The sequence below is a fragment of the Methylophaga sulfidovorans genome (assembly GCF_900114205.1).
GTDB classification, from domain to species: Bacteria; Pseudomonadota; Gammaproteobacteria; order Nitrosococcales; family Methylophagaceae; genus Methylophaga; species Methylophaga sulfidovorans.
In genome coordinates this window covers 171,445-229,115 of record NZ_FOSH01000004.1, presented here as the reverse complement: position 1 = coordinate 229,115, position 57,671 = coordinate 171,445, and the positions used below count along the sequence as shown (strand labels likewise).

Below are 57,671 nucleotides of genomic sequence, written 5' to 3'. Positions count from 1 at the left end.
GTGACTCGAACTATAAAAGCCTGAATCCGTTTTCTGGCTGTAGCTCACTGACCAGTAATGCCAAAACCATTTCAGGTGAGTGCAGAAAACGTCTGTTTCGACAGACTATCAATGAAAGCGGTCTGACCCAGGCGAAGAAGAATGTGATCTTGCTGCCACTGGAAGGCGACCCTGAAGCAGCCTATGAATATTGGGCCTGGGCATCCAGCTCGGATGGTTTATTAATCAGCCCGGCGAGCAACTGGCCATGAGGCGTCGCGATAAAGGTATCGACATTTTCAGCCTGTCGTTTCTGGACATTATTTCCTGCGGTTTTGGTGCGGTGGTGATGCTGATTCTAATCTCAAAAACCGATGTTGATGTGGCTCCCACTGCTGGTACAGAAGATGTCAGTGCCATGCTCTCGCAGCTCGTCACCTTACAAAATTCAGTCAGCCAGATTCAGCAGGAAATGAATCAAAAACTCGAAGCGCTTGCCTCCTTATCAGAACAAAAACAATCCACCGCTGCCGCATCAAAAGCCTTGCAACAGCAATTAAATGCCTTAAACAAAAAACAGGCGGCCACTGCCGAAAGCATTGCCGGACTGGGCTTAGTGGAGGAACGTTTAAAACAAGCCTCATTAAGCACACCCCAAAAACCCAATAAAACCCGTGACGAAGATGTTGGCGGTATTCCTGTTGATAGTGATTATGTGGTGTTTATCGTCGATACCTCAGGCAGTATGAAAAATATCTGGGGCAAAGTGTCTCAGGAAATTGTCAATGTGCTGAATATCCATCCACAAGTGAAAGGCTTTCAAATCCTCAATGATATGGGACAACCGCTGATTTCTGGCTACGATGGTCAATGGATGCCAGACACACCTGCCAGACGGAAAAGCGTGATTCAACTGTTTAAAAAATGGAATGCAGTCTCCAACTCCAGCCCGGTAGAAGGTTTAACCGCCGCCTTAAGAAAATATGCCAAAGCCAATATCACCACCTCGATTTATGTGTTTGGTGATGATTACACTGGCTCAAGTTACGACTCGGTGATTGATGCCATTACCCAGCAAAATAAAAAACTGCCATCAGGCAGACGGTTGGCAAAAATCCATGCCATTGGGTTTATCTCACCCGGTACAACAGACCGTTTCAGTGTACTGATGCGTGAGATGACCAAAGAAAATGATGGGACATTTATTGCACTCCCTCGTTGAGGTATTTAATCAAAGTGATGTTTTGTAGGTTGGGCAGCGCTAGTTTCGCCTTAGTGGCGAGTCAGGGAAATGCTTGCCCATTTCCCTAACAACCCTAGGGCACCCCACCTTGCTGGCCTACGGCTCCACTGCGTTGCTCACTTTGTCTGGTGTCTGGTTAAAACTCGCTACGCTCACAAATTTGTCTGGAACAAATTTGGACGCCGGAGGCGCCCAAAGGGTGAGTGGCATGGATGCCACGAATCAAACACTAACCAGCCGTTATCCAGACAAAGTTGTGCTACTCGTCAGCACAAACGGGGATTTGAAAAGCTTCCACTCTTCCCGTCTATTGCCGCTAAAAATTCACTGTATTTTATGGATTAAGTGGACACGTGTTTGAGCGTAGCGAGTTGGTGTCCACGCCATAAAATACAGTGAATTTTTAGAGATAAGGCAATATCGGGTGCCTTTTTGTTTGGTTCGTTTATTTTGGGCATGCAAAATAAATGAACGCCCCGCGGCAGCGTGTGAAGTTGAGACTTATCCAGTAGATTAAATTTAAATATGGCCCCATACAAAAGTACCTTGAACACATTTATTCCATAAAAATCATCCCATCGTTGGGTTTCGCTAGGGCTCTACCCAACCTACTTAACTCCCTCTAATGGTAAAGTGAGAAATATCAGCACAAACAGTGTCAGAAAAAACGAAGGAAAAGATATGATGGAACATCATGGCTCATGTTTATGTGGCAAAGTCAGCTTTGAAATTAAAGGTGACTTCGAACACTTTTATCTCTGTCATTGCAGCCATTGTCGAAAAGATACAGGTTCGGCACATGCATCCAACCTATTTTCTCAATCAGCCAAGCTGGTCTGGTTGTCGGGCGAGGAAAATATCCACACCTTCACCTTACCAGGCACCCGTCATACAAAAAGTTTTTGTAAAAACTGTGGCTCTGCCCTACCCCATACACAAATGAATGGCCGTTTATTAGTCGTGCCGGCTGGCTGTTTAGACAGTAGCCTAGCTATTCAACCCGACGCTCATATTTTTATGAACAGTAAAGCAGAGTGGGACAGCACATCAGATCAACTACCTAAATTCGAGCAAGGCCCAACATAACTATCCGTAGGTTGGGTTGAAGCATGAAACCCAACAAACAGACTAAGAATTAGATTATGGCTTAAGCAGCAGCATCATTGCACCCAAAGAATTAAACTTCAAATCTTCTAATTTTTTCAACAATGATGGTAGGTATTTAGTGTTATGCGAGATAAACCGTTCATAGCTTTGTATTAATTGCAGAACATGCGTTGTATCAATATTCTGGTGATAACTGGCTATTCCTATCAAAGTGGTTTGAATATTGGTAAAGCAGGTAATTAATCTAAGGTAACTATCAAATAAACCATATTGCCCTGACACAGGGAAGTCAGAATGGAACAGGTGGGAAATTAAATAATTTTCCAGAAAATAGCCGCGTTCTTGTAAAAAGTCCTGATAAAACTTTTCATCAGCATTTTGATACTTCTCAAGTATCTTATCTATTTCAAACTCATCGTAGTTTATATCTAAGCCCTGATTTAACCAGTCCAGACATTCTGCCAAACGAGGATTTGCCGCTCTTGGATAATCTGTAAGCAGCATTGTAAGAGAGTACTCAACTTTCAGGCGTGGATTTGAGCTGAATTGTCGATATGGCATTAACAATTCATCTGGGTATTCAAGCGCCTCGATGAATTCAACGATAATCTGATTCATCATAATATAGCTGTTTGTTTTTGAAGCACCATTGAGTTTATCCAAGAAGAAACCTAAGACAAATAAACGTTCGTCCAGGCTGATTTGTCTCATTTGTATAATGTGGAATGAGACGGTTCTTATCGCTTCATAGGTCTCCTGAGCATCAGCCGGTAAATGTGCACCTATTTTTAATTCAATTGATTGTAATCTTTCGTTGTGAACACTCGCCTTATCAATATCAACTAGCTGTACAGGCGACTCTGGCAAAATAGCCAAACGGGTAACTTCAGGACAAGCCAAACTCAGGGCCGACTCAGACTGGTTAAAAATATTCATCGGTCGACGAGGAAAGACTGTGCAAGTATCAGACAAATAACTTTCACCACACTTTTTGTAAATATTACACAACTTATCTTCATTCAAAAAAGGACAAGATCCATCATCATGTAGCTTGATCTTATAGTCTGCCCCAGTCACCTTGTTTCTATCACGACCGATATTCGTCAGCACTTCTTTCCGGATTTTTTGATCTGAAATAGTTTTATATTTTCGATATGTTTTTTTGTCGATACTGACTTGCCAGCCACTACAACAAGTATCCTCACAATCAGAACCGATACACTCGAATTTATCGTAATAATCCAGAACCTTCATCAGCTAACCTCAAAAATAAATGCTGTTATCCGTACTTTACATACTCCTTTGACAATATAAAAATTTAACTCAAACTGAAAATCATCAGACTGTTGGGGTTCGCTAATGCTCTACCCAACCTACGGGACTAAAAATCAGACCTCCTTCCCGTCTATTGCCGCTAAAAATTCGCTTTATTTTATGGGTTAAGTGGACACGTGTTTGAGCGTAGCGAGTTGGTGTCCACGCCATAAAATACAGTGAATTTATAGAGACAAGGCAATATCGGGTGCCCTTTTGTTTGGTTCGTTTATTTTGGGCAAACAAAATAAATGAACGCCCCAGCGGCAGCGTGTGAAGTTAAGAATTAGCTCCGTAACTTAAATTGAAGAACAAAATCCAATAAAGAAAGCTCCAACGATATCTATACTGAATCAGCTTTTACCACAAAAAATCAAGTCGTTGGGTTTCGCTAATGCTCTACCCAGCCTACAGGACATAACAAGTTATTTTGATAAACGCGAAGTGAATAAAGACGAGTTTATTCACTCACCATTTTCCTTAAGGTAATTGCTTCGCTATCTCAGCAGCTAGCGTATCGAGATTTGTCGCTAAGGCACGGATCAGCACCGGATACCCTTCTGCTGATAAGTCTTTCGTCAAGCTGAATCGCTGCGTTTTCAGTACTTCGCCAGCTGCATTCATTAGTTGCCACTGACCACTGGTGACCGCTTTGCCATCATAGCGGCCCTGAAACTGATCAAATTCCACTTGCAGCTGATAACGGCTTTGTTTGGCGAATGATGGCAGGTTCACAATCCGATAATTTGATTGAGCCGCCTGTAAGCGGTCCCGTAAAGCGCGGCTCAATTGATCTGTTAACGGCTCGGTCCATTGGTGATATTGAGCAGAATGAATGGTGATATCGTCCAGTTGCAGGACTACCCCATTGTTGCTGAGAAAATCAGCCAGAATTATGGGTTTTATAAACACCGTTTTATCTGAAACCGCCGGCTCTGATGCCTGAATAACAGGCAAGGTATAAAAATTTGTCTGTGTCACAGGCTGGCTGACACAGGCAGTCAGCAAAATGAATAACATCCCAATAAAAAATCGCTTCACAACAGACTCCTGAATTTATGGCTGAGCAGCGGGTGGTTGTGGATCCGCCTGCTCGGTACGATTAAAAATAAGTGCGTTGGGTTGTTCATTCAAGGTTCGCACCAGAGGCTGTATGTCATTAATCAAACCTTCCAGACTCTTAATACTCTGCGATAAGTTCTGATACGCCGGTGCATCTGGTGATAATCCTTTCAGCGTTTCTCTCAGTTCGGTAAGCGTCTGATTCACATTATCTGGAATGGTTTGTGTCTGAGGGTCGTTCACAAACTTATCGATATTGACCGCCAGTTTTTGCACTTCTTGTAACAACGCCTGTGACGTTTTTAAATTAGCATTTACGCCATCTAATACTGGCTGAACATCAATACTGTTCAACTTATCGAGCAAATTAGACACTTTCATTTCCATCTGCGCCAGTTGTGATGACTTCGTCGGAATCACCTGTCGGTCTCTGAACATGGTGGTTTTGAGCTCGGGCATACCAGGTGTTTTGTCTATATTGATATCCACAAACATTGCGCCGGTAAGTAAATTTCCCGGTTTTAGAGTGGCGACCAGACCACGTTTAATCAGTCGGTCAATGCGTTCTTTCCACTCTTCAACCAAGCCTTCATGGAAATCACCAAGCCGCTGGGGCTCGAGTCTGATAAGTACCGGAATAGCAAAACCATCCTTACCATTTCGCATTCTGGAGTTATATTCCCAGGGCACACTTTCTACTGTACCGATGCGTAGCCCTCTGAACTCTACTGGCGCGCCTTCTGCCAGTCCACGAACGGTGTCCTTAACCATCAACACATATTCAATATAGTGATCATAACTAGCTTGTTGGGCTGCCGTCTGATTCGGGTATAAAGTGAACTCTTCACCTGGTTCAGCCGCTGGATCATTCTCAATTTCTTGTAAAACACCAAAGCTGACACCACTACTTAATAAGGTTTCAAGTGAAGCCAGATTAATATTAAATCCTTTTGAATCAAGGCTAATATTGACACCGGAAGAAGACCAGAAGCGGGTATTTTTTGTTACCAACACATCATAGGGCGCTTCAATAAATAGCTGATAGTGCATATGTTGATTACTGGCCAAAAATTCTGATTTTTCCACCCGGCCGACAACCTGGCCCTGATAACTGACAGGGTCACCGGGATTCAACGATATTCCCAGCGGACTGTCGAGATTGATACTAATACCATCGCCACTCAGAGATACTGGTGGTTGATCCAAGACGTCAAAATCACGCTTTTCCTGCTTTGATTTACCAGGCTCAAGTTGAATATAAGCACCGGACAGTACAGTATTTAAGCCACTAATACCTTCGCGTCCGATACGCGGTTTAACGACCCAAAAACGCGTATCCTCGGCCAGAGTTGATGCTGCATCCGGATCAATCCGGGCTTTGACGACAGCATATTGCAAGTCCTCCGAAAGCTTCACTGATTCAACATGCCCAATTTCCACATTACGCGTTTTAATCAGCGTTTTTCCGGCAGTAATACCTTCGGCATCGCTCATGGTGAGGTTAATCAGTGGACCTGTGCTGAGATAATCATCCACCACCAGCCAGGCACCGATGAGTAGCGCCACAATGGGAAGAATCCAGATGGGTGACCAGCTTGATGCTTTGATGGCTCGCGCGGTATCTAATTCTTCTGTTGTTTCAGTATCAGATGTATCTTCCGTCATACTTTTTTGCCCCGCAAAGGTCGTAACTCAGGTTGAGGGTTATCCCAAATTAAGCGTGAATCAAAGGTGATAGCCGCCAACATGGTCAGCACTACCACACTGGCAAAGGCTAGGGCGGCCGGTCCAGGGGTAACAGAAATTAAGTCACCGGCATGGATCAAAGCGACTAGAATCGACACCACAAACACGTCTACCATAGACCATCGGCCGATAAATTCGGTAATCCGATACAATTTCAAACGCGCCATTTGGCTTAGTTGATGAGCATTATTGACTGTCAGGCACAACCACGACAAGACCAATAACTTACCTATTGGCACCAAAATACTGGCAATAAAGATAACCATCGCAATGGGCCATGAACCGTGCTGAATCAGCCCAATGACACCGCCCATAATCGTGCTGTTGCTTGCCTGACCAAACGTCGTTGTGGTCATGATGGGATAAACATTTGCCGGTATATACAAAATGGTGGACGCTAACAGCAAAGCCATTGTCCGTTGCAGACTTTGGGGGGCGCGGGCATGTAGATGTTCACCACAGCGCAGGCAGTGATTATCACCATTTTTGCTGAGTTCATGAATCAATCCACAGGTCGGACAACCAGTCAGACCTTGTTGCGCCGCCCCTTGTCCAGTCTTGGTTTGCGCAGGAGCTCGAGGTTCACCAGCAATAGCAAACCACATCCAGTCTGCATCAATAGAGCGTGTGGTCATCAACAATAAAAAGGCAAAGACGGCATAAGCCCAAAAGGCGGTGCCGAGCTGAATGTCTGCCATACCCGCGATTTTAAACAGGCTGACGAGTGCACCGATAATAAACACATCGGCCATCATCCAGCTATCCAGATGTTTGAGCGTGCGCGCAATGTATCTATGTTTCATTTTTGGCTCGGAAAACAACAATACCAGTTGCAGCCAGATGACCGAAAAAAGATATAGCGCTGGCAGGATAATAATGCTCAGTGCCACCACAATAGCAACTATCGGCTGTTCAAAACTTAATAACATTGATGCGGTTTGTTCAATTTCGATACTGTGGCCAATGCCTTTTATCGAAAAACTGACAAAGGGAAAACTGACAGAAATCAGCAATGCGATAACCGCACTAATGGCTAAGGCCAGACTTCGTTGTGCCGGACGATAATGGCGTCTGACCAGAATATGCTGACAACGTGGACATTGTGCCACTTCTCCGGCATGCAACCGTGGTAAAGCAGACACCCAATCACATTCGTGACACGCCCGTAACCGACGTTGCCCGCTAAGGTTTTTATCAAGCTTTTGTAGAGATACCGCTTGTTTCATGGCGTAATAACATCACGTCTATTTGCTGCGTTAATCGAAGCTGCTTACACATATTGCCCTGCACACCAGCCACTTGACCATGCCCATTGAAAATTAAATCCGCCTAGCCAGCCCGTTACATCCAGTACTTCACCGACAAAATATAAATTCGGTGTGGTTTTCGCCTCAAACGTCTTTGAAGAGATACCATCGGTATCGACACCGCCTCGTGTCACTTCTGCTGTCCGGTAACCTTCAGTGCCAGACGGTTTAATGGTCCAGTGATGAAAAAACTGCGTCAGCTTTTCTAGCTCCTGATGGGATAACTGTTTGGCCAGTTTATCGCCTAAATCAGCACTAATCAGTCCTAGCCAAGTCATCACAAAACGTTTGGGTAAATAATATCCAAGTAATGTTCTCAGCGTGGCTTTTTCTCCGCTAGTTTTCCACTGTTCGACCAACTCAGCTACCGACTGGCTGGGTAAAAAATCAATGCTTATCTCATCCGAACTGTACCAGTAGTTAGAGATTTGCAAAATGGCTGGCCCACTTAGGCCCCGGTGAGTAAATAATAAGGCTTCATTAAAGGTTTGCTGACGACAGCTAACACTGATATCCATGGATACTCCAGCCAACTCCTGTGCTACCGTCAGCCAGGCATCACTCAGGGTAAATGGCACTAATGCAGGTTCCGTATCTTTCACTTTCAAACCAAACTGTCTGGCAACTTTATAACCAAAGCCGGTGGCACCCATTTTAGGAATAGATAAACCACCCGTTGCAACCACCAGTGAGTGACTCCGATACTCACCTAGCGGCGTATCAATGACAAATTGTTGATCGTCCTGTTTTGTGATCGCTGTGATAGCGGTATCGGTTTGGATAACGACATCACCTGTTTCACACTCTGCTAGCAGAATATTCAGAATATCTTTAGCTTTATCATCACAGAATAATTCGCCAGCACCTTTGTCGTGATAGGCCAGATTGTAACGCGACACCAGTTCCAAAAAATCATATTGGGTGTAGCGACTTAATGCCGACTTACAAAAATGCGGATTTGCAGACAGGTAATTATCGGGCTCCATATAGAGGTTGGTGAAGTTACAACGACCACCGCCCGACATTAAAATTTTCTTACCGACCTTATTAGCATGATCTAATACCAATACCCGCCGTCCCCGTTGACCAGCGGTAGCCGCACACATCAGGCCTGCTGCACCGGCACCAATCACAATGCAGTCGAAAACTTGAGGACTCGTCAAAACTTATTGCTCTTTATCATCCAGTGACGGCCAGCTAAAGCCCTCAAGATCATTTTTCTTTGGGTGAAATTTCAGCTGCAGACCTTGCAGAAAATTGCGTAATACCTGGTCTTTACAGACACGGAAATGTTTATGATCCGGCTTTCTGAAAAATGCACTGAGTTCATGTTTACTCAGGCTGAAACCTTCCAGCTGTAATACATCCAATATTTCGTCACTTTGTAAGTTGAAGGCTATTTTCAACTTTCTGAGGATAATATTGTTATTCAGTGATTTCTCTGGCTTAGGTTGTTCGCCTTCTTTTTTTCCACGTAAGTGGTTAATCAAGCCATTGAGGAAAGTCGCCATTTGTTTGTCATTCAGTGATTGATAGTCAGCATCATCGTCTTTCTTCAACCATTTCCGTACATCATCACGGCTTACCGTCATATCGGCTTGTTCAAAAATCGAGATCATCGTCGCATCATTGATATCGAGAATATAACGGAGCCGTCTTAATACATCATTATTTGTCACACATATTTCCTAAGCAGAAGCTTGTTTTGGTCTCTGCTGATGCGTTTTAACATCAAACTGAATCAGCAAACAGACTATTAATATCAGCTCATACTTTAACAGGATGACGTCTACAACGTGGTATATACCTGTTCTTCTAGTAACTGAACACTATGCTAAGGCCATATATTGCTGGACTAATATCGTCGCTGTCGTAGTGGATTTATTGCGAGCGCAAATCAAAGCGCATAGTGACTTCATCGTCTTTCGCCTTAACTGCACTGACCGCATCGACATGCAGCTGCGCATCACTAAGTTTTCCCTGCTGTTTAATATAGGCGATGACCGCATCTTGTCTGGCTTGCGCGAGCTTCTTCAGATCATTTTCAGAAACCGCTTGTTTAGCGACCAGAGCAGTTTTGAGTTTGCTGTTATAAGCCAGTAAGTCAACAGATGGCTCTTTGTCATCAGCCACCGTATTTTTAGCCATCGCGTCCAGTTTCAGCACAGATAAGTCAGGGCTTAGACCTTGTTCCGTGTATAAACGCTCTAATACGATTTTCCGACGTTCTAATAATTGCTGTTCCGGATTCGTTTGTTTTAAGCCAGTTTCAACTTCCTTCTCCACAGCTTTCAGCTGCAATTCTTGACGATCGACACTTTCTGCATAAGGAGCCGGGATTTCCAGCGTCAATTGTGGTCGTTGAACCAATGCTTCTGAGAGTTTCAATAAGGCTTCTTTTTGTGGTGGAGTGAGTTCAGCACGCCCTGCTGCAAAGCGAATATTATCCACCGGCTGCTCATCGCCTCCCACAAGATTAGCAAGGAACCGGAAGGGAGAAGTCACAATATTACGAATCGCATTAAAAATGGCTTTACGTATGGCTGGCCCCATCTCAAACTGAGGATTGTTAACATCGCCAGTTACCGGAATGCTTAAATCAATCACACCATCACTGTTTTTTAATAAGGCGACGGCCAGATCCAGTGGTAAGTCGACCGCATTCGGTGACTCCACCCTTTCACCTAAGCGAATATCACGTATCACCAGGCTGTTCGTTGCATTTAAATTTCCATTCTGAATTTCATAATTGAGTTTCACATCGGCACGACCATCAGCAATTTTTCTACCGGCAAATTTGATGGTGTACGGGCTCATAGCTGGCAAATCGAGATTACTGAATGACATCGCTACATTACTTTTCTCAGTAATATTAAACGGTGCAAGGCTGCCTTTAATTTCAACCATGCCAAATTCCTGAACCTGACCTTCCAGATTCAATTCAACCGCTTGATCCGACTGGGTAGAAAAACCACTAATTTCGCCATCCAGAGATCGCATTTCAGTATCAAACACGATTGGCAGACTTTCATCGGTAAAGCGTGAACTGGCGTCTTTAATCGTCACCTGTCCAATCGACACTTTATAAGGATCATCTTTATCGTTAGTTTCAGTCGGGGTCGCCTTAGTATTAGCCGGTTGCTCTTTTAACAACTTACGTAAATTGGTGACACCTTCTTTATTAATAAAGATACGGCTATAGAATTTATCCAAATCAATATCTGAAATAGCCAGATCTTTCTTTTTCAATGAAAAATCAACGGTATTGACGGCTAACTTATCCAGACTGAACAGCTTTTCCTTCAAATTTTGATTATCTATCTGCAAAGAAGATAAAGCTAAATCGCCTTTCACTAATAAGGCATCATCGGCATCACTTTTCAGTGAAGCATTGGCCGTAATCTGTCCATCCTGCAAAGTAACAAAAGCATATTTATCAATATAAGGCTGCAATGGTTTTAAGGATAGCTGGTCGACTTTTGTCTCTGCTGTCACCGATAACTCAGGGAACAGTTGCAGATCGCCTTTGGCTGATAAAACACCACCAGAACTGACTTTAATAGTGCTGGTAAATGGCATTTTCTGATTATCTGTCAGACTCAGATTCTTAAGGCTGGCTGCCAGATTCAATGTCATATTTGACGGCAGTTTGGGTTGTTGGTCTTCAATAAACAGAGCAACATCTTTCAGTTCGGCTTCAGAAATCGCTAGTTTGAATGCGGGTGTCTCTTCTGACGGTTTTGTCTCTTCAGTGTCAGATTTTGGTAAGGCGTCAATAAGTTTCAGCCAGTTAATCTCGCCCTGTTTATTATGAAGAGCAGCCAGTTTGGCATTACTTACGGTCACATTATCTATCGTTAATTGATTTTCAGGATATTGATAACGGCCGTTCTCAACATCTAACTGACCATCGGCAATTAAGGCCTTGTTCAGGCCAGGCTCAAGTACATCCAGCTTGGATAGTTTGACCATCGTGTTATTGATATCAATCTTAGGCTGCTGGCCGGCAAGATTCACATCGTAGTCAAGGCTGATATCCACTACCCCCTGTCTTAATTCAACGGGTAACAGCGCTTTAAAATAACGATACGGTGTCTGCAGATTAAACTGGTTTAGCTTAAGCTGACCGGCCATGGTGAGTGGTGATAATGAAAATGTCCCCGCCACAGATAAGTTGGCTTTATCTTCAAACTCAATACCCAGCGTGGTTTTGGCTGTTTCATCCGCTTTAGTGGAAAACTGATTCAGCTGAAAGTTAATGGGAGATAAAACTGTTTTAAACGGCTCTGCAGGCACGTCATCAATATAATGTAACTTGCCGTTGTCAAAATTCAGCGAGTCTAAAACAATAGTGAATAATGGCTCATCTTCTTCTGAAACGGTGGGTTCTGTCGACACTGCTGCCGGTTCGGACGATTCCTCTACAGCTGTTTCCTGCCATGTATTAGCTAGACGTGTCAGTGTATTTTCTGCCTCGGAATAACGCTGAAAATGCAGATCAACCGCGTTGATATCTACTGTAGGAATACTGATATCACCTTTGACTAATTGGCTTGGATCGACATTCACATAGACTGAGTTCCAGGCCAGAAGAGGCTGTTTTTCTCTGGTTTGAATAGCCATGCCAGCGATGTTTAACTCAAAGGTGAAAGGATTAAAACGAATATCCTGCAACTGCGTTTGAAGATGTAAGCGTTGATCCAGAGTGCTTTTTAATTGTCTTTCTGCCAACCAGGGCAACAGATAAAACCCTGCCAATGTGTAAATCATCACCAGGCTTAATAAGCCGATAATGAAACGACGATGGCGGAACAGAAAAGACTTAGCTGATGGCATACAATTCATTCATTATTGATGATGGAATAACTAGATAGTACACAATTAAGTTATTCGTACCAATGTCTGAGTACACTAGTTATGCACTCTTGAGACGTTCACGGGTATCAGCCGCACCCATTGCATCCGCCAGCATAATCGCGGTTTTACCATCATCAGTCTTAGCGTTCACATCGGCACCATGCGCTAAAAGACAATCAACGATATCCAGTTGATTAAACATAGCGGCAAACATCAGTGCCGTCTTGCCATCAGGTGTTGCTGCATTGACATTGGCGCCATGCTGAATCAACAGCTCTGCAATCTCTTTATAACCTTTAAATGCCACACCTGCTAAAGGTGTTTGTTGGCGATCATTAGCCAGTTCTGGATCGGCACCATGTTCCAGCAATAATTTTGTCATTTCATAATGGCCGTTGTAGCTGGCTAACATCAATAAACTATCACCGTTGCCGGTACGGATATTGACTGGCAGGCCCATTTCCAGTGATTTTTTTAACTCTTCAGCTTTACCATCACGTACTAACTGAAACACCAATTGAGCTAACTCGTAGGTTTTCTCATCCATTTCTGGGTTCGTCTCATTTCCTGTCATTCGATCATCCCCTTATTCTGTTGTCAGCCAACATTTATCCTAGATACCTTTATACACCGGCCCACTTCCACCTTCTGGTGGTACCCAGACAATATTCTGTTTTGGATCTTTAATATCACAGGTTTTGCAATGTATGCAGTTCTGAGCATTAATCTGCAATGATGGTTCACCTGCTTGCTCAATAATTTCATAGACCCCTGCCGGGCAATAACGCTGTTCCGGTGCGTCATACTCTTTTAGGTTCACGGCAATTGGCACGACCTTATCTTTTAACTGCAAATGGCAGGGCTGATTATCATCATGAACGATATTACTCAGATCGATAGATGACAGTCGATCAAAAGTAAGTTTGCCATCCGCTTTGGGATAGTCGATTTTTTTCGCCTGGCTTTTTAATTTAAGGCTTTCATGGTCAGCCTGCTGATGCTGGAGTGTCCACGGTAACTTGATATGAAAATGACTCAGCCACAGTTCCATCCCAGCTAAGGCGCCACCGACCAGATTGCCAAAACGTGACAGCATTGGTTTAAAGTTACGTACTTTTTCCAGCTCTTCCCAAACCCATGAAGCATTTAACTTAATAGGATATTCCATAAGTAAACGCTTACTATCACCAGTAGTCGCAGTAAAATAATCAAAAACCGACTCTGCTGCTAACATGCCAGACTTCATCGCATTATGACTGCCTTTAATTTTGGGCACATTGACCATACCAGCGCTGCAACCGATAAATGCACCACCCGGAAAAATCAGATCGGGCAGTGACTGCAAACCACCTTCACTAATGGCTCTTGCACCATAACTAAGGCGCTTACCGCCTTGTAACATTGAGCGTATCTGTGGATGGGTTTTGAACCGCTGGAATTCTTCAAAAGGGGACAAATAAGGATTGCTGTAATCGAGATGCACCACCATACCAATCGACACTAACTGCTCGCCATAGTGATAGACAAAGGCACCGCCGCCAGTATCATCCGCTAAAGGCCAGCCAAAACTATGACTGACATAACCCGGCTGATGTTGCTGCTCGGGAATACGCCAGATTTCTTTAATGCCCAGGCCGAATTTGGCTGGGCGATCTGCATCACGCAAATTGAAATGTGACTCTAACTGGCGCGCCAGCGAACCTCTGGCCCCCTCAGCAACTAAAGTAAAAGGTGCCTGGATTTCAATACCGGCAACAAACTGTGCTGTTTCTTGGCCCTGGGCATCTCTACCCATATCACCAGTAATGACGCCCATGAGATTACCATCCTCATCATATAAGGCTTCCTGCGCAGAAAACCCTGCGTAGATTTCTACACCCAGTTCTTCAGCCTGACCAGCCAGCCAAAAGCACAATTCACCCAGACTAGCGATGTAATTGCCGCTATTTTTCATTAATGGCGGCATTAAGTAGTGTGGCATTGTCCAGGCTTTATCGGTTGTCATAAACTGGAATTTATCTTCGGTCACTGCTATTTTTAATGGTGCCCCTTTTTCTTTCCAGTCGGGTATCAGTTCATTCAAAGCGATCGGATCGATCACTGCACCGGAAATAATTTGTGCACCGACTTCTGCTGCTTTTTCCAACACACAGACACTAAGTTCTTTCCCCGCATCATTGGCTAATTGTTTAAAGCGTATCGCGGCGCCAAGGCCGGCTGGCCCGGCACCAATAATTAACAAGTCATAATTCATTACATCGCGTTGCATGATTTATTCCTTAATAATTCGGTTTAGATTGACCTCATCACTGCGCGAGACATCGGCGGTAATCGATTTACATAAAGCTAAAAACTCACGCATACCAGTGGTCTGATATTTCTGCTTATGCCAGAGAAAATAAAAATAACGCCCCAAATCTAGGGCAGGTGTATTGATCTGCACCAGACTACCGCGACGAAAGGCATCTTTCAGCGCCAGGCGGGAAATGCAGCTGATACCCAGGCCTGATTCCACTGCGCGTTTTATAGCCTCCGTGTGCTCAAGCTCGAGGCGAATATTGAGTTGTGAATGATAGTTGTGAAAAGCACGGTCAAAAGTCTCACGGGTACCCGAGCCTTTTTCTCGCAAAATCCACGACTCTGCTAACAACTGCTGCACCGTCACTTTTTTCTTCTTTGCCAAAGGATGATCAGGAGCGCAAAACACCACTAACTCATCAGCAATCCAGGCTTCCACTTCAATATCTGGATGATGACAACCACCTTCGATCAGGCCAATATCAAGCTCATGATTAGCAATCTGTTCAACAATGGTTTTGGTATTGTCGACCTGAAGCTCAATACGACTATCAGCATGTTTATGTAAAAACTCGGCCACCAGCAAAGTCGCTAAGTAGTTACCAATGGTCAACGTGGCGCCAATTTTCATCAAGCCATAACCGGCATGACCTTCCATTAGATTATGAATTTCCTGCGCACGATCTAATAGCTCAACTGCATGTGGTAATAATTGCTGCCCCGCATGATTGATACGCAAAGATTTACCGACCCGGTCAAACAGTTGCACATTGTATTGCTTCTCAAATTCCGCCAATGCCGTACTGGCTGCAGACTGTGAAAGAAACACCGCTTGAGCCGCTTTCGACACACTGCCTGTACGACTGACGGCAACAAAAATTTCGAGTTGTCTTAGACTGAATTTCATGTTTTTACATATCTATTTATTAGATAGATAATATCTAAATAATCAATTTAACAAATATTGTACGCGACTATAAAATGCTCAGCAAACCTTGAAGAGGAAATGTGATGAAAATTTTAGTCGCGATAAAACGTGTAGTGGATTACAACATCAAAGTCGGCATCAAAACCGATGGCTCCAATGTCGATATCGACGGCATAAAAATGAGTGCCAACCCGTTCGATGAAAATGCAATTGAGCAAGCCATTCGTTTGAAAGAACAGGGTAAAGCCGATGAGATTGTCGCTGTATCCATTGGCTCTTCAGCCAATCAGGATGTGCTCAGACATGCGCTGGCAATGGGTGTCGATCGAGCGCTGCTGGTCGAACACGATGCTGAGGTTCAGTCTCTGGAGGTCGCTAAATTATTACAGTCCGTCGCCGAGAAAGAACAACCAGATCTGATTATTCTGGGCAAACAAGCGGTTGATGATGATGCCGGTCAGGCAGGGCAAATGTTGGCTGCGATATTGAATTACCCTCAAGGCACCTTTGCTTCAGAGCTGACTATTGAAAATGGTGAAGCTATCGTCACCCGTGAAATAGATGGTGGGACGGAAACACTGGCTTTGCAGCTACCAGCAGTAGTAACCGCTGACTTACGCTTAAATGATCCTCGCTTCGTCAAACTACCGAATCTGATGCAGGCGAGGAAAAAACCGATTGAAACGCTATCGGCTTCAGAGCTGATCTCTGAGTTAACACCCAGACTGTCTTTAATAAAAGTAGCCGAACCACCTCAACGTAAAGCTGGCATCAAAGTCGACACTGTTGATGCTTTATTGCAGCAATTACGCACAAAAGAAGGAATTGCACTATGACTACATTAGTATTAGCAGAACATAATGGCCAGCAAATACATAACGAAGTCCGTCATGCTGTTTCAGCTGCTCAACACTGGGGGCAGCCTGTTCATCTATTAGTTGTTGGTTATCAGTCTGAGCAAATTGCCAATCAGGCAGCTGCCATCGATGGCGTCAGCCTGGTATTACATACCGACGCACAGCAATTTGCACATCCACTTGCTGAAGATGTGAGCAAGCTGATTGATACATTAGTCGCTGATTATCAGGTGATCCTTGCTGCACATTCGTCTTTTAGCCGGAATGTATTGCCACGTGTCGCGGCACTGGCGGATGTCGCCATGATATCGGATGTGTTGGAGATTCAAACTGACAATCGTTATGTGCGTGCCATTTATGCCGGTAATGTTCACACCACCATACAAAGCCGTGATGCAAAACAAATCCTGACCGTACGTGGCAGTAAATTTAGTGCGGCTGATCTGAATGGTCAGGCTGAAATAACAGACATCACAGCACCTGAAGCTTTTACTAAAACACGCTGGCTCAGTGAGTCACGCATTGAAACAGATCGCCCCGCACTTAACTCAGCCAAAGTGGTTGTGTCTGGCGGTCGCTCATTAGGTAGTGCAGAGAAATTTGATGCCTTACTCAATCCATTAGCTGAGAAATTGGGTGCCGCCTTGGGTGCGACCAGAGCAGCTGTTGATGCAGGTTATGCGCCCAATGAAATTCAGGTAGGTCAAACAGGTGTAACGGTGGCGCCTGAGCTGTATTTTGCTGTTGGCGTATCTGGTGCGGTGCAACACACTGCCGGTATGAAAGACAGTCGTATTGTGGTGGCTATCAACCAGGATCCTGACGCACCTATTTTCCAAGTGGCTGATTATGGTCTGGTGGCCGATCTGTTTGATGCCGTGCCGACTTTAACCAACGCCCTTTCATAAAAAGAGAGAATCATGAGTACATTTGCAAGCGAACGCGTATTAAGCGTGCACCACTGGGATGACAATCTGTTTAGCTTCAAAACCACCCGTGATCCGGGCCTGCGCTTTGAAAATGGTCAGTTTGTAATGATTGGTCTTGAAGTCGACAATAAACCATTGCTCCGTGCTTATAGTATTGCCAGCCCGAATTATGATGAAAACCTGGAGTTTTTCAGCATCAAAGTGCCCAACGGTCCGTTAACCTCACGGCTGCAACACTTACAGGTAGGGGATGAAGTTCTGGTCAGCAGAAAACCAACGGGGACCTTGGTTGTGCATGATCTCAAGCCGGGTAAAAACCTGTATCTGTTTTCAACAGGCACCGGGCTCGCACCTTTTCTTAGTGTGATTCAGGATATTGAAGCCTACGATCGCTTTGAGAAAATCATTCTTATCCATGGCGTGCGTTATGTCAGTGAACTGGCCTATGCCGACTTTATTGAAAAAGAATTACCTGAGAATGAATTTTTCGGTGATCTGGTTAAAGAAAAATTGATTTATTATCCCACCGTCACTCGCGAAGCTTTCCGAAATGAAGGCCGACTGACAGATCTGATTAACAGCGGCAAATTATTTGAGGATATTGGCCTACCACCACTGGATCCTGAACATGACCGTGCCATGATCTGCGGCAGTCCACAAATGTTAAATGACACCGCCGCCTTATTAGATGAAAGAGGATTTGTAGTTTCTCCGCGCATCGGTGTGCCTGGCGACTATGTTATAGAACGTGCCTTTGTTGAGAAATAAGTCCGCTTATTGAATAAAGACCTCATCACCAACGTGGATAACGCCGCCCTCAGCAATTGCCCCATAGACACCCAGATTCTGGTCGGCCTGCTTCACAATAGTACGAAGCATGCTCTTATCAGAGGGAATATGGCGTTGCTGCCGGGTGATGGCTCCACAGCGAGGTGTGGTGTCACAACATTGCACAACGGTCTGGCCTATTTGAATGGTTTTATCCAGCCAGGCTTGTTCAACCAAACCATCCATGCCGGGTAATGTTTCGATCACGATATTGGGACGGAATCGTTCTACAGCCCAATCGGCGTCAGGTTTAAGCTGCTTCATATAATTCAGCGTTGCTGTGGTAAGCATATGGAAAGGCGTAACTAAGAAAAAAGTGCCAGGTAGCGATACATATTCCTGGGACTGCTCAGGCATATTATCCAAATCAGGTAAGGCTTCGCCCGGCTCCCTGTCAAACGTAGCTTTTAATTCTTCCAACCAGGTGTGATCGTCTTGTTTATAACGTTTGTAGAAATCACGTTCTTCAATAGGCTTAAGTGGCTGTAATGTGGAATCAAACCCGGTCAATAAAGTTAACAATTGATTAAGATGTGGCTCATCGCTACCAATCACTTCGCCATCAGGAAAGGTAATATCGACCTGATCGTCTGGTCCGGTCACATCACCACGTCGGCACTTTGCAGTGCAACGTAATAATTCAGGCCGAAACTTACAGCTTTGAATTTCCTGTCGTTGTGTATCCTGTAATGCCCAGATACGGTCACCCGTTAAGCCATTCTCGCCTAAATAACCTTGTTCAAGTTGTTCTCCGGCCATCCCCTTAACAGGATACCGCCAGATTTGTTTGATTGTGCCAACCTTAAGCATAAAACCATCCTGTGTTCATCATGCAGAAACTGATGCTCAGCTTAGGGTTTCGCTAAATTCATGTATATGGGGTAATTTACGTAGATAATTTTCTACAGGCATAAAAAAAGCCCCAACAAGTGGGGCTTTTCTGCTCTCGATTTGAGAAACTATTATCTGTTGCAGATATACATAGTTACTTCGAAACCGAAACGCATGTCTGAATATTCTGGTTTAGTCCACATGATAATCACCTCGCTTTGTGTTTGTTAGTACGGTTCATATATTACGAGTGAGTGGCAAATCACAATAGCGTATTTTTCTTTTGATCACTCAGGATTTTCCTGAGTGAGGTAAATTTATCCTCTCTCAGCTGGGTAATAATAAAGAGGCCAGACTTAAAAAAATCAGAAACCCCAAAGTATCAGTCATTCCCGTAGTAATAATGCTGCTGCCAAGCACCGGATCCTGTTTTAGCTTTTTTAAAATCAACGGAATACTGACACCAATCAAGGCAGCTAACACCATGGTGACCGACATCGCTAACATCATCACAAAGGCCAGCCCCAGATTCTGATACAAAAATAAAGTTAACAAGCCCGTCAAACTGCCCCATATCAGTCCATTCACTGCGGCTACAGAAAACTCTTTTATATATAGACGTCGGAGATTATTAGCATCCAATTGTTTTAATGCCAGACCACGAATCACCAAAGCCACAACCTGATTACCGGTATTACCACCAATATTAGCCGTGATCGGCAATAAGGCCGCCAGCGCTACCATGCTGCTGATAGTGGTCTGGAACTGATCAATCACCCGGGAAGCGATCAATACAATCAGCAGATTAAGTGCAATCCATGGCCAACGGTTTTTTGCTGATTTCATCATCGGATCAAACAGATTTTCTTCTTTCGACAAACCTGCTTGAGCGAGAAACTGACGCTGAGACTGCTCTTCCAATAAATCCATCAATGAACTAACACGCAATACACCAACCAGTTTCTGATGGGCATTAATCACCGGTGCTACCAATAATTCATAACGCTCAAAATCACGCGCTGCTTCATCGGCGGAGTCGGTGGTATGAAAAATATGAACTTGTTTCAACATACTGTCCGCTACCCGCAACTCACCACTTTTAATTAACAGATCAGAAACAAGCAACAATCCCTGAAATAAACCCGCTGAGTTAATCACCAGAATAAAACCTGACTCATCCGGTAGCTTTCCTTTCTCTCGTAACTCACGTAACACCTGATCTAAGGTTTGATGATCAAACACAACAGTAAAGTCATATTCCATCCAGGCACCAACACTTTCTTCCGGAAAAAGTAAGGTGGACTGTACGTTTTCACGCTGCTGCTCTGGTAATGAGGATAAAACGCTATGACCGACATCATCCGGTAACTCCTGCATTAAATCGGCAATTTCATCGGTATCGAGATGAGATGCTGCACGAATCAAATCAGTCGGGTTTAATTCTGTTAATAAAGATTGCCGCAAACTATCAGATAGTTCGAGTAATACCGCGCCCATATGTTCAGTGTCCAGCAAGTGCCAGATAAATGAACGTTGTATCGGCGGTAGCTGCTCCAATAAATTGGCAATATCGTATGGATGCAGGCGGTTTAACAGCTGTTGAATTTCGCCTTGATATTGCTTGACTGTTAATTGCTCAACCAGGGCCTGTTTACTTTTATTTTCCTGTCGTATCGTCAGGTTTTCAACTAATTCCTGACGATTTAATAAGTCATAAATTAAGTGATATATATGCTCTGTTTGCTTGAGTTGTTGCACGCAAAACGCCTCATCATCTTTATTGCCGATCCTTTAGTATGCGTCAGAGATATTTCAATCTGATGATGGTGGTATTAACCGCGCTTGCAGCGGGAAAACCTTCCATTATTTCAATAAATTATTCTTAAAAAGAGTCAGATGCAGTAAAATTGCCGATTGCTTTATTTAACGTTGCCTTACATTGTGAACACAAACCGCCCTAACCTATTCACTGCGCTGCTCAGACGAATTAAACACTGTTTTCGCTCTTCCACAGACACGTCAGCTGTAACCATTCGAACAACGGTTCAGTTGCCGATCATTCTTGCTGATGGCAGTGAAGCAATGGCAGAAATGTATAGTTTTTCAGGTTTAGCCGATGGCAAAGAACATTTTGCATTGAAACTCGGCACGCCAGATCCAAAACACCCACTTGTACGTCTGCACTCTGAATGTGTGACGGGTGATGCATTGGGTTCTGCACGTTGCGATTGTGGGCCGCAATTACAGGAAGCATTGAGTTTATTTAATAAAGAAGGTGGTTATTTACTGTATCTGCGTCAGGAAGGCCGCGGTATTGGCCTTTATGAAAAGCTGGATGCCTATCGCTTGCAAGAACAGGGACATGACACCTTTACCGCCAATCTTGAACTCGGCCACAACGTTGATGAAAGGGATTATCAAGCGGCGGCTGATATTCTAAACGCGCTCGGTTTAAATCAGATTATGCTGATGACCAATAACCCAGACAAACGCCAGCAACTGGAAAATGCCGGTATTGAGGTTCACGGCACTCGACCAACTGGGGTATTTGCCAATCGCCATAATCATCTTTATCTGCAATCTAAGATTCATCGCGCCAATCATCAGATCAATATTGACGAGTTGTTAAGCAAACCCTAAACAATATCAAGCGATTGAAAATATTGATGAATTTCTTTTAAGTTCGTCTGGACATATTCTAAAAAGGCTTGGGTAACTGGTGTCGCATGTTTGCCTTGGGGCGAGACAAGACACCAACTGCGCCGTAGTGGAAAACCTTTGATTATCGGGCTCACCAACTGACCCAGACGCAATTCAGATAACACACTTAATCTGGGTAAAACAGCCACACCTAATCCCGCTAAAACAGCATGTTTCAAAGCATCGTTAGAGCCAAACTGCATCTTTACGTTCAACGATAAACGCTGTTGCTGACAATGTTGCTCAAGAGCGAGGCGATTACCGGAGCCCGTTTCACGACTCAATAGCTGGGCATCAAGAAACTGCTGAGGATGAATATTCTTTTTTGTCGCAAGCGGATGATGGACGGGCACAACCGGTATCAGTTCATTGTCCAGAAAGGGTAAAGACGATAATGAGCGATCATTAGGCACCAGTCCCATAATCACCAGGTCTTCTTTATTATCGTTAAGGCGCTCGATTGCCTGAGTACGGTTAACAATATTCAGGTTCACATTTACCGATGGATATAGCTGTAAAAATCCGCGTAATAAATGCGGCACCGCATATTGGGCTGAACTGACCGCACATAGGTTTAGTTCACCGGAAAGTTTTCCCTCAAGTCGGTGTAGATCACTTTGCAAGCTCGCCACTTGCTCAAAAATGGCTTCAATATGTTCTGCAACCCTCTCCCCCGCACGTGTGCAGTAGAGCTTACGACCAACATATTCAAATAGTGGCTGACCCAAAGCCGACTCAAGCTTTTTAATTTGTGAACTGACGGCTGGCTGAGTCAGACCTAGGCTTTCTGCCCCCTTCCCATAACCTTGTTGTTGATACACTGCAAGAAATACCTGCATTTGACGAAAGGACAGTCGACTGATTAATTGCTGTAAAGTCAATGACATAAAAATGAAAAAACCTTATACATAAGCTATTACTTATCACTAATCAAAATTATATCAATTTTTCATTATGTATGAATTACTCTAGCCTATTTCCTAGATTCAATCTGGAGTAGCTCATGTTGAAAAAAGTGTTAATCGCCAATCGTGGTGAAATTGCCGTGCGCATAGTCCGCGCATGTGCAGAGATGGGCATTCGTTCAGTCGCTATTTATACCGAACCCGATCGTTATGCATTACACGTAAAACGTGCCGACGAATCCTATTCACTTGGTGATGACCCACTTGCTGGTTATCTTGATCCATTACGCATTGTGAACTTAGCGGTAGAAACTGGCTGCGATGCCATCCACCCTGGCTATGGTTTTTTATCTGAAAATGCCGAATTTGCCCGTTTGTGTGAAAAAAATAACATCACCTTTGTTGGGCCTAAATCCAGTGTCATCGAAAAGATGGGTGACAAAACCGCAGCCCGTGACAGCATGCGTGATGCTGGTGTCCCCATTACACCCGGTTCTGACGGCAACTTAGCAGATTTAGACGAAGCGTTAGCCCTTGCTGAAGAAGTTGGTTACCCGGTGATGATCAAGGCCACATCAGGTGGGGGGGGGCGTGGTATTCGTCGTTGTGATAGTGCCAATGAACTGCGTCAACAATATCCACGAGTCATTTCTGAAGCGACAAAAGCCTTTGGTTCAGCGGAAGTTTTCCTTGAGAAATGCATCGTGAATCCACGCCATATTGAGGTTCAAATCCTTGCTGATAGCGAAGGCAATGTAGTGCATTTATATGAGCGAGATTGCTCTATTCAGCGCCGTAATCAGAAATTAATTGAAATTGCACCGAGTCCACAACTGACTCCTGAGCAACGTGATTATGTCGGTGGTCTCGCCGTGAAAGCGGCTCAAGCAGTTAACTATGAAAATGCCGGCACAGTCGAGTTCTTACTGACTGGTAATGAGGTGTATTTCATGGAAATGAATACGCGAGTCCAGGTCGAACATACCATTACCGAACAAATTACCGGTATTGATATTGTGCGTGAACAGTTACGCATCGCGTCTGGTTTACCACTGAGTTACCGCCAGCAGGATATCGCCTATCGCGGTTTTGCCCTGCAGTTCCGTATTAATGCCGAAGATCCGAAAAATGATTTCCTGCCCAGTTTCGGACGCATCACTCACTATTATGCACCAGGCGGTCCAGGTGTCCGTGTTGATACCGCTATTTATACCGGTTATGAAATTCCGCCATATTTCGACTCCATGTGTCTGAAACTGGTGGTCTGGGCACTGGATTGGGAAGATGCGATTAGCCGCGGTCAGCGCGCTCTGGATGATATGCGTCTGCATGGTATTAAAACCACAGAAAATTATTACAAACAGATTCTCAATCATCCTGATTTCCGCTCTGGTCATTTCGACACAAGCTTTGTGCCTAACCACCCGGAATTACTTAATTATTCGAATAAACGACGTCCCAGCGCAGTGGCGCTGGCTTTGGCCACTGCAATCGCAGCCCATGCAGGCTGGTAAGCCTTAAACACTGCTGGAGATTTTATGAAAAAAATTGAAGTTACTGATGTCATTCTGCGTGATGCTCACCAATCACTTATCGCCACCCGTATGCGCACTGACGATATGCTGCCTATCTGTGACAAACTCGACCAGGTCGGTTATTGGTCACTTGAAGTCTGGGGCGGCGCAACATTTGATGCCTGTGTGCGTTATCTAAAAGAAGATCCATGGGAAAGACTCAGACAATTAAAACAAGCCTTACCCAATACCCGTTTACAAATGTTATTACGCGGTCAAAACCTGCTGGGTTACCGTCACTACGCTGATGATGTAGTCAGTGCTTTTGTCGAACGCGCGGCTGAAAACGGTATTGATGTCTTCCGTATTTTTGATGCCCTGAATGACCTGCGCAATCTTGAAACTGCGATGAAAGCAGTGAAAAAAGCTGGTAAACATGCTCAAGGCACCATCAGCTACACCACCAGCCCGGTTCATACCCCAGAGCTGTTTGTGAAACAGGCCAAAGATCTGCAAAACATGGGCGCAGACTCGATTGCGATTAAAGATATGGCCGGTTTATTAGCCCCTTATCCGACCTATGATTTAGTGAAAGCGATTAAATCTGAAGTCGATTTACCTTTAGTCATTCACTCTCACTCCACTTCAGGTCTGGCAGCACAATGTCAGCTCAAAGCGATTGAAGCGGGTGTGGATCGTATTGATACCGCTATTTCTTCATTTGCCAATGGTACCAGCCATCCAGCCACGGAATCTCAAGTCGCCGCACTGCGTAATACTGAATGGGATACCGGCCTTGATCTCAACTTGTTATCCGAAATTGCCGACTATTTCCGCGAAGTTCGCAAAAAATATCATCAGTTTGAGAGCGAATTTACTGGCGAAGATGTGTCAGTTCAGATTAATCAGGTCCCAGGCGGCATGATGTCAAATCTGGCCAACCAATTAAAAGAACAAAACGCACTCGACAGAATTCGTGACGTATTTGCTGAAATTCCACGCGTCCGTGAAGACCTGGGTTATCCACCACTGGTGACGCCAACATCACAGATTGTGGGTACTCAAGCGGTATATAACGTTTTAGCAGGCGAACGTTACAAAACCATCACTAATGAAGTAAAACGTTATTTACAAGGTGGTTACGGTCAGCCACCCGCACCTGTTAATGCTCAATTGCAGAAAAAAGCGATTGGTAACGAAGAAGTCATTGAGTCTCGTCCTGCTGATGCGCTGTCACCTGAACTTAATAAGCTGAGAGCGGATATTGGTGACTTAGCTAAATCTGAAGAAGATGTGCTGACGTTTGCTATGTTCCCTGATCTTGGCCGTGAATTCCTGCAACAACGTGCTGAAGGTACCTTGAAACCAGAACCATTATTACCGGTGACTGAAGCCAGTAATAATAAAGAAGGCATTGCCACAGAGTTTAAAGTCGATGTTCATGGTGAAAGCTACGATATCGCCATCACGGGTGTCGGTGATGTCGGTGGTGGCAAACGCAAATTCTACATTTCTATAGATGGCATGCCGGAAGAAGTAACCTTCGAAGCTTTAAACGAATACGTCAACGACAGCGGTAGTAATGCCGGTGGTCGCAAGAAAGCGACCGATCCGGGTCATGTCACAGCACCATTGCCAGGTAATGTGGTTGAAGTTCTGGTAGCAGAAGGCGACAAAGTGGAAGCTGGTCAGGCCTTATTAGTCATGGAAGCCATGAAAATGGAAACCGAGTTGCTGGCTAATATCTCTGGCACAGTTAAAGCACTGCATGTGAAAAAAGCTGACCGTGTTACGCCGGGTGAGACTCTAATTGAGATTGTCGAATAAGCTACCAATAGTAGCCATTGTAATAACCCCACGCTGGTCGTAAGCCTGGCCCGTAATAGGGGCCAAAGGCGAAGGGGTCGTAATAATAAGGATGACCACGCCAGTAAGGATCACGCGAGTAATCATCCTTACTCCAGCGATACAATTGAGTAGCAGTCACTACCGGTAAGCTCATCGATTTCTTATCGATAGTGACTGTCTCTTTGTTTGCCACAATGCCGGCGACGGTAATTAATGTGCCCGCTTTATAAATATAGGGATCAATAAAACTATCTGAATGAATGAGAAAACGTCCCTGACTGACACCATCACTATCTGGTCGTCCAAAACCATTCAATGGAAACTGAACAACATGGATAGTGGAACCGTTATTATCATTTTCCACTTTTACCACTTGTCCGCCCCAGCGGATAGCATCACCTTTATGCTGCTCCGCCTTTATCGCGACCTGACTCAGCTGCCAATCAGGCTTCGGAGCCTCTTTTATCGCCACAGGTAAATTACTGCAGGCACTAAGAAGCAACATCAATATGGGAAGCAAAAACCGCATTTCCTTTCACCCTTTTATTCAATTTCTGTTGTGACTGAAATTATTATGACTTAGTTCTGACCCGACTCTCTTGTCGTGAAAAATGCCACGCTTTCGACACCATTAATCATGAATAATAATCGCTGATATATCTTTTCAAACTGTTCAACAGAGACCATTGCCTCAGACAGATTCTCAGCTAGAGCATATTCTCGCATTTGCGTAGCCAGTCTGTGCCATTCCTGATGTATTTTTGTAAGCTCAGTCACCCAAGATTCTTCGAATAAGTTCTGATTTTTAACCCGTTCGATCCATGTTCCACAGTGACAATAATGAACATCCATTATCGGCCATGGTAGTGATATCGAAGTGTCTTTGTTTTCATCGAAATGGTTTAAAAAGACTTTTCGCCAACGTTCCAGTGTCAGAGATAAAAAGCGTAAGGCTTTTTGTCGAGGCGAGAACAGTAAGTCAACAGCAGCCAGCCACTGAGGTTCAGCATGGTATTGCTCCAGCCAAGGAATAAGCTCTTCACTCGGCATCGGCTTGGCAATACCATAGCCTTGTGCATTCTCACAGCCAATCAGCAATAACATCAAACCATGTTCAACACTTTCGACACCTTCTGCGATAACTTGTCGGTTAAACGCTTCCGCCAGTCCAGTCACACCATCCACAATCGTGTAATCCTGAGGGTCGTCAAGCATGTCACGAATGAAACTCTGGTCAATCTTAATGGTATCTGCATTCAAGTGGCGTAAATGGGTCAATGAGGAATAGCCGGTGCCAAAATCATCTAAAGCCACAGAGACGCCGATAGAGTCTTTACACTTTCTGATAACCTTAGTGATAGCACCAATATCACCCAGTGCTGATGTTTCCACAATTTCCAGTTGCAGATATTCCGCACTAATGTCCGGATACTGATTCAGTATAGCTTCCACGTTTTCTACAAAGTAGGCTGACTGCAAGTGGTAAGAGGCGATATTGACACTTAATGAGATGCGATAGCCTGCATGATGTAACAACTGAAGTTGATGAAGTGCTTGTTGTAAAACCCACTGACCCATTTCAATTTCTAATTCACTGTCGGCAATCAGCGGTAAAAACTTCAGCGGCGTTAACAATCCACGCGTCGGATGTTGCCAACGGATCAAAGCTTCCATGCCGAACACCTCGCCGGTCGTCATATTGACTTTCGGCTGGTAAAACAATCGGAACTCATTGCTTTGCAAGCCTTGGCGAATATCATGTAATAACTGTTGTTTTTCAATATTCAACTGATTATCAGCCGGGTTGAACAGTTGATAATGATTACGTCCAGATAATTTCGCCTGATACATACTTTGATCAGCATGACGCAGTAAAGTATCAAGATCATCATTTTCCTGGGTATAAAAACTGACCCCACTTGATGCACTGATATTCAGACGTAAATCATCCACATGATAAGGTTGAGCAATGGATTGGTGGATGCGTTTCAGCATCTCTTCACACTCTTCGACTGACTCAACATCACGAAAAATAATGGCAAACTCATCACCACCAAAACGTGAAATCGTGTCTTCTTCACGAACATTGCTTTTTAATCTGTTAGCAACCTCGATAAGCAGTTGGTCACCAATATCATGACCATAGGTATCGTTAACGGGTTTAAAGTCATCCAGATCAACAAAACAAATGGCCAGCATGGTATCAGAGCGTTTGCAGTGAGCTACCGCTTGTGAAAAACGATCAGCAAATAACACTCGATTGGGCAGCTTTGTCAGCACATCATAATGTGCCATCAGCTCCAGAATATCCTGCTGTTCTTTTGCCTGGGTAATATCTGAAAATAAACCAACAAAATGTCGAGTCGCGCCGTCATCATCCGTTAAGGAAGAGACAGTTAATAATTCAGCATATAACTCACCATTTTTTCTACAATTCCATACCTCACCTTGCCAGTAGCCATGCTCAGTTATTGATTTCCACATATTCTGGAAAAATTCAGGAGGATGTTTATCAGAACTCAATAGATGAGGAGTATGACCAATAGCTTCTTCGCGACTGTAACCCGTGATGTTGCAAAAAGCCGGATTAACATCAGTAATCACACCTCTGGTATCGGTGATCATGATCGCTTCATGTGCTTGATTAAATACACGCGAAGAAAACCGTAATTGTTCTTCTGCTTCTTTACGCACAGTGATGTCGTATATGACCAGTAACGTTTCATCACCAAAGGTATTTTCAACAATAGACGAGCTGACCAGTACAACACGACGTTTGCCAGACTTTGTCTCAACCTCAATCTCAAACGCACTACTCATACTGCTGATATGAGACAGTTCAGTCACGAAATCCTGTTTCACTTTTTCTCGTTGTTGCTGAACCTGAGCGATCAATTGCCGCCAGTTCGGCAGAGACTCAACATCCTCCAGAGAATAGCCGAAGGTCTCTTTAAATGCCTGATTGATAAACGTCACTCGTCGTTGTTTATCCATCAACACGTAAGGCACTGGCGAAGATTGAATCAGGTTGCGGTATTTATAGTTAGCAATAGATGCAACCAGCACAAAGCGGATAATGGCTGCCAATAATAAAAAAACAAGGGTCGCGATGCCGTAAATAGCTACCACTTGCTGCCAGTAATTTTCTGGCAATGCTGACCAACCGCCTTTAGGTTCAGCAGCGAGTATCCACTCCCCCTCGGGTAACTTGAGTGTCTGTATCAACGTCGGTTGCTGAAACAATGCTGGATCACCATAAAACACAGCACCTTGCCGACCAAGACTATCTTTGCCACGTATTGCCAGCTTGAAGGGCAAAGGATCATTCAAACCGACTTTATTAAAAAACTTGTCGACATCAATAACGGCTGAAATAAGACCCCAAAAATATTCTTCACCAGTAGCCTCATCGTTTAAAAAAACAGGAATACGTGTGATCAACCCCATACCTCCCTGTTTTAATTGAACCGGACCGGCTAATACTAATTCACGGGTACGCCTTGCCCTATCTGCAGCCTCAAACTGTGCAGGTTCCTTACGATAATCCAGTCCCAGAGCCTGCACATTGCCCGCTATTGGATAAATGTATCTGATGACCATGTCTGGCGCAGCAGCAATATTGCGAATTTCTGTATCACTTTCAACTAGATAACTGACCGCCATGGCAAATTGTTGTTGTGATAACTGTGGGTTCACAGCAAAGAGACTTGGCAGGCCACGAACGAGTTGGATATGGCCTTGTAATTCAGAGTTGATACGGCTTTGATACTTGTTGAGAAGGGCTTGTGTATCAACAAATTGTTCCGCTTTGTAGTTATCGTCTATATGCCGACTGATAATCGTCGCGATTGAGATGAAGATCACAGCTAGTACAGCGAGGATGCTATAAAATGCCATTCTTGTGTATGTGTTGGTGTACATAACTAACTATCGCTTTAACAGCATAAATAAAAGCTCTTTACACATATAGAGTCGGCGTAGGCCAAAGACAGCAACATAGATAAGCGACCTATCACGGTTATACTCAAACTAAACATCTGTCACCACGGTAGTGCTTGCAACAGAATGACTAATGCAACATATTAACGTGTATGGGATTGATTGGTATAGCAATATCTCTCACGCAATACGGACGCTATATTGGCTATTTAACTCAATCATCAGGAATAAAAGTGGAAATATTTGACTAACCTGAACCAGTATCGACCAAATATGAAGAAACAGAGCAGTGGAATACCTCGATATCTGGCAACGTTTGCAGATCTGATGACATTATTACTGTGTTTTTTTGTGCTGCTGCTAAGTATGGCAGAAATTGATGCGCTTAAATATAAGGTTGTGGTTCGTTCAATGGAAAATGCATTTGGGGTGAAAAAAGACACGCCAGATGAGGTTATCAAAGCCACCAGTATCATCAAACAAACCTTCTCACCGTCCCCCTCTGATACACCGTCTCCTCTCTCCAAAATTTTTCAGGAGAGCCGCAATGATGAGAATGTCATCAAAATACATGACGCCAATTTGTATCAACAGGCTAAATTAAATAGTCTAATGGCAACATTACAGAAAAAGTTTGTTAAGGCCATTACTGCTGGCCAGCTTAGTCTTGAAAAGATTGATGATCGTGTCATCATTCGTATTAATGAAAATGCCTCTTTCTCTTCCGGGCAAGCAACATTAAAACCAGGTATTCTGCCAGTACTTGCACATATCTCTGATGTGCTGACGGAACTGAACACCACTTTTGTAGTCGCAGGACATACAGACAATGTACCGCTGAGCAATCTGAATTATCGCTCCAACTGGGAGTTGTCCGCAGCTAGGGCAACGTCTGTAGTGCATGCACTGTTGCGTAACAAAGCACTAAAACCGGCACAATTCAGAGTCGAGGCCTATGCTGACACCAGGCCTATTCGCTCTAATCTGACCTCACAAGGGCGTGCTATAAACCGTCGGGTTGAAATTGGCATTATTAACCCATAGCCCTAAGTTGAATGATCACTATATAATCGAGTACAACAGAACACAGATCGGCCCCCTGAAACCAACGGATAAGGACGCATCATGAAAACATCAGACCTACTCGTCAAAGCACTGGAAAACGAAGGGGTCGAATATATCTTCGGCATCCCCGGCGAAGAAAATCTGGATTTTCTTGATTCTTTAAAACATTCCTCTATCAGGCTCATTATTACTCGCCATGAACAAGGCGCAGGCTTTATGGCTGCCAACTATGGTCGCCTCACCGGCAAGCCCGGGGTCTGTCTATCAACACTCGGCCCTGGTGCGACGAATCTAGTTACCCCTGCTGCCTATGCGCAACTTGGTGGTATGCCAATGCTGATCATTACTGGGCAAAAACCCATTAAAGAAAGTAAACAAGCGTTGTTTCAGATTGTTGATGTGGTCAGCATGCTGCGTCCCATCACCAAGTTCACCAAACAAGTTGTGCATGGCAGTACTATCGCCGCCATTGTGCGAGAGGCCTTCCGGATTGCAGTGGAAGAGAGACCTGGTGCGGTGCATATTGAGCTTCCGGAAGATATTGCTGCTGAAGAAGCTCATCAACGCATCTATACAGTGGAGACTATCCGTCGCCCTGATGCCGATAACCGCACGATTCAACACGCCCTGAAAATGATTGAAGAGGCATCAATGCCTCTATTACTGATTGGTGCCGGTGCTAACCGTAAACGGGCTAGTGCTGCTTTAACAAAATTCGTCGAACATACCGGTATCCCCTTTTTCAACACGCAGTTGGGTAAAGGGGTAATTGATGAGCGACATGACAGTTATCTGGGTACAGCAGCCTTGTCTGAATCAGATTTCCTGCATTGTGCTATTGAGCGAGCGGATCTCATCATTAACGTCGGACACGATGAAGTAGAAAAACCGCCATTTTTTATGAAAGATGGTGGTGCACAGGTTATTCATATTAATTTTCACGCCGCAGAAATTGATCCTGTCTATTTCCCTCAACTCGATGTAGTTGGCGATATCGCGACATCTATTAACCGTCTTCGCACCGGATTAACTATTCAGCCGCACTGGGATTTTTCTTACTATTACAAAGTAAAACAAGAGGTGAATGAGCGGCTGTCAAAATATAGCGATGATGAACGCTTCCCTATTCTGCCGCAAAGTGCCGTGCGCATTATTCGTGAAGCCATGGGTGAAGAAGACATTCTCGCTCTGGATAATGGTGTCTATAAAATCTGGTTTGCACGTAATTATCCAAGTTATTACTACAACTCCTTGCTGCTGGACAACGCACTCGCCACCATGGGGGCTGGACTATCCACAGCCATGATGGCAAAAATGTTAAATCCGGACCAAAAAGTGATGGCTGTCTGTGGCGATGGCGGCTTTATGATGAACTCACAAGAAATGGAAACCGCCGTCAGACTCGACCTTGATTTGGTGGTGTTGATATTCAACGACAACGCCTATGGCATGATCAGATGGAAACAAGAAGGCATGGGCTTTGAAGATTATGGCCTCAACTTTAATAATCCCGATTTTGTGAAATACGCAGATAGTTATGGCGCTTTTGGTCATAGACCAGCCAGTCATGCGGAGTTCATCAAAATACTCGATTACGCCCTCAATGCCAAAGGCGTTCACCTGATTGATTTGGCTGTTGATTACTCACTGAATTACTCGATCCTCAGTGAAGGCCTGAAACAAAAAATCTGTATTTTATAAGGAGCTTATATAATGACCACGCCCCATTTTCCGTTGAAGATCGCTGGTTTATCAAAAACGGATGCTTCCCGGGCGGAAGTCTTCTCGCCCTTCAATGAACAATTACTCGGCACTGTCGATCAGGCAAATAAAGAGGATATCGATAAAGCCTTAACTACAGCGCATTCGCTATTTAAGGATCGCTCACGGTGGCTTACTGTTGTTCAGCGTATCGGCATTCTGGAAAAAGCTGTTGAGATGATGAAAGCAGATGCAGAAAGTCTCGCTATCGGTGCTGCTAAAGAAGGCGGCAAACCTCTTATTGATTCACAAGTCGAAATGGCTCGCTGCATTGATAGTATTCGTGCCTGTATCGATGGTTTGCGTAATGATGCCCCTCATACTATTCCTATGGGCATTAATCCGGCATCGCAACATCGTTTAACCACCATGCGCAAGGAACCGATTGGCGTGGTTGTTGCCATCAGTGCCTTTAACCACCCGCTTAATCTTATAGCCCATCAGGTCGGGCCAGCGATTGCAACGGGTTGTCCGGTCATTGTAAAACCTGCTGAAAAAACACCTTTATCCTGTTTCCGTCTGGTTGAGATATTCCATAAAGCTGGCTTACCGGAAGGCTGGTGTCAGGCTTTACTAACAGAAAGTCACGAAGATACCGAGTCTCTGGTCACCGATGACCGTGTGGCATTTTTAAGCTTTATCGGCAGCGCTAAAGTGGGCTGGTATTTACGCTCAAAACTTGCCCCAGGTACCCGCTGTGCTCTGGAACATGGTGGTGTTGCCCCGGTTATTGTTACCGAGGATGCTGATATCGATGCTGCAATCCCAAGCCTTAGCAAAGGCGGTTTTTATCATGCAGGCCAGGTGTGCGTATCAGTACAACGAATTTACGCACATAGCTCTATCGCCAGACAACTGGCAGAAAAATTGGCGACAACTGCTAAACAACTCAAGGTAGGTGATCCGGTATCAGCCGATACCGAAGTGGGACCCATCATCAAAAAGTCTGAACTAACTCGGATTGATAATTGGGTTAATGAAGCGATTGATGCAGGTGCGGAATGTCTGTGCGGCGGTAAAGCACTGGATGATAACTGTTATGCTCCGACCGTGTTATTTAACCCACCTGCTGATGCCAAAGTTAGTACCTCAGAAGTATTTGGCCCTGTGGTGAATGTATATCCATTTGATGATGTCGATGACGCTCTGGCAGCAGCCAACAGTTTGCCATTTGCATTCCAGGCCTCGGTATATAGCCGAGAGTTAAATGCGGCAATGTATGTGGCTGACAAACTCGATGCATCTGCAGTAATGATTAATGAACACACGGCATTTCGTGTCGATTGGATGCCTTTTGCCGGTTTAAAACATTCCGGTTTAGGTACAGGCGGTATTCCTTACACAATGGAAGATATGCAGGTTGAGAAAATGATTGTGATGACATCAAAAGGTATTTCCGCCTGAATATGATGAATTTACAGTACAAGGCACTCTTGTTAACAGTGCCTTTTTTCTTAACATCGCAGCTAATGTTTGTATCAAAAGCCCATGCTGACACTGATGTTAGAGCGGTAACAAAACCCAGTATGAATCGTTTTACACCACTCAATTCTGACAAATCCTCATCATTGTCCCTATCACCCTCGGGCTGCGTCAGAACAACCGAAACCTTGACCTTATCTGGCGCTACTCAAACCCCAGCCAAAAAATGGCTACTCAAGTCTGGTGACCATTGGCTACCGGTAGAAACAACTGCCATTAACAATAATAAACAGCTCTTAATCAAGCTGCCGGAAACACAGCTATCCGCTGGTCAGTCTTACCCTTTATTTTTGCTGGAAGGCAACAATCAAACTGACTCAGGGCTGAGCATCACTATCTGTCCTGATTTTAGTCAATTACCTTTATTACCTGCCCCTAAAACTGATTAATAAAATCCACAATAGTTTTTCTGAGTTCATCATCACCTCTCAATGGTTTAGCTAAATGAGAAACCATGGCAACGTGATCTAAAGACTCAAATTCAACAAGTTGAACCGGACCATTGTTCCGTCCAATCTCTGCAGCCAGATGAATACTATTTCTTGGTAAAACGGTGTGGTCCTTATTGCCAACCATCAATAACATTGGTGGGTTTCGCCCATCCACAAAATTAATAGGCTGACTTTGCCAGCGTTCTGACTCAGGGCCAAAAATATGCTTTAAGCGCTGACTTTTTAGTGGCAAGAAATCATAAGGTCCGGCCAAACCTACCATGCCTTGAATATCTGTTGGCTTATATCCGTATTTAACCAAGTAGGAAGCATTTAGACTCAGTAACGCAGCAATATGTGCACCTGCTGAATGCCCGGCAATAAACACCTGCTTTTTGTCACCGCCGTAGTCATTGATGTGTTTAAACACCCAATCTATCGAGCGAGCAGCATCATCAACAAATTCAGGAAAAACTACTTCAGGATATAAACGATAATCAGGAATAATGACAATATAACCAGCAGCCGTCAGGGCTTCTGCAACAAACTTATAATCGTCCTTACTGCCTGAGTCCCAACTACCACCATAAAAGAAAACAATTGTCTTTAGTGGCTGTGTGCCCAGCGTTGTCCCCGGCAGGTAAATATCCAGCTTTTGTCTGTTCTTCTCACCATAGACCTGATCCGCTATTTTTTGATAACCGTCTTCTGGTACCAATGCATTTAATACCGTCACCGGCGAACAAGCATTGCATAACGACACCATTAGTGCTGTCACTGTACGCTGAAAAACCTGCCAATAACGCCCTCGACTCAATGTGCATACCTCATTTCTGACAGCCCTATACATCTAAAATAAATCATTGATTTATATTGTTATTAGGTTCACGTGAAATTCACGTTAAGCGGCAGAGACTCGACTTAACAATCAACGTCAAAGGTGATGATGATGAAACGTTTTATGATTAAAACCATCCTGCTTGTCTCTCTGACGCCCTTCTCTGTTGCTGATGCAAATAAAGTAATCATCGATTATGACTTTGATGCCGCGAGTCCTTTCTATCAAGACACGGCTATCGTTGTACAGAATAAACAAGGCATCCCATATGTTGGCCTTATCAATACGTTAGGGAAATTTGTTCTGCCCCTACAGAAGCACACTGAAATAAAAGCATTTAATGAAGGACTTGCGCCGATCCGTATTAATCAACGCTGGGGATTTATCGATACCAAAGGCCAGATTGTCATTCCAGCCACATATAAAAAGCTGACACCATTTAATGAGGGCCTTGCTGCAGCATTAGAAGACGACAAATGGGGATTTATTAATACAGATGGTGACTGGGTCATCTCTCCCCGATTTGATAAAGCAGACATCTTTCAGGAAGACAGAGCCGCCGTAAAACAATATGGCTCGTGGGGCTTTATTGATAAACAAGGTAGATGGATTATTCAGGCGCAATTTCGTGACACAAAACGCTTTAGTGACGGCTTGGCAGCAATAAAAACGAATGATGGCTGGGGCTATATAGATACTGCTGGTCATACTATTATCCAGCCCCAATACGAAGCGGTTCACTCATTTAGCCAGCAGATTGCCTTAGTCAGTGATAATCAAAGCTGGTGGTTTATCTCGGAAAATGGTGAGGTATTAAATGATAAAAAATATGAACACGCCCAACCGTTTAGTGAAGGTAAAGCTGTTGTGATGCTTAACAGTAAATACGGTTATATCGATATACAAGGAAAAGAACTGATTAGTCCGGTTTATGACGATGCTTGGTCATACAAAGACGGTCTGGCAAGGGTAGAGAAAGCCGGAAAAGTCGGCTACTTAGATGAAACAGGCAAAGTGATTATCAAACCTCAATATAAATGGGGCCAGTCTTTTCATGAAGGTATGGCGGCAGTGACACTGGATTACTGGGATTATGGTTATATTAACCAATATGGTGAGCTGGTCATTCAACCCCAGTATGATGATGCCAAACCATTTAATAATGGTCTGGCACCAGTCAAACGTGAGGGGAAATGGGGTTATGTCTCTTTTGATTGATTCGCTGCTGCCTCCATCAGTTTCACATCAAACGGTTTGCTGGCTTCGCCAAAGTAAATCGTGCTGTGTGGGAATGGAATTTCAATATTTTTCTCATCAAAGCTGAGTTTGATGCGTCTTAAAAATTCCCGGCCAACCGTCCACTGTTGAATAGGCAGCGTTTTAATTCTGCCTTTAATAATCACCGCGGAATTATCGAGTTTATCCACACCAAAAATTTCAGGTGGTTCGATAATCAATTTTTTCATATCTTCGTCAGCCATCAGTCCGTCAGCCACTTCCTGAATGGCTTGTATTACCTCATCAGTATTTTCTTTATAGGCCACACCGATATCAAACACATAAGCTGACCATTCAGTCGTCATATTGCTTAGTGTGGTTATGGTGCCGTTTGGAAAAAAGTGCACAATACCTGCTAGATCACGTAATACGGTAGTACGGAAATTGATAGCCTCAACTAAACCGCCGGTGCCGTTAATCACGGCTACATCCCCCACTCGGATCTGATTTTCCAGAATAATAAAAAAGCCTGAAATCACATCCCGCACCAGATTTTGCGCGCCAAACCCAATCGCCAAGCCAACAATACCAGCACTGGCGATAAGAGGCCCAACTTCCACACCAATTTCTCTTAATATAATCAGAAAGAAAGTAATCCATATCGCCAACAGGCCTGCTTGTTTTAATAGCCTGACAATGGTTTCGATACGTTTTCTGGATTCCAGTGAAGACTCACCACGCGCAGCCGCCTTACCAACCAGCCTTACTTCAAAGCGCTGTAATGCCGATTTCAACAACCGCGTCGCCACCCAGGCAGTAATAAATATAATCACCATCCGCAAACTGGCAGTGATAATGGCGGACCAGCTGATCTGTTCAATAAGAGTCTTTATCGATTCCATCATTAACTCCGTTAAAGGGGATGAATTCAGACGTAATATCCGAGATAATATTTCACTTCTGCATACTATTTAACAACGTTGTTAATGCAGCCACTCATATAATAACGACTCAGTACCCCACTAAGGGTTCCATGCTGTGTTGTGGGCAATAAAACAAGATTGCTCAATCTCTTATTTTTGACTATCTTTAATCGCAGCCATTACTGGAACGACTATGACCTACTGTATTGCCATATCATTAGATAAAGGACTGGTGCTTACCTCTGACTCAAGAACCAATGCGGGTATAGATCAGGTCAGCACATACAGCAAAATGTTTCGTTTCAATACAAAGGCTGATCGCTGTATCGCTATCCTCAGCGCAGGTAATCTGGCAACTACACAATGTGTGATAGAACAGCTCAACCGGGATCTGCGTGAAAGTAATGAAACCAGTCTCAATACTACCCATTATTTATCCGATACCGCTGATTATGTCGGTGATGTTTTAAGTCAACGTATCAAGCGTTATACCGAAGACCAGCAGTCCGGCTTTTCACCGGATGCCACTTTATTGATGGCGGGACAGATAAAAGGGCAACCGCCTCAGGCTTTTTTGATTTACCCACAAGGAAATCACATCACCACCAGCGTGGATACACCCTATTTGCAGATTGGTGAAAGTAAATACGGCAAACCGGTTCTGGATCGCTTTCTAACAATGCAAACTTCATTAACTGATGCAGCCACTTGCGCGTTAATTTCCATGGACTCCACCATGAAAAGTAATGTCAGCGTGGGTCCGCCTATTGAAGTATTGGTCTACGAAACCGATAAGCTTATGTTTAAGCATCATTATCGCTTCGATGCTGAAGATCCCTTCCTGATTAACTTGCGACGGGAATGGGGAAATAAACTGAACCAAGCATTTAAAGAAATGCCACGGATTCCCGAGTCTTTTTCAACGGACTCAACAACTGGTGAATAAAGTGTAATTTTTTTCTCACTAATGCAGAAACCACAAAAGGATAGGCATCTGTATTGCCGACACTTCTGTTTAAGGCATTCATTTTCACCACCAGTGCAGACCAGTCTGTCATTAACACATCAAAGTCGCTGGCATAATCAAAATGGTCAATCAGACCATAAACTACCGCCGTTTCCATGGTTTCACTCATCATCAGATAGTGTGACCATGTTTCTGCCCAGTCCTCCATAGGGTGGGCGCTTGCATACGCTGACAGATAATACTCCGACCAGTCTGCTGCAGGGCCTTCACTGTAATAAGTATTTAAACTGCTTTGATAATCTTGTTCAGTAAAGCCAAAGACATCGCAGAAAGCCGTGTAATGCTCACTGTCTTTAATCAATGTATCCCAATAGTAATGCCCAATCTCATGACGAAAATGACCCAGTAAGGTTCGATAAGATTCATTCATTGCTTCGCGGGTGGCTTCTCTGAAACTACCATCCGCCTCAGCCGCATTGAGCGTAATCACACCCTGACTATGACCACTCAAAACATGTTCAAGAGCTAAGTCCGGATTAGTTCGCTGATCTTCAAGAAAATCAAATACTAAGCCGTTCTCATAGCCTTGATAATACGCTTTAATTGGCAGATTTAATCTAAGCAAGCCATAGATCATGCGTCGTTTAGCTGCTTCTAAAGTACGCCATCGCCGCCAATTATCCGGCTGGGTTAGCATCGGTATCGTTCTGGTTAAGGCACAGGAAATACATTGTGTATTGAGTGAATCCGCTGGAATTAACCAGTTACAGGCCAGCTCATGATCACGATGATGGCAACTCCGATAACGTTGTAATGGAAAGAGATCGGTCATCAGCCAGGCATTATCATCTTCCCGCAGGCTGGAGAGTTGTTGTAACTCAGGGATAAAACCTAGTTGGCTGCCACAGACACCGCAATGTGTGTTTTCAAAAAAGATTTCTTGCCCACACTGGCAAAAGAAACGTCTCATGAGGCTGAATAATCCGGATAAAACCAATTGCTGGTAATACTGGTATTCAAGCGATTTAGCGAAATCTGTAGCTCATCCATCATTAGTCGTATGGTTTCCGGTGGATTTTTCTCTGCGCTGTAGGCTTTTAGTCGTGCCAAGATCTCGCCCTGCAGTTCTAACACCCGTTTATCACCAGGCAAATACTCCAGATAATTGCCTATGGATTTGACGGAAAAACTTAATGAGCGAGGGAAGGCATTATCCTGAATTAAGAACGCGAGTACCTTTTCACCCTTCAATGACGAATTATGCGCCTGAATATACATCTGCTGGGCATTTAACACCCTAAGCAAGGTTGCCCATAAAATACCTTCATGCTGTCTTAATGCATCACTACGATTATCGGACATTAATAAAGTAGCCAGTTCAAGTATTCGGCTGGTCATATCAGCCCGTTCCAGGTGTTTACCAGCTTGTAGAAAATCATAGGCGTAATTACGGCTCATATGATTGGCAATCATACCCCAGATACACTGACAAGACTCCATGACAGTGAGTAATAACTTCTGCCTTCTGCGCCGATTGCCAATGGATGACAATTCACTTTTCACTAATAGGTGCAGCTCGTTGACTTGCTCCCAGACTTCCTCAGGTAACACATCAAGTGATGTTCGAGCATTTTCTCTAACCGCAGATAAATTATTGATAAGTGAGCCACCATAACTGGGATCAGACAATAGAAAATGCATGATGTCATATTCATTTTCACGGGGGTGTTTGGTGTAATAAATCTGCTCTGCATCAAAAATGGTGACTAAGGTAAACCAGTTCACCTCCATATGTTCCGGTAAGTCCATCAACAATGCCGTATGCACATTAATTAAACGTGCCGTATTTTCTACACGTTCCAAATAACGCGCTAACCAGTACACCCTTTCAGCAACACGGGATAACATTAGTCTTCCTCCATGATCTGACGACTTTCATCGACAATCCAGGTATCTTTACTTCCCCCACCCTGTGATGAGTTAACCACCAAAGATCCTTCCACCATAGCGACACGCGTCAATCCACCCGGGGTAACATAAATATCATCTCCAGAAAGAATGAAAGGCCTCAAATCAACATGACGTGGTGCAATGGTTTCATCACAACAAGTAGGAGAGACCGATAAACTCAGAGTAGGCTGAGCAATATAATTCTTTGGATCGTTGGTCAGTAAGTCGCGAAACTCCTCCACTTTCTCCGCGGAAGAATGAGGTCCCACCAGCATGCCGTAACCACCCGACTCATTAGCTGGCTTAACCACTAACTCAGGAAGATGTTGTAGCACGTGATCCAGATCCTCATCATTACGGCATAACCAGGTAGGCACATTACTTAAGATAGGCTCTTCATTGAGGTAGTAGCGGATCATATCGGGCACATAGGCATAAATCACTTTATCGTCCGCAACACCGCAACCTGGCGCATTGGCAATCGCCACCTTACCAGCTCGCCATGAACGCATGATGCCCGGCACACCCAGCATCGAATCAGGACGAAATACTTCAGGATCAATAAAATCATCGTCGATACGGCGATAAATCACATCAACTCGTTCAAGACCATGAATTGTTTTCATATAGACATAGTCGTCATCACCAACCAGCAGATCGGCTCCTTCCAGTAAAATCAAACCCGCCTGCTGAGCCAGAAACGCATGCTCAAAATAGGCCGAGTTGTAGATACCTGGCGTTAACAAAGCCATGGTTGGGTTAGATAAATCCGGGCGTAATGAGGCGAGCATTTCTGCTAAGTGCTCCGGATAAGCATCAACAGGACTGATGTTTAATAATTTAAATAACTCAGGAAAAACGCGTTTAGTGGTTTTTCTGTTTTCGAGCATATAAGCCACGCCCGATGGCACACGTAAATTATCTTCAAGCACATACAATGTACCTTCATGATCACGTACCAGATCAGAACCACAGATATTCGCCCAGACGCCATGAGCAGGTGTCATACCATGACATTCTTTACGATAACCTTTTGACTGATAGACAACATCGGCGGGCATGATGCCGTCATTGATAATGTGGCCTTCGTTATAAATGTCCTGAATGAACTGATTTAAGGCACGAATACGCTGTTTTAGCCCCTTTTCGGTGCGTTCCCATTCACCTTTGGGGATGGCCCGGGGAATAATATCAAACGGCCATGCCCGATCGATATTGCCCGCATCGCTGTATATGGTGAAGGTAATGCCGCGTTCCAGCATTTCCACTTCTGACTCTTTGACGCGCTGCGTAAAGGCTTCTTTTTCCATGCAACGCAAGTATTCAAGTAACTTAAAACTGAATGCTCTGGGCTAATGTTTTGCAAACATGAGTTCATCAAAAAATGACCCCGGATCATAGTCTTTCCAAATGTCCTTCATCAGTCCCCCCATCAGGTTTTAGCGAAAAGAACGTTGTTACTAGCAATATGAGCAAGAGTTATACCTGACTTAAAAGCTAGGTTAATTTTTACCTTCATTTAATCAAAGCTGCTTCAGCCATACTATTAATGAGTTCAGCCGCATTTTCTTCATGTGTACCGCGAAAGGCTGAAACCAGAACTTTCGCTTCATTAAATGCTTGGTCAATTTCATGTCTGAACAGCTGTTTATAGCGTTCAACCCCGATCAGGTAAACTCCGCCAGACAGAGATATTCCCTGCAAAATCTGATATTTACTGTCACTCGCATGTGAAGCTATCAGTTGAGCAACAATCTGACTATAAAGAGGAATCCCCATGACAAAACTTAATAGCTTATTCACTTCTTGCGGATTTCTGTTTTTCCAGTACTGCGCATAAATGGAGATTCGTCTTAACCGCAGCCAGTCAATATCAGATACCGTGGCAACAGGACCCGATGGCTGTGCCCCATGAAATATCAATTCAATATCACTACAAAACTGATAAAAATCGGGCAATGAGGCTTTACCTAATTGTTCTGCAATAATGGCAATATCCACTTCCAGCGCTTGCATCGCGCTTGGTACGATGTGGTCATACACCACTTTACTATGCCGCTGGCCACTTTTGTCGGACCAGAACTGGATCGCTTTTGCCAAAGGGTGAAATTCAGCAAGCACAGACACTGATGAAAATAAGTGTGTATCGGGACTCATCATCTATACACCTCCAGCAAAAGAAGCTCAGGTCATGTTTTCAAGCAAAAAAAAGCCCCGTTCAACGTGTTGTTGAACAGGGCTTTGACTACACAGAAAAGCCTTAGCTAAGTGCAGATAACGCTTTTTCATAGTCTGGTTCATCAGCAATTTCACTTACTTGCTCTGTGTAAATGACTTTACCGTTTTCATCAATGACCACCACTGCGCGTGAGCATAATCCCGCTAACGGTCCGTCTTTCATTAATAAGCCGTAATCTTCAGCAAATGAAGAACGGAAAGCTGAACCTGTCACCACATTATCAATGCCTTCAGCCCCACAAAAACGGGCCATTGCAAATGGTAAGTCTTTTGAAACACAAACAACGGTAGTGTTATCCAGTGCCGCTGCTTTTGTATTAAATTGTCTGACTGACATCGCACAAGTAGGCGTGTCCACAGAAGGGAAAATATTTAACACTACACGCCCCGAAAGATCCGCTAGTGTTAATTCAGACAAATCATCTTTTGTCAGGCTAAATTCAGGTGCCTTATTTCCCACAGCCGGCAGCTCACCGACCGTCTCAAAAGGTGTACCTTTTAATGTCACCGTAGTCATAAAATCTCCTTTAATTTTAGTTATATGAACAATATAAACTGGCTTCAAACAATGATTGTCAAACGGGATGTTGTTGTTTTTCGTAAGACCGTTGTCTGCTTTGTTTAAGCTCACCCAGTATTTGATAGACTTGGCGGGCATCAGATAAATTCCGCTTGGCAATAGCAACCCGCTTATCTTCAATCATCGCGATCATGGCGATCACACCCACAATACTGATCAGCGTACCAGCAATTCCCCCTGACACCCAAGCAACATAGATCGCTAATAGAATCAGAATGAAAATCTGGATAACCATCCACTGAGACGCCAGCTTTTCTTTTTGGCAGGTCACATACTTCTCATGCCATAAACTCACTAACAGATTCAGCTCTTCATCACTCAACACGGTCAGATTGTTGTAATACTCCAGTCCGATTAATTCGTCATTGTAGTTTCGGGAGCTCAATTGCGCATCTTCAGCCATTTCCTTTAACGCACTATATGTATCTTCATCACGCTCAATCATATTCACTCCTTTTGATGCCGCTGTCTCACTATGGCTCAGCTCGCCAGACACTTCCAGAGACACTATTCCCTGTTAATTTGTGCGAAGTATTTCTCAGTTTCATAAAACTTTAATACTCCGGCCCTATAGTCCTCAGCAAATCGCCTTTTTAGACAGAGGCAACTTTGCTTTTTATTTAATCTTAGGTGCTGTCACCATGAATACTAATAACGCTGAACCCATTATTATCTGGCGACTCACTGATGGAAAACCCGGCCATCAAAGCCAGTCTTTGGGCTTGGTCAATGCCTTGAAGCGCAAAATGCCCTGTGAAAGTTTTGATATTCCGGTAAGTGGTCGACTACAACCCGTGTTTGACTTACTGAGTACGACCTGGCCGGCAGGTCATGGACTGCCACTACCTGATCTTATTGTCGGAGCAGGTCATCGCACGCATCTTCACATGCTGGCAGCAAAAAAAGTATATGGCGGGCAAACGATTGTCTTGATGCAACCCAGCTTGCCTGTGTCATTTTTTGATCTTAGCTTAATACCAGAACATGACTATTATCAAGGTAGTGGTAATGTACTGGAAACCCGTGGTGTGCTTAACCCTATTCATGCTGCTGGTGAGCATCAAAAAAACGAAGGTTTGATAATGATTGGTGGCCCATCCAAACATTGTGACTGGAACGAAAGCCACCTCATCTCACAGCTGACTCAGCTTTGTAAACAAAACCCTCGTATTCACTATACGCTGACCACCTCTCCCCGTACACCAGCAAATTTTGCCACTCATCTGCTCGGCTTCAAACTGGATAATCTGACGATTGTGCCATTTGAAGAAACAGACCGTAATTGGGTAGCACGTCAATTAGCTGTCTGTTACAGCGCCTGGATCAGCGAGGACTCGGTCTCTATGGTTTATGAGGCACTAACAGCGAAAGCAGCGGTTGGTATTCTTAATATGCCGATTAAACGTGATAACCGTGTATCACGAGGATTGAGTAAGCTCGTTGGTGACGGTTACGCCGTTCGTTTTGATAGCCTCGGTCATTATAAAAGTCGCTTACAACCCGTGCCAGGCTTTATGGAATCAGAACGCTGTGCAGACTGGATCATGAAACACTGGTTGGATGTGGTTGTACAGCCTCAAACCCAACCGATTCCACAACTCAGTTAATCCTTAATGACAGAACATTTAACGGTTGTTCAGGTTTTACCTGCCCTTGAGTCGGGTGGTGTTGAGCGAGGTACATTGGAAGTCGGACACTATCTGGCAAGCCAGGGCCATCGCTCGCTTGTCATTTCTGCAGGTGGGCGTTTAGTCGATACTCTGACCAGGCAAGGTAGTGAACATATCAACTGGAATATTGGCAGAAAATCACTGGCCACATTCCGCCTTATTCCCCGACTTCGCCGTTTTCTTGTGAAAAATCATGTGGATATTTTGCATGTGCGTTCACGTATGCCAGCATGGGTATGTTACTTAGCCTGGAAATCCTTACCCAAACAATCACGGCCAAAATTCATCACCACGGTTCATGGTACCTATTCGGTAAATGGCTACAGCAGAATCATGACCAAGGGCGAACATGTGTTCGTTGTGTCAGAAAAAATTCGTGATTATGTCACCACCCATTACGGGGTCAAAGATAATCTCACCATCAATTACAGAGGCATAGACAGACGTGATTTTCCTTATGGCTTTGAACCTGATAGTGAATGGTTAAAACATTGGTATCAAAGCTTTCCACAAACTCAGGGAAAACTACTCATCACGCTGCCTGGACGTATTACACGCTGGAAAGGTCAGGCGGACTTTATAGAGATTATCGCTGAACTCAAAAAATATTATTCCGATGTACACGGGCTTATCGTCGGCGAAACTAAAAAAGGAAAGTCGGGCTTTTTAGCTGAGCTACAGCAGCGTGCTGCTGAACTTGGTGTCATCAACGATATCAGCTTCGTTGGTCACCGCAGCGACCTGAAGGAAATTATGTCTATTTCAAGTTTAGTGATGTCATTATCGCTCCAGCCTGAAGCGTTTGGCCGCGTGACCATTGAAGCGTTAAGTCTGGGCGTGCCTGTTATTGCTTATGCGCATGGCGGTGTGGAAGAACAACTTTCGACCGTATTACCAGAAGGCAAAGTGAACACTGGTGATAAAGCCGCTGTTGTTAGCTTAGCGACAAAATGGTTACTTGCCCCTCCTACCGTGCCGGAATCGCATCCCTTCATTTTGCAATCCATGTTAGACACGACCTTATCTGTCTATAAACGTGTTTTACAGCAAAGCACTGCATCGTGAATATCTGTCAGATCCTGTTAAGTACCGGTGAGGGTGGGCTGGAAAAACATGTTCGCGAAATGTCCATTAGCCTGAATAAAGCGGGTCACACAGTCAGTGTGATTGCTGACCCGCAATTTTTAAATACCTTACCTGAGCAAATACAACGCTTTCCGGTAAATGCATGTCTAAGTCGAAATAACCCCTTGCTTTGGTTAAGTGTGCTGTATTTCATACATCGCTCCAAAGCAGATATTGTCCATGCTCAGGCCAATAAAGCGACTGCAGTGCTAAATAAATGTCGCCATTTTCACTCAGCAAAAACGGTAGGGACATTACATAACATCAAAAGCAGAGTGAAAGATTATGCCAAGCTGGATCAGGCTATTGCCGTTAGTAATACGCTACGCTCTCAACTGAACATCGCCAACGCGGTTGCGGTTTACAATGGCATTGCAACGCCAACGGTAAAAGCGATTAACCTTTATGAAGACTTTGGCTTAAACCCTGACTTACCGACATTCTGTGCCGTTGGCCGTCTGGTTGAAACAAAAGGCTTTGATTTATTACTTAAGGCTATAGATGGTCTGCATTTAAACTTACTAATCATTGGTGAAGGTAAGGAAAGACCACACTTACAGAAACAAATCCAGGCACTATCCCGTAATACACACTGCCGTCTAACAGGCTATCGACCTGATGTCAGTTCACTGATGCAAGCCTGTGATGGCGTATTAATCAGCTCCAGACGAGAAGGTTTCTCTTACGTCTGTAGTGAAGCTTTACTGTTAAAAATACCCATATTATCGACTGATGTGCCTGTCGCGAATGAAGTGTTGGATAACACTTTAATTGTTCCCATTGCCGACACTAACGCCTTTCGTCAGCGCTTAGAAAGCCTGCTTGCCAACCCAGCGCGTTGGCAAAACCTGATGCAGGACGCCATTGCCCTTGCTCATACATCAATGACAATGGAAGCCATGACAGAAAAAACTGTCTCTGTTTATCAAACCTTAATCGAGAATTAGCTGCGATGCCTGCTTCCAAGCTATTGCTTATCAAGCATGGTGCTTTTGGTGATCTTATCCAGGCCGATGGTATATTCAGAGATATTCGCCAACATTTCAGTCACGCTGAGATTGTTTTATTAACAATGTCTCGTTACGAGTCCCTGATGCAGCGTTCTCCCTATATTGATCGCATCATCATTGATGACAGACAGCCTCTTATTCATTTAAAACAACAATTGAAGCTTCGTCAGCAACTGATTCAGGAACAATTTGATCTTGTGGTTGATCTACAAAACTCTGACCGAAGCGCTTTATATCAGCGCCTTTTTTTACCTAAGTTGAAATGGATTAGTCGACGCTCAAAGGTATCTCCGGAATCAGGATTAAAAGGCTTAGTGCAACTACTCTCTGAAGCAGATATACCAGCTCATCATGCTCTATCACCAAATGTCGTCTGGATGGTCGAAAACACACCTGAAATACTCAGAAAACATCCCATTAATAAACCATATATTGCACTTATTCCCGGCAGCTCAGCTCAGCATAAAGAAAAGCGCTGGCCGCACTATCCAGCCTTATCAAAAGCGCTTATCAGGCTAGGTTATGACGTAGTAAATATATTAGGACCCGATGAATTAGATATGGCCGCAAACCTCGCAGGCTATAGTCCTATGAGCAAAGACGACTTATTCAATTGGTTTGAACTGGCGAGTATTTTAAATAAGGCTAGCTTTGTTATTGGTAATGATACAGGCCCCAGTCATATCGCTTCATGTCTTGACCGCCCAGGTCTGGCTTTGTTCGGCCCAACTACCTCTGTCAGCCGCTCTGAAATTGTGCGAGGTCAATTTCAGGCTCTGCAAGTCAACGACTTGCGGCAGTTAAGTGTTGATCAGGTTCTGAAGCATCTGCCGCGGATATAGCTAACACCCAGGCAATACCTAACCATACCAGTGCTGCGACCCAATTACTCAAAACACTGATACCACCAGTGAGTGGCCAAAAACTCACCGTTAATACTGAAAAACTCAGAGCGGCTTGTATCCAGTTGCGTTGAACCAATAATGGACCTAATACCTTTTTGTATAACAAATACAGCATAAATAAAAATAATAATAAGCCGACCACACCTGTCTCAGCGCCAAGCTGCAAGTACAAATTATGTGGGTGAGTACACATCAGGCCGCTACTTATCAATAACTGTTGCTGCTCACATACTGTTTGATACGTGTGTAAACCACTACCCAGCCACCAGTTGTCCTGCCAAACCTGCCATGCAGCATTAAACACACTGCCATAATCTGATTGAGCAAATGTTGAAAGCTTTGAGCCAATACTCACAATACTTCTCTCAAACATCTCAGGTGATAAAAATAAAGTAGTTACCAATGTGATAGCCAGTAAAGCCAGCATCAGCATTAATTTTTGTTTGTATTGTTTGTATGCCAGTAACATCGCGATAAAAACAACGGCGCAGCCTGCACTAAACAAGATGAGCGCCATTCTTTCACCAGTCAGAAACGTAAAAACAAAACCAGTTCCCATCACCACGATCATAAACGTTAATTGACGTATTACAGATTGTTTAAAAACAGGGATAAGCAATGCAGCAAATAAGGCAATAAACCATAGTCTGAGAAGCATCGTACCAGGAATAGGACTTCGGAATGGGCCTGTTAAGCGAGTCTCAGAAAAGCGCTCTATGCCAAACCAGTCAACATCAAAAATATATTGCCAGAAAGTGTCGGCAATAATAAAAAACATGGTGAGCAATAAGCCGATAAGAAAGTATTGTCTGTTTTCAGCGTTATTAAAAACCCAGTATGACAAAGCCATTGCAAATAAAGGCCACCTTATAAAAGTAAGCACATACTTCAGACTTTCAGATGGCTCACTGCTTAGGGGTAAATTAACAAAAACAAGATAGGCATTAAACAGTAAGAAAGCTAAAAACCAGGGTTGTTTTATCCAATCCCAGTGACGGTTTTTATAACTGAAAACGAGAAAAGTAATGGCCACCAGCACAACGGTAATATCGGCAATGGCCCGAGAAAACAGTAATAATGCAGGCAATAAATACAGGAAGAGATGTACAGGAAGAGGGAAATTTAAGGGCCGGCTGAGCATGCCTATACTCGCGAAAAACTGTCATCATATTCGACATATATGACAGTTTAATGGCGATGTTAGAAACGCCAAGGCATCCTTGACTATCCCAGGCGTTTAGCTAGCTTATTTTTGTGACTCAGTCGTTTGCGGTTGAGCAACAACAATGGCGGCATCTGGTGCTTGCACAGATAGACTTTCCATCAGCTTACCCATGGTTTCAGACAGCCAGTAACAGGCATAAATATGATCGTAATAAGCGTTGGTGTAATCATTTCTAGCTGTCAATAATTCGTTTTCTGTATCCAGCAAATCCAATAGTGTTCTTCTACCGACATTAAACTGTTCAAAATACGCATCCCGCGTTTTTTCTGCTGCTATCTTACGTTGTTCAAGGATGGGTAAACGACGCGACAGTGTTTCTACATTAATCCACGCCATGCGCACATCACGATCAACGTTACGTTTAGTAATCTCCGCATTCTGTTTCGCCTGCTCACTTAAATACTTTGTCTCTTCGATGCGCGCTTTGTCAGCTCCACCGTTAAGTAGATTGTAATCCATACGAATCATGGCTTGAGCTTCTTTCTCATGACCACGTGTTCCATCAAGATTATTATCTGCTCGGGTACTCAGCTCCGCATTCACGTGTGGATGAAACGGTGCTTTTGCACCTTCTTCCTGAGCCAGTGAAGCCTCATGTTGAGCCATTGCAGACCATAATGACGGATGCTGGCGATAAGCAATTTGTAATGCATCCTCAACATCGGAAGGCGCAGTATCACAGCATGACTTACCAGGATCTATTAAAGATTCAGGAGCATGACCGACTAAACGCTCATAACGTGTTTTTGCATCCTGCAGATTACCTTCGGTAGAACGCAAATTGGCTTCAGCCAGAGCAACACGTCCTGTGGTCTGATCTAGATCAGAGCGATTACCTACTCCTGCTTCTGTTCTGAGTTTGATTTTGTCGAAGATTTTTTCGTGCTGTTCCAGGTTTTCTTGTGTTTCTTCCAGCAGCTGTTGACGTTTAAGAACATCGAGATAACTCTGCACTGTGTTAAGGCCGATCGTTTCTGCCTTATCTGTGACATCATAACCGGCCGCCTCAGCTTGAGCCTGACTTTGCTCTACAGCACTTTTAGTGGCAAAACCATCATAGAGCATTTGAGTTGCTCTTATTTCAGCTTCAACACGATGTAGTGATGCGTGATCAGGTCTTGTTGCCGGATTCTTTGTACGCTCATAACCAGTACCCAACGTTAAATCTACCCGCGGATAATAACCTGCTTTAGCTTGATCAACGGTCTTATCAACACTGTAACGGCGATTCGCTTCTGCCAACACTTCAGGGTTTTGTTTCAGAGTTGCATCGACGGCTTCCTGCAACGTTTCCGCAGCAATATTTGTGCTCGCTATCGCTGCAAGACATGCAGCAAAAATAGTAGAAAATCGTGATAAAACCATTTTTCTAATTACTCCAGAAATTAACGAACATCAATTTCAACCCGACGGTTGCCCACTTCTTCAGTCTCATCAGGAGTAGGAACTTTCAAAAGTGTTTCGCCTTTACCTGCGGTAGAAATATGTGTTGCATCTACCCCGGCGTTTATCAAATCCTGTGTAACTTTTTCAGCACGACGCTCGGATAATTTATCATTATATTGTGGGGAAGCCAGTGTATCAGTATAGCCAACGACTTCAATATGACGATCTCTTCTTTCTAAAATCGCTTTATAGACCTTAATGGATTCACGTAATGAATCGGGGGTGAAAGTCGTTTTATCCAAGTCAAAATAGAGTGTTGCGTGATATGGCGGGGGAGTGCGAATAACTTTTGGAGTGGTAGTAACAACCATCTCTTCATGACAAAAGGGAGAACCAGCATCTGAAACAGTAAGCGGTGCTTCTAATGACTCACGTAAATCTGAGCGGGGTGTATCTGGACCAATAGCATTATGAATGGTGCTACATGCAGACAGTACTAAACTGAATAAACTGGTCATAACCAGCCGAGAACCAATAGACATCCTTAACTCCAGCCATCCCTAACGTGATAACAATATTAGCTAATGATAACAACAAAGTATGATTATCACTAATGTAATGATGTTGTTACTCATATATTCAATCAATATCGGCAACCCTGACAAATATATAGGCTATTCAGTCATCGTCGAGTACTGACTCAATGGCTTCTACTAGTCTGGCATCATCAGGCTCAACAGCACTTGAAAAGTGCTCTAACACATGGCCATCAGTATCAATAATATATTTGTTAAAATTCCAGTCTGGTGCCTGACTTTGTTTGTTTATCTCCCTGAAGATCGGGTTAGCACGCGAACCTGTGACATAGCTGGGCGCAACCATGGTGAAGCTCACACCAAAGTTTTCTTTACAAATTCTGGCAGCTTCTGCTTCTGTTTTTGCTTCTTGATCAAAATCGTTACTGGCAAAACCAATAACAACCAAGCCTTTACCCTTGTATTGCTCATGTAACTTTTCCAAGCTACCAAACTGGCGTGTAAAGCCACAATGACTGGCTGTATTTACCACCAATAAGGCTTTGTCTTTAGCCAACTCACACAAATTTACCGTGTTATTTGAATGCAGTTTCGGTAAGTCATAATCAAAATACTGTGGACAGTCTTTGGCCTGCACAATAGATGAAAATGCCATTAATATTCCCAGCCATAAATAATGTTTCATAGTCTCTCTCCTGTTTATTTAGCCTATTTTCTATATTCATTATCAAAAAAATGTGATGACCATAAAATGACTAGTCTTTTGATAATTTTGGAAAATTAGGACGTTGTTATCAATTAATGAAGCTGCTAAATTAATGTTAGGTATTTCACAATTTTACACAAAGGACGTGTTTTGGAAGCCAGATCATTATCAGAGTGTGGAGTCATCTCAGACTGGGGTATCGTTGAAGTTGAGGAAACCAAAGACAGGCATATTATTGGTTTCTCCAGCCACTATAACTTCTATGTTATTACCCAAAAAATAATCGACTATCACTATGATGTGGAAACACGACAAGGTTCCGCTATTACCGACTCAGGTATCCTCTACGCCTTAACCGGTAAACCCGTTTACTACAGTCCTAATAAACAAATACAACTTCAGGAGTTTATGGAAAAAAATAACTGCAAGTTAAAGCCTGTAAGAGTCGAGCGATTTAATCTCTTTTATTTGAATGCTGTCACCCAAAAGTTATTATCGATCAACACTAAGTCTATGAGGTTATTATCTCGCTTTCTGCAGTAGTGAAATATCTGTTTGAGTATCGACATCAATTAATACCGAAGGCGTATCAACATTAACTGCTTGTATCTGTATTTCATGGACTTTTAATATCGTTTTAGCGCCTACATCCCCAGTTAATTGCATTAAATCATCCCGATATTGACTGGAAAACGCGACTGGATGTCCTCGTTTGCCATCATAAAACGGCGCTGATAAAGCTGCTCCTTGTTGTAACTGACTGACTAACTTTTCCAATATATCCGGCTTCAGCATAGGCATATCAGCCAAGCCAATTAACCATCCCTTTGAGGCTTGAGTAGCGTGGATCCCAGCGGCTAGTGAATGTCCCATTCCTAACTCTGCCTTATCTGCTTTGACGATGTTAAGCCTGTCTGTAACGGCTCGACACGTTTCTCTTAACTGTTGGTTATTTACTGGCGTGATGAGATGAATTTGTTCAAATACTTCTAACCATGGCGATAAGGTATGTAATATCAGCGGCTGTCTAATCCCATTGTATGCAACTTCCGAGAGCAGCTTGTCCGAACCAAAGCGTGATGACTTACCGGCAGCAAGAATAATTGCAGCGATCCCTGCCGTTTCCACTGTATTACACCGTCACTTTATTAACGGACGATGAAAGTTGCGGTGTTTGTGTTCTCTCTCGACGAATTGCAATCAATTCAGCAGAAATTGCTACAGCGATCTCGGCAGGCGTTTTACTGCCTATCTGTAAACCAACTGGTCCATGTAAACGATCGATTTCTTGCTGGGTGAGATCAAATAATTTCAGTCTTTCCCGACGTTTATCATTATTGGTTTTGGCACCTAAGGCCCCGACATAAAAAGCCGCTGATTTTAGGGCTTCCAACAATGCCATATCGTCTAATTTAGGATCATGCGTTAATGCGACCACCGCTGTATTTAGATCAGGCTGTAAGGACACTACCGCATCATCAGGCATCATGGTAAGCAAAGTGCTCTGTTCATGTTGCCAGGTTTCCTGCATTTCTGGTCTGGGATCACAGACAAACACCTGGTAATCCAATGCCGTAGCAATATTTGCCAGATAGAATGACGTTTCTGCTGCACCAATAATTAACAGGCGTAACCTTGGCCCATACACAAAAGAAAGTAAGTCTTCCTGCTCGCTGACAACAGACTCATTACTGACAGCATTGGTACATGTGACCTGTAACGAAGTTAACGAAACCTGTCTCTTTATTAACTTCTGAGACTCAATAGCGGTGACGACTTCTTCCAGCCACGCCTTATCAAGCACAGGCTCTACCAACAATCTTAGCTGACCACCACAGGGAAGTTTATAACGCAGCTGTTCTTCCTGATTAGCACCATAGATCTTCAGCTCAGCAGATGAAGCAGAGAGCTGATCCAGTTTCACTAAAGACACCAGATCATCTTCTATACAACCACCAGATACAGACCCAACTAAAAGACCATCGCCCCGAAGAGCACACATTGAACCCGGTTGGCGGGGGCTGGAACCATAGGTTCCAACCACCGTAATTAACCAGACCTTATGCCCTTCTTGCTGCCAGCTCAGTAGCTGCCTGAGCACATTGAGATCATGCCCGGTCATCAGACTATGACTCGAGCTGATAACGTATCGGTAACTCACGGATACGTTTACCAGTGGCATTAAAAATCGCATTACATATTGCTGGTGCGACCGGAGGCATACCCGGTTCACCAACACCACCTAATGGCTGATTAAAGTCTTTTGCCGGCACCAGATGAACATGGATCTCTTTTGGCGCCGCATCCATACGAGTCACCTGGTATCCATCAAAATTATCCTGAACGGTGACACCATCTTTAAAGGTGATTTCACTTGTCAGGGCTAAACTTGCCCCCATGATACATGCCCCCTCAATTTGAGAGCGGATACGTTCGGGGTTCACTTGTGGGCCACAATCTACAGCGACATCGATTCTCGGTATGCTGACCTCACCATCATCATTAACAACGACTTCCACTACCGTCGCAACATACGTCACGAAACTATAATGAACAGCTAAACCCTGTCCTGAGCCTTTGGGTAAGGTTTTACCCCAGTCCGCTTTATCGGTGACCATATTAATTACCCCCTTCATACGTGTCGTATTGAGAGGATAAAGCTCTGGCGATTCACCGTAGTTCCAGTCATCTTTTAATGATGCCGGATCGATTTCACGATCAGGACCAATCAGTGCTAGCAAAAAGTCTTTGTGATCTTTTTTCGTTTTATGCGCCATCTCAGCAATGAATGACTGAATCGCAAATGCATGAGGAATATTGGATACTGAACGGTACCAGCCAATTCGGGTATGAGCTGCAGCTTCAGGGTTTTCAATTTGAATATTCTTCACATCAAATGGAATATTCACAACACCCATACCTAATTCCATCGGCATTTCATTTTTAGCATCTTTAGCAAAAGTAGACGCTATTGTCGGTGCAACGGTCCGATGTAACCAAGCCGTTGTATTTCCACTTTCATCAAAACCGGCTTCTAAATGTTCGGCAGAAACTGTGTGGAAATAAGAATGTTGAATATCATCTTCACGCGTCCAGACCGTTTTAACAGCTTGTCCACCGAGTGCTTTAGAAATTAAGGCTGCTTCAACAAGGTAATCAGGTTTAGATTTACGGCCAAAACCGCCACCAAGCAATGTCACATTTACCTTAACTTGCTCAGGTTTTACTTCTAACCATTTTGCCACTGTATCCACACCAGCTTGAGGGTTTTGTGTCGCCGTCCAGATCTCACACACATTGTCCACAATTCGTGCTGTAGCAGCAGGCGGTTCCATCGGGGCCTGAGCCAGGTGAGGAATATAATAATCTGCAGTAATGGTTGAACTCGCATTAGCCAGCTCATTATAGGTTTCACCTTTACTGCGGATGACTTTACCACCTTTCTGTTTAGACGAGGCCTGCAATGTCTCACGGAACTTGGCTGAATCATATTGACGATTAGGACCGGCATTCCATTCAATAGATAATTTTTTTCTACCTTGAATGGCTGCCCAGGTGTTTGAAGCGACAACCACAACCCCGCCGAGAGGATTAAATACTGCTGGAGGTGGGCTGCTAGGTAAGGTTAAAACTTTAATCACTCCCGGCACTTTTAAGGTTTCAGTATCGTCGTACGACTTCAGTGTATCGCCGTAGGCAGGTGGATGAGCTACAACAGCATAGACCATGTCATCAAGACGAACATCCATACCATAAGTTGTTTGTCCGGTAGCAATATCAAAACCATCGACTAACTTATTATCTTTTTTGCCTATGTAATTAAATTCGTCTGCAGACTTATAAATCAGGTTCTGATTTTCAGGCACTGCCATTTCAGCCGCTTTTTGTGCCAGCTCACCAAAGCCAAGAGTCTTACCACTTTTAGCGTGAATGACCTGATGATTTTTTGCTTTGACTTCTGCAACCGGCACAGCCCACATTGCAGCGGCAGCGGCTTCCAGCATCATTCTGGCTGCAGCCCCTACATTACGCATTGGCATAAAGAAGTGACGCATACTGCGAGAACCATCCGTGTTTTGGTTGCCGTAACGTTTTTCATTACCTTCTGCTTGAACGATTTTGACTTGCTGCCAGTCAGCTTCCATTTCATCAGCCACAACCATTGGCAGGCTTGTTCTGACACCCTGCCCCATTTCGGAACGATGAGCCACAATGGTTACAGTGCCATCTTCAGCGATTGAAACAAAAACTAAAGGATCATCCACCCAGCCATTGGGCATACCATCACGGCCATATTTTTGCTTTTCATCAGCAGCTAGCAATTGAGCCGGCATACCTACCGCCAGAACCAGACCACTTAATGCGAAGCCTTTTAGAATACTGCGACGGCTAATATTTTCTATTTGTGGAAGATTATTATCAGTCATTATTTATCCCCCTGCTGTGCTGCTTGTTTAATGGCTGCCCGAATACGAGTGTAAGTACCACAACGACAAATATTGCCACTCATCGCGGTATCAATATCTTCATCTGTTGGATTGGGATTATCACGAAGTAGTGCTGTAGCAGCGACGATCTGTCCTGACTGACAATAGCCACACTGCGGTACATTTATTGATTGCCAAGCTTCTTGAACAGCCTGACCTACTTTGTCCTCAGAGATAGCCTCTATAGTAGTGATTTTCTTGTTTTCAGCTGCACTGATGGGTGTAACGCAAGAACGAATTGGCTGACCGTCCAGCATCACCGTACAAGCACCACAAAGCGCCTTACCACAGCCAAACTTTGTCCCCGTCATACCTAAAACATCTCTAAGTGTCCACAGAATGGGAGTATCTGCGGGGACATCAACCTGACGGCTTTCACCATTAATTGTGAGTTTCATTTGAATAATCCTAATTCTGATCCGAGTATGGTTAGTTATTTTATCAATACAGCCAGATATAGTTAGCTGGCTAATTATTATTTATTATACATGACTGTTACTGATAGTATTAGTTCATATCAATACAGTACTGTGACCAGCGTGACAGTATCGTCAAGAAAAGGGTTCTCTATTTTTTTATAGTTGTGGTAATTTTATGCCCTGATAAAAATCCAGGAGCATTTATGAAACCTTTCGCCGTTTTACTATCTATTTGTTTTGTCTTATTTCTGAGTGGTTGTAACACGATGGAAGGTATTGGCAAAGATGTCGGAGCAGCAGGTGACGCTCTGGAAAAAAGTGCCAGTGATAACAAAGGATATTAATAAAAAAGCCTCAATAAATTGAGGCTTTTTTTACTAAACTACCTAGCTTAGAAATTACGTTTCATCAAAATACTGCTTAAAAGCGGACTTGACGATCGTTCTAGCTTCTTGACTGTAGCCAAATATCACACCAGCAGCCAATGTCGTCGCCAAAGACTTTCCTGGATGTTTTTTAATTAAATCCGCAAGCACCGGATCAGAAAGTTTTTCCAG

General features: G+C 43.9%; 53 protein-coding genes and 1 pseudogene (2 of these 54 only partly in view). 21 read left to right on the top strand and 33 right to left on the bottom strand.

What is annotated here, in order from left to right:
• The 3 genes from BM232_RS04940 to BM232_RS04930 form a co-directional block, all read left to right on the top strand.
• A protein-coding gene (locus BM232_RS04940; RefSeq protein ID WP_091712065.1) for a VWA domain-containing protein crosses the window boundary here: on the top strand, positions 1 to 251 show its final stretch. Its footprint begins 811 nt before the window's first position; 251 of the gene's 1,062 nt are visible here — the last part of the coding sequence; its start codon lies off the left edge, out of view; it ends in the stop codon at positions 249 to 251.
• Complete coding sequence (locus BM232_RS04935; RefSeq protein WP_091712064.1) at positions 248 to 1,201, top strand: hypothetical protein; 954 nt, start codon at positions 248 to 250, stop codon at positions 1,199 to 1,201. The genes BM232_RS04940 and BM232_RS04935 overlap by 4 nt, the downstream gene beginning before the upstream one ends.
• Before the next feature lie 702 nt (positions 1,202 to 1,903).
• On the top strand, positions 1,904 to 2,308 hold the full coding sequence (locus tag BM232_RS04930) for a GFA family protein (protein ID WP_091712063.1): 405 nt from the start codon (positions 1,904 to 1,906) through the stop codon (positions 2,306 to 2,308).
• Positions 2,309 to 2,362: 54 nt separating this feature from the next.
• Here BM232_RS04930 and fliB read toward each other — a convergent pair whose 3' ends face one another.
• The 10 genes from fliB to BM232_RS04880 all read right to left on the bottom strand — a co-directional run bounded on the left by fliB (position 2,363) and on the right by BM232_RS04880 (position 15,820).
• Positions 2,363 to 3,583, bottom strand: a complete 1,221-nt coding sequence (fliB, locus tag BM232_RS04925) for a flagellin lysine-N-methylase (protein WP_091712062.1) — start codon at positions 3,581 to 3,583, stop codon at positions 2,363 to 2,365.
• 540 nt (positions 3,584 to 4,123) lie between these two features.
• Positions 4,124 to 4,684, bottom strand: a complete 561-nt coding sequence (locus BM232_RS04920; protein ID WP_143092259.1) for a PqiC family protein — start codon at positions 4,682 to 4,684, stop codon at positions 4,124 to 4,126.
• A 15-nt stretch (positions 4,685 to 4,699) separates the two neighbouring features.
• Positions 4,700 to 6,370, bottom strand: a complete 1,671-nt coding sequence (pqiB, locus tag BM232_RS04915) for an intermembrane transport protein PqiB (protein WP_091712060.1) — start codon at positions 6,368 to 6,370, stop codon at positions 4,700 to 4,702.
• Positions 6,367 to 7,677 carry a paraquat-inducible protein A gene (locus BM232_RS04910; protein WP_091712059.1) on the bottom strand — a complete coding sequence of 437 codons (1,311 nt, stop codon included), beginning with the start codon at positions 7,675 to 7,677 and terminating at the stop codon, positions 6,367 to 6,369. Before BM232_RS04910 ends, pqiB begins: the two co-directional genes overlap by 4 nt.
• 44 nt (positions 7,678 to 7,721) lie before the next feature.
• Positions 7,722 to 8,921: a BaiN/RdsA family NAD(P)/FAD-dependent oxidoreductase gene (locus BM232_RS04905; protein WP_091712058.1), complete on the bottom strand. Its 1,200-nt coding sequence runs from the start codon at positions 8,919 to 8,921 to the stop codon at positions 7,722 to 7,724.
• A 3-nt stretch (positions 8,922 to 8,924) separates the two neighbouring features.
• The gene (locus BM232_RS04900; protein WP_091712057.1) at positions 8,925 to 9,437 is read right to left on the bottom strand and encodes a YehS family protein; all 513 of its coding nucleotides are present in this window, start codon (positions 9,435 to 9,437) and stop codon (positions 8,925 to 8,927) included.
• A 202-nt stretch (positions 9,438 to 9,639) separates the two neighbouring features.
• Complete coding sequence (locus tag BM232_RS04895) at positions 9,640 to 12,594, bottom strand: DUF748 domain-containing protein (protein WP_177207251.1); 2,955 nt, start codon at positions 12,592 to 12,594, stop codon at positions 9,640 to 9,642.
• Between the two features lie 79 nt (positions 12,595 to 12,673).
• Positions 12,674 to 13,189, bottom strand: coding sequence for an ankyrin repeat domain-containing protein (locus tag BM232_RS04890; RefSeq protein ID WP_091712055.1), 516 nt, complete (start codon positions 13,187 to 13,189; stop codon positions 12,674 to 12,676).
• A gap of 39 nt (positions 13,190 to 13,228) precedes the next feature.
• Positions 13,229 to 14,884: an electron transfer flavoprotein-ubiquinone oxidoreductase gene (locus tag BM232_RS04885; protein ID WP_091712054.1), complete on the bottom strand. Its 1,656-nt coding sequence runs from the start codon at positions 14,882 to 14,884 to the stop codon at positions 13,229 to 13,231.
• A gap of 3 nt (positions 14,885 to 14,887) precedes the next feature.
• Positions 14,888 to 15,820, bottom strand: a complete 933-nt coding sequence (locus BM232_RS04880) for a LysR family transcriptional regulator (protein WP_091712053.1) — start codon at positions 15,818 to 15,820, stop codon at positions 14,888 to 14,890.
• Between the two features lie 104 nt (positions 15,821 to 15,924).
• Between BM232_RS04880 and BM232_RS04875 the strand changes: the two genes are divergently transcribed.
• The 3 genes from BM232_RS04875 to BM232_RS04865 are packed head-to-tail and all read left to right on the top strand — an operon-like array spanning position 15,925 to position 18,395.
• Positions 15,925 to 16,677: an electron transfer flavoprotein subunit beta/FixA family protein gene (locus tag BM232_RS04875; RefSeq protein WP_091712052.1), complete on the top strand. Its 753-nt coding sequence runs from the start codon at positions 15,925 to 15,927 to the stop codon at positions 16,675 to 16,677.
• A complete protein-coding gene (locus tag BM232_RS04870; RefSeq protein ID WP_091712051.1) occupies positions 16,674 to 17,606 on the top strand; it encodes an electron transfer flavoprotein subunit alpha/FixB family protein in 933 nt (310 codons plus the stop codon). The genes BM232_RS04875 and BM232_RS04870 overlap by 4 nt, the downstream gene beginning before the upstream one ends.
• Positions 17,607 to 17,618: 12 nt before the next feature.
• A complete protein-coding gene (locus BM232_RS04865; protein WP_091712050.1) occupies positions 17,619 to 18,395 on the top strand; it encodes a ferredoxin--NADP reductase in 777 nt (258 codons plus the stop codon).
• A 6-nt stretch (positions 18,396 to 18,401) separates the two neighbouring features.
• Here the strand turns inward: BM232_RS04865 and BM232_RS04860 are convergent, their stop codons facing one another.
• The 3 genes from BM232_RS04860 to mgtE all read right to left on the bottom strand — a co-directional run bounded on the left by BM232_RS04860 (position 18,402) and on the right by mgtE (position 21,044).
• On the bottom strand, positions 18,402 to 19,265 hold the full coding sequence (locus BM232_RS04860; protein WP_091712049.1) for an MOSC domain-containing protein: 864 nt from the start codon (positions 19,263 to 19,265) through the stop codon (positions 18,402 to 18,404).
• A gap of 152 nt (positions 19,266 to 19,417) precedes the next feature.
• Positions 19,418 to 19,489 (bottom strand): pyrroloquinoline quinone precursor peptide PqqA, encoded by a 72-nt coding sequence (gene pqqA / locus BM232_RS04855; RefSeq protein ID WP_081443609.1) that lies wholly within the window; start codon positions 19,487 to 19,489, stop codon positions 19,418 to 19,420.
• Positions 19,490 to 19,613: 124 nt separating this feature from the next.
• On the bottom strand, positions 19,614 to 21,044 hold the full coding sequence (gene mgtE, locus BM232_RS04850) for a magnesium transporter (RefSeq protein WP_091712048.1): 1,431 nt from the start codon (positions 21,042 to 21,044) through the stop codon (positions 19,614 to 19,616).
• 183 nt (positions 21,045 to 21,227) lie between these two features.
• Between mgtE and BM232_RS04845 the strand changes: the two genes are divergently transcribed.
• Entirely contained in the window at positions 21,228 to 21,926 is a 699-nt protein-coding gene (locus BM232_RS04845) for a GTP cyclohydrolase II (RefSeq protein ID WP_245752815.1), read from the top strand.
• Here BM232_RS04845 and BM232_RS04840 read toward each other — a convergent pair.
• Positions 21,923 to 22,873, bottom strand: coding sequence for a LysR family transcriptional regulator (locus tag BM232_RS04840; RefSeq protein ID WP_091712047.1), 951 nt, complete (start codon positions 22,871 to 22,873; stop codon positions 21,923 to 21,925). The genes BM232_RS04845 and BM232_RS04840 overlap by 4 nt on opposite strands.
• A gap of 116 nt (positions 22,874 to 22,989) precedes the next feature.
• Here BM232_RS04840 and BM232_RS04835 point away from each other — a divergent pair, with 116 nt between their 5' ends.
• Together BM232_RS04835 and oadA are read left to right on the top strand one after the other, a co-directional pair.
• Entirely contained in the window at positions 22,990 to 24,405 is a 1,416-nt protein-coding gene (locus BM232_RS04835) for an acetyl-CoA carboxylase biotin carboxylase subunit (protein WP_091712046.1), read from the top strand.
• Positions 24,406 to 24,429: 24 nt separating this feature from the next.
• A complete protein-coding gene (gene oadA / locus BM232_RS04830) occupies positions 24,430 to 26,232 on the top strand; it encodes a sodium-extruding oxaloacetate decarboxylase subunit alpha (RefSeq protein ID WP_091712045.1) in 1,803 nt (600 codons plus the stop codon).
• 1 nt (position 26,233) lies between these two features.
• On the opposite strand, the gene BM232_RS04825 is transcribed toward oadA, so the two are convergent.
• Both BM232_RS04825 and BM232_RS04820 read right to left on the bottom strand, forming a co-directional pair.
• The gene (locus tag BM232_RS04825) at positions 26,234 to 26,782 is read right to left on the bottom strand and encodes a Slp family lipoprotein (protein ID WP_091712044.1); all 549 of its coding nucleotides are present in this window, start codon (positions 26,780 to 26,782) and stop codon (positions 26,234 to 26,236) included.
• A gap of 50 nt (positions 26,783 to 26,832) precedes the next feature.
• Complete coding sequence (locus tag BM232_RS04820; RefSeq protein WP_091712043.1) at positions 26,833 to 30,174, bottom strand: EAL domain-containing protein; 3,342 nt, start codon at positions 30,172 to 30,174, stop codon at positions 26,833 to 26,835.
• A 291-nt stretch (positions 30,175 to 30,465) separates the two neighbouring features.
• Here BM232_RS04820 and BM232_RS04815 point away from each other — a divergent pair, with 291 nt between their 5' ends.
• The 4 genes from BM232_RS04815 to BM232_RS04800 all read left to right on the top strand — a co-directional run bounded on the left by BM232_RS04815 (position 30,466) and on the right by BM232_RS04800 (position 34,889).
• Positions 30,466 to 31,236: a flagellar motor protein MotB gene (locus BM232_RS04815; RefSeq protein ID WP_091712042.1), complete on the top strand. Its 771-nt coding sequence runs from the start codon at positions 30,466 to 30,468 to the stop codon at positions 31,234 to 31,236.
• Positions 31,237 to 31,317: 81 nt separating this feature from the next.
• Positions 31,318 to 32,958, top strand: coding sequence for an acetolactate synthase large subunit (locus BM232_RS04810; protein ID WP_091712041.1), 1,641 nt, complete (start codon positions 31,318 to 31,320; stop codon positions 32,956 to 32,958).
• A 12-nt stretch (positions 32,959 to 32,970) separates the two neighbouring features.
• Positions 32,971 to 34,422 (top strand): aldehyde dehydrogenase family protein, encoded by a 1,452-nt coding sequence (locus BM232_RS04805; RefSeq protein WP_091712040.1) that lies wholly within the window; start codon positions 32,971 to 32,973, stop codon positions 34,420 to 34,422.
• 65 nt (positions 34,423 to 34,487) lie between these two features.
• Positions 34,488 to 34,889 (top strand): hypothetical protein, encoded by a 402-nt coding sequence (locus BM232_RS04800; protein ID WP_143092258.1) that lies wholly within the window; start codon positions 34,488 to 34,490, stop codon positions 34,887 to 34,889.
• Here BM232_RS04800 and BM232_RS04795 read toward each other — a convergent pair.
• Positions 34,876 to 35,781: an alpha/beta hydrolase gene (locus tag BM232_RS04795; protein ID WP_091712038.1), complete on the bottom strand. Its 906-nt coding sequence runs from the start codon at positions 35,779 to 35,781 to the stop codon at positions 34,876 to 34,878. The genes BM232_RS04800 and BM232_RS04795 overlap by 14 nt on opposite strands.
• A 99-nt stretch (positions 35,782 to 35,880) precedes the next feature.
• Between BM232_RS04795 and BM232_RS04790 the strand changes: the two genes are divergently transcribed.
• Positions 35,881 to 36,987, top strand: coding sequence for a WG repeat-containing protein (locus BM232_RS04790; RefSeq protein ID WP_177207250.1), 1,107 nt, complete (start codon positions 35,881 to 35,883; stop codon positions 36,985 to 36,987).
• Here BM232_RS04790 and BM232_RS04785 read toward each other — a convergent pair.
• Positions 36,969 to 37,889: a mechanosensitive ion channel family protein gene (locus BM232_RS04785; protein ID WP_091712036.1), complete on the bottom strand. Its 921-nt coding sequence runs from the start codon at positions 37,887 to 37,889 to the stop codon at positions 36,969 to 36,971. The two genes, BM232_RS04790 and BM232_RS04785, sit on opposite strands and share 19 nt — an antisense overlap.
• 214 nt (positions 37,890 to 38,103) lie before the next feature.
• Between BM232_RS04785 and BM232_RS04780 the strand changes: the two genes are divergently transcribed.
• On the top strand, positions 38,104 to 38,856 hold the full coding sequence (locus tag BM232_RS04780) for a proteasome-type protease (protein ID WP_091712035.1): 753 nt from the start codon (positions 38,104 to 38,106) through the stop codon (positions 38,854 to 38,856).
• On the opposite strand, the gene BM232_RS04775 is transcribed toward BM232_RS04780, so the two are convergent.
• The 6 genes and pseudogenes from BM232_RS04775 to BM232_RS04750 form a co-directional block, all read right to left on the bottom strand.
• Positions 38,798 to 39,847, bottom strand: a complete 1,050-nt coding sequence (locus tag BM232_RS04775; protein ID WP_091712034.1) for a zinc-binding metallopeptidase family protein — start codon at positions 39,845 to 39,847, stop codon at positions 38,798 to 38,800. The genes BM232_RS04780 and BM232_RS04775 overlap by 59 nt on opposite strands.
• Entirely contained in the window at positions 39,844 to 40,785 is a 942-nt protein-coding gene (locus tag BM232_RS04770; protein WP_091712033.1) for an alpha-E domain-containing protein, read from the bottom strand. The genes BM232_RS04775 and BM232_RS04770 overlap by 4 nt, the downstream gene beginning before the upstream one ends.
• Positions 40,785 to 42,248 (bottom strand): annotated as a pseudogene (locus BM232_RS04765) (circularly permuted type 2 ATP-grasp protein). Before BM232_RS04765 ends, BM232_RS04770 begins: the two are co-directional and overlap by 1 nt.
• Before the next feature lie 94 nt (positions 42,249 to 42,342).
• A complete protein-coding gene (locus BM232_RS04760; RefSeq protein WP_091712032.1) occupies positions 42,343 to 42,987 on the bottom strand; it encodes a hypothetical protein in 645 nt (214 codons plus the stop codon).
• Between the two features lie 100 nt (positions 42,988 to 43,087).
• Positions 43,088 to 43,582 carry a thiol peroxidase gene (tpx, locus tag BM232_RS04755; protein WP_091712031.1) on the bottom strand — a complete coding sequence of 165 codons (495 nt, stop codon included), beginning with the start codon at positions 43,580 to 43,582 and terminating at the stop codon, positions 43,088 to 43,090.
• Between the two features lie 58 nt (positions 43,583 to 43,640).
• Positions 43,641 to 44,090, bottom strand: coding sequence for a hypothetical protein (locus BM232_RS04750; RefSeq protein WP_177207249.1), 450 nt, complete (start codon positions 44,088 to 44,090; stop codon positions 43,641 to 43,643).
• 196 nt (positions 44,091 to 44,286) lie between these two features.
• Here BM232_RS04750 and BM232_RS04745 point away from each other — a divergent pair, with 196 nt between their 5' ends.
• The 4 genes from BM232_RS04745 to BM232_RS04730 are packed head-to-tail and all read left to right on the top strand — an operon-like array spanning position 44,287 to position 48,292.
• Positions 44,287 to 45,252 carry a mitochondrial fission ELM1 family protein gene (locus BM232_RS04745; protein WP_091712029.1) on the top strand — a complete coding sequence of 322 codons (966 nt, stop codon included), beginning with the start codon at positions 44,287 to 44,289 and terminating at the stop codon, positions 45,250 to 45,252.
• Between the two features lie 6 nt (positions 45,253 to 45,258).
• The gene (locus BM232_RS04740) at positions 45,259 to 46,380 is read left to right on the top strand and encodes a glycosyltransferase family 4 protein (RefSeq protein ID WP_091712028.1); all 1,122 of its coding nucleotides are present in this window, start codon (positions 45,259 to 45,261) and stop codon (positions 46,378 to 46,380) included.
• Positions 46,377 to 47,387 (top strand): glycosyltransferase, encoded by a 1,011-nt coding sequence (locus tag BM232_RS04735; protein WP_091712027.1) that lies wholly within the window; start codon positions 46,377 to 46,379, stop codon positions 47,385 to 47,387. Before BM232_RS04740 ends, BM232_RS04735 begins: the two co-directional genes overlap by 4 nt.
• Before the next feature lie 5 nt (positions 47,388 to 47,392).
• On the top strand, positions 47,393 to 48,292 hold the full coding sequence (locus BM232_RS04730; RefSeq protein ID WP_091712026.1) for a glycosyltransferase family 9 protein: 900 nt from the start codon (positions 47,393 to 47,395) through the stop codon (positions 48,290 to 48,292).
• On the opposite strand, the gene BM232_RS04725 is transcribed toward BM232_RS04730, so the two are convergent.
• The 4 genes from BM232_RS04725 to BM232_RS04710 form a co-directional block, all read right to left on the bottom strand.
• Positions 48,234 to 49,496, bottom strand: a complete 1,263-nt coding sequence (locus tag BM232_RS04725) for an O-antigen ligase family protein (RefSeq protein ID WP_091712025.1) — start codon at positions 49,494 to 49,496, stop codon at positions 48,234 to 48,236. The two genes, BM232_RS04730 and BM232_RS04725, sit on opposite strands and share 59 nt — an antisense overlap.
• A 105-nt stretch (positions 49,497 to 49,601) precedes the next feature.
• Positions 49,602 to 50,945, bottom strand: a complete 1,344-nt coding sequence (locus tag BM232_RS04720) for a TolC family outer membrane protein (protein ID WP_091712024.1) — start codon at positions 50,943 to 50,945, stop codon at positions 49,602 to 49,604.
• Between the two features lie 20 nt (positions 50,946 to 50,965).
• Positions 50,966 to 51,508 carry an OmpA family protein gene (locus BM232_RS04715; protein ID WP_091712023.1) on the bottom strand — a complete coding sequence of 181 codons (543 nt, stop codon included), beginning with the start codon at positions 51,506 to 51,508 and terminating at the stop codon, positions 50,966 to 50,968.
• Between the two features lie 136 nt (positions 51,509 to 51,644).
• Positions 51,645 to 52,187 carry a glutathione peroxidase gene (locus BM232_RS04710; protein WP_091712022.1) on the bottom strand — a complete coding sequence of 181 codons (543 nt, stop codon included), beginning with the start codon at positions 52,185 to 52,187 and terminating at the stop codon, positions 51,645 to 51,647.
• A 171-nt stretch (positions 52,188 to 52,358) separates the two neighbouring features.
• On the opposite strand from BM232_RS04710, the gene BM232_RS04705 reads away from it, so the two are divergent.
• The gene (locus BM232_RS04705) at positions 52,359 to 52,751 is read left to right on the top strand and encodes a hypothetical protein (protein ID WP_091712021.1); all 393 of its coding nucleotides are present in this window, start codon (positions 52,359 to 52,361) and stop codon (positions 52,749 to 52,751) included.
• On the opposite strand, the gene BM232_RS04700 is transcribed toward BM232_RS04705, so the two are convergent.
• From BM232_RS04700 to BM232_RS04685, 4 genes are read right to left on the bottom strand one after another with little or no spacing between them, the layout of a single operon-like run.
• Positions 52,731 to 53,336, bottom strand: a complete 606-nt coding sequence (locus BM232_RS04700) for a nucleotidyltransferase family protein (RefSeq protein ID WP_091712020.1) — start codon at positions 53,334 to 53,336, stop codon at positions 52,731 to 52,733. The genes BM232_RS04705 and BM232_RS04700 overlap by 21 nt on opposite strands.
• A gap of 4 nt (positions 53,337 to 53,340) precedes the next feature.
• Complete coding sequence (locus tag BM232_RS04695) at positions 53,341 to 54,369, bottom strand: XdhC family protein (protein ID WP_245752814.1); 1,029 nt, start codon at positions 54,367 to 54,369, stop codon at positions 53,341 to 53,343.
• Positions 54,335 to 56,635 carry a xanthine dehydrogenase family protein molybdopterin-binding subunit gene (locus BM232_RS04690; protein ID WP_091712018.1) on the bottom strand — a complete coding sequence of 767 codons (2,301 nt, stop codon included), beginning with the start codon at positions 56,633 to 56,635 and terminating at the stop codon, positions 54,335 to 54,337. Before BM232_RS04690 ends, BM232_RS04695 begins: the two co-directional genes overlap by 35 nt.
• Positions 56,635 to 57,093 carry a (2Fe-2S)-binding protein gene (locus BM232_RS04685; RefSeq protein WP_091712017.1) on the bottom strand — a complete coding sequence of 153 codons (459 nt, stop codon included), beginning with the start codon at positions 57,091 to 57,093 and terminating at the stop codon, positions 56,635 to 56,637. The genes BM232_RS04690 and BM232_RS04685 overlap by 1 nt, the downstream gene beginning before the upstream one ends.
• A 224-nt stretch (positions 57,094 to 57,317) precedes the next feature.
• Here BM232_RS04685 and BM232_RS04680 point away from each other — a divergent pair, with 224 nt between their 5' ends.
• Entirely contained in the window at positions 57,318 to 57,458 is a 141-nt protein-coding gene (locus BM232_RS04680) for an entericidin A/B family lipoprotein (protein ID WP_091712016.1), read from the top strand.
• A gap of 54 nt (positions 57,459 to 57,512) precedes the next feature.
• Here BM232_RS04680 and BM232_RS04675 read toward each other — a convergent pair whose 3' ends face one another.
• Positions 57,513 to 57,671: the 3' portion of a hypothetical protein gene (locus BM232_RS04675; RefSeq protein WP_091712015.1), read on the bottom strand. 285 nt of this gene lie beyond the right edge of the window; only the last 159 of its 444 coding nucleotides appear in the window; the start codon falls outside the window, past its right edge — the gene reads right to left on this strand; its stop codon occupies positions 57,513 to 57,515.

What these genes read in the sequence shown, in the direction of transcription:
- pqiB (WP_091712060.1), bottom strand. Translation starts at nt 6,370, where the DNA reads ATGACGGAAGATACATCTGATACTGAAACAACAGAAGAATTAGATACC.
- BM232_RS04725 (WP_091712025.1), bottom strand. Translation starts at nt 49,496, where the DNA reads ATGCTCAGCCGGCCCTTAAATTTCCCTCTTCCTGTACATCTCTTCCTG.
- BM232_RS04715 (WP_091712023.1), bottom strand. Translation starts at nt 51,508, where the DNA reads ATGTCTATTGGTTCTCGGCTGGTTATGACCAGTTTATTCAGTTTAGTA.
- BM232_RS04800 (WP_143092258.1), top strand. Translation starts at nt 34,488, where the DNA reads ATGTTTGTATCAAAAGCCCATGCTGACACTGATGTTAGAGCGGTAACA.
- BM232_RS04860 (WP_091712049.1), bottom strand. Translation starts at nt 19,265, where the DNA reads ATGCTTAAGGTTGGCACAATCAAACAAATCTGGCGGTATCCTGTTAAG.
- tpx (WP_091712031.1), bottom strand. Translation starts at nt 43,582, where the DNA reads ATGACTACGGTGACATTAAAAGGTACACCTTTTGAGACGGTCGGTGAG.
- oadA (WP_091712045.1), top strand. Translation starts at nt 24,430, where the DNA reads ATGAAAAAAATTGAAGTTACTGATGTCATTCTGCGTGATGCTCACCAA.
- BM232_RS04910 (WP_091712059.1), bottom strand. Translation starts at nt 7,677, where the DNA reads ATGAAACAAGCGGTATCTCTACAAAAGCTTGATAAAAACCTTAGCGGG.
- BM232_RS04780 (WP_091712035.1), top strand. Translation starts at nt 38,104, where the DNA reads ATGACCTACTGTATTGCCATATCATTAGATAAAGGACTGGTGCTTACC.
- BM232_RS04870 (WP_091712051.1), top strand. Translation starts at nt 16,674, where the DNA reads ATGACTACATTAGTATTAGCAGAACATAATGGCCAGCAAATACATAAC.
- BM232_RS04840 (WP_091712047.1), bottom strand. Translation starts at nt 22,873, where the DNA reads ATGTCATTGACTTTACAGCAATTAATCAGTCGACTGTCCTTTCGTCAA.
- BM232_RS04790 (WP_177207250.1), top strand. Translation starts at nt 35,881, where the DNA reads ATGAAACGTTTTATGATTAAAACCATCCTGCTTGTCTCTCTGACGCCC.
- BM232_RS04880 (WP_091712053.1), bottom strand. Translation starts at nt 15,820, where the DNA reads ATGAAATTCAGTCTAAGACAACTCGAAATTTTTGTTGCCGTCAGTCGT.
- BM232_RS04750 (WP_177207249.1), bottom strand. Translation starts at nt 44,090, where the DNA reads ATGATTGAGCGTGATGAAGATACATATAGTGCGTTAAAGGAAATGGCT.
- BM232_RS04875 (WP_091712052.1), top strand. Translation starts at nt 15,925, where the DNA reads ATGAAAATTTTAGTCGCGATAAAACGTGTAGTGGATTACAACATCAAA.
- BM232_RS04815 (WP_091712042.1), top strand. Translation starts at nt 30,466, where the DNA reads ATGAAGAAACAGAGCAGTGGAATACCTCGATATCTGGCAACGTTTGCA.
- BM232_RS04890 (WP_091712055.1), bottom strand. Translation starts at nt 13,189, where the DNA reads ATGACAGGAAATGAGACGAACCCAGAAATGGATGAGAAAACCTACGAG.
- BM232_RS04820 (WP_091712043.1), bottom strand. Translation starts at nt 30,174, where the DNA reads ATGTACACCAACACATACACAAGAATGGCATTTTATAGCATCCTCGCT.
- fliB (WP_091712062.1), bottom strand. Translation starts at nt 3,583, where the DNA reads ATGAAGGTTCTGGATTATTACGATAAATTCGAGTGTATCGGTTCTGAT.
- BM232_RS04805 (WP_091712040.1), top strand. Translation starts at nt 32,971, where the DNA reads ATGACCACGCCCCATTTTCCGTTGAAGATCGCTGGTTTATCAAAAACG.
- BM232_RS04895 (WP_177207251.1), bottom strand. Translation starts at nt 12,594, where the DNA reads ATGCCATCAGCTAAGTCTTTTCTGTTCCGCCATCGTCGTTTCATTATC.
- BM232_RS04930 (WP_091712063.1), top strand. Translation starts at nt 1,904, where the DNA reads ATGATGGAACATCATGGCTCATGTTTATGTGGCAAAGTCAGCTTTGAA.
- BM232_RS04690 (WP_091712018.1), bottom strand. Translation starts at nt 56,635, where the DNA reads ATGACTGATAATAATCTTCCACAAATAGAAAATATTAGCCGTCGCAGT.
- BM232_RS04770 (WP_091712033.1), bottom strand. Translation starts at nt 40,785, where the DNA reads ATGTTATCCCGTGTTGCTGAAAGGGTGTACTGGTTAGCGCGTTATTTG.
- BM232_RS04835 (WP_091712046.1), top strand. Translation starts at nt 22,990, where the DNA reads ATGTTGAAAAAAGTGTTAATCGCCAATCGTGGTGAAATTGCCGTGCGC.
- BM232_RS04680 (WP_091712016.1), top strand. Translation starts at nt 57,318, where the DNA reads ATGAAACCTTTCGCCGTTTTACTATCTATTTGTTTTGTCTTATTTCTG.
- BM232_RS04795 (WP_091712038.1), bottom strand. Translation starts at nt 35,781, where the DNA reads ATGTATAGGGCTGTCAGAAATGAGGTATGCACATTGAGTCGAGGGCGT.
- BM232_RS04810 (WP_091712041.1), top strand. Translation starts at nt 31,318, where the DNA reads ATGAAAACATCAGACCTACTCGTCAAAGCACTGGAAAACGAAGGGGTC.
- BM232_RS04825 (WP_091712044.1), bottom strand. Translation starts at nt 26,782, where the DNA reads ATGCGGTTTTTGCTTCCCATATTGATGTTGCTTCTTAGTGCCTGCAGT.
- BM232_RS04785 (WP_091712036.1), bottom strand. Translation starts at nt 37,889, where the DNA reads ATGGAATCGATAAAGACTCTTATTGAACAGATCAGCTGGTCCGCCATT.
- BM232_RS04710 (WP_091712022.1), bottom strand. Translation starts at nt 52,187, where the DNA reads ATGAAACATTATTTATGGCTGGGAATATTAATGGCATTTTCATCTATT.
- BM232_RS04730 (WP_091712026.1), top strand. Translation starts at nt 47,393, where the DNA reads ATGCCTGCTTCCAAGCTATTGCTTATCAAGCATGGTGCTTTTGGTGAT.
- BM232_RS04720 (WP_091712024.1), bottom strand. Translation starts at nt 50,945, where the DNA reads ATGGTTTTATCACGATTTTCTACTATTTTTGCTGCATGTCTTGCAGCG.
- BM232_RS04885 (WP_091712054.1), bottom strand. Translation starts at nt 14,884, where the DNA reads ATGCAACGCGATGTAATGAATTATGACTTGTTAATTATTGGTGCCGGG.
- BM232_RS04685 (WP_091712017.1), bottom strand. Translation starts at nt 57,093, where the DNA reads ATGAAACTCACAATTAATGGTGAAAGCCGTCAGGTTGATGTCCCCGCA.
- BM232_RS04760 (WP_091712032.1), bottom strand. Translation starts at nt 42,987, where the DNA reads ATGATGAGTCCCGATACACACTTATTTTCATCAGTGTCTGTGCTTGCT.
- BM232_RS04865 (WP_091712050.1), top strand. Translation starts at nt 17,619, where the DNA reads ATGAGTACATTTGCAAGCGAACGCGTATTAAGCGTGCACCACTGGGAT.
- BM232_RS04935 (WP_091712064.1), top strand. Translation starts at nt 248, where the DNA reads ATGAGGCGTCGCGATAAAGGTATCGACATTTTCAGCCTGTCGTTTCTG.
- BM232_RS04775 (WP_091712034.1), bottom strand. Translation starts at nt 39,847, where the DNA reads ATGAGACGTTTCTTTTGCCAGTGTGGGCAAGAAATCTTTTTTGAAAAC.
- BM232_RS04745 (WP_091712029.1), top strand. Translation starts at nt 44,287, where the DNA reads ATGAATACTAATAACGCTGAACCCATTATTATCTGGCGACTCACTGAT.
- BM232_RS04740 (WP_091712028.1), top strand. Translation starts at nt 45,259, where the DNA reads ATGACAGAACATTTAACGGTTGTTCAGGTTTTACCTGCCCTTGAGTCG.